The sequence below is a fragment of the Neorhizobium sp. 05N33 genome (genome assembly GCF_056397445.1).
The window spans coordinates 774,930-830,980 of sequence record NZ_JBFTNK010000002.1 but is presented as its reverse complement, the minus strand read 5'-3'; the positions used below and the strand labels follow the sequence as shown (position 1 = coordinate 830,980).

Genomic DNA, 56,051 nt, shown 5'->3' with positions numbered 1-56,051 from the left:
CCGCATAATGTCGCCAGGCTCGGCATCGGTCTGGTGCCGGAAGGCCGCCGCTGTTTCCCGAACCTGACCGTCCATGAAAACCTTGTGGCTGCCGCGCGGCCCGGCCAATGGACGCTGGAACGCGTCAACGAACTGTTCCCCCGGCTTGAGGAGCGGCATGCCCAGATGGCAAGATCGCTGTCGGGCGGCGAGCAGCAGATGCTGGCGATCGGCCGCGCCCTGATGACCAATCCGCGACTGCTCATTCTCGACGAGGCGACCGAAGGCCTTGCCCCGGTCATCCGCCAGGACATCTGGAAGGCTATCCGGCGGCTCAAAGCCGAAGGTTTGTCGATCCTCGTGGTGGATAAGACGCTTTCGGAGCTTTTGCCGGTTGCGGACCGCTGTGTCATCCTGGAAAACGGAAGAAGCGCCTGGAGCGGCAGGCCCGCGGACCTGACGACGGAACTGCAGGATCGATATCTCGGGGTATAGGCATGGAAGCGGAAGCGGCAAGCGCCGACCTGGAACTGATCGGCCATGGCCCGCATGGGAAGAACAAGCCCGAGACGCGGCTGTGGCTGCGCATGCTTTCCACCACCAAGCTGATCACCACCGAAATCCGCCGGCGCCTTCGAACCGAGTTCGGCGCGACGCTTCCCCAGTTCGATCTGATGGCGCAGCTCTATCGCGAAGCGGATGGCCTCAGACTAGGGGAACTCTCGAAGCGAACCATGGTCACCAACGGCAATGTCACCGGCCTGGTGGAGCGGCTGGAGACGGATGGTTTCGTGCAGCGGGTCACCCCGGACGGAGACCGTCGCGTCACCGTCGCCAAGCTGACGCCCGCCGGTACCGAGCTTTTTGTCGCCATGGCAGCCGCTCACGAAGGCTGGCTGCGCGATATCATGGCCGATGTCGACCCGGCGATGATCGCATCACTGTGGTTGGAGATCGGCGCGGTGAAAGCTTCTGCCAGCAACCACCTTTCCGGCAGCGCCTTCGAATAGTAAGGCTCGTCTCAGGGCACAACAATTCGGGGTTAGGAAATGGCAGACCTGCAGGCGATCGTCGACGAGATCCATGACAAGCTGACGCCGCGTCTGGGCGAAGGCAAGGTGGCCGACTACATCCCGCAGCTCGCCCATGTCGATCCGAAGAAGTTCGGGATGGCGATCATCGATGTCGACGGTCAGGTCTTCAAGGCCGGCGATTGTGATGAACCCTTCTCGATCCAGAGTGTCTCAAAGGTCTTCACGCTGACGCTCGCGCTCGGCAAACATGGCGAGACCACCTGGAACCGTGTCGGCCGCGAACCGTCCGGCTCCGCCTTCAATTCGATTGTCCAGCTCGAGCACGAGGAAGGCAAGCCGCGCAATCCGTTCATCAATGCCGGCGCCATCGCCGTCAGCGATCTCGTCCTTGCCGGACACACGCCGCGCGAGGCGATCGGCGAGATCGTCCGTTTTGTGCGTTACCTGGCGGATGACGATTCGATCGCCATCGATCCGGAAGTGGCGAAGTCGGAGCAGGCGACGGGTTTCCGCAATTTCGCGCTCGCCAATTTCATGCGCTCCTTCGGCAAGCTCGACCATCCCGTCGAACATGTCCTCGGCGTCTATTTCCACCATTGCGCGCTGGCGATGACCTGTACCCAGCTCGCCAAGTCGGCCCTTTTCCTCGCCGCATCGGGCCGCAATCCGCTGACCGGGCACACCGTAGTCTCGAAGCAGCGGGCAAGGCGCATCAATGCGCTGATGCTGACCTGCGGCCATTACGATGGATCGGGCGATTTCGCCTACCGTGTCGGCCTGCCCGGCAAGAGCGGTGTCGGCGGCGGCATCATGGCGGTAGCACCGGGAAAGGCCTCCGTCGCCGTCTGGTCGCCGGGCCTCAATCACAACGGCAATTCGCTGCTTGGTTCGCTGGCGCTGGAAATGCTGGCCACCAGAACCGGCTGGTCGGTGTTCGGCCAATAAAAAAAGCCCGGCCGGAGCCGGGCTTTCAGTCTGCTGGCAGCGTTATGATCAGTCTTCGCTGGCTGCCATCTGCGAAAGAGCATCGCCGCGTCCCCGTGCGCGTAGGATGAGCGGCAGGATGAGGGCAAGTGCTGCCACGCCTAGCAGCACGGCGGCGATCGGCGAGGTGACCAGCACCGTCACGTCACCCTGGCTGATGGCGAGGGCACGGCGGAGCTGCTGTTCGGCGAGCGGCCCGAGAATGAGGCCGACGATGACAGGCGCAATCGGATAATCGAAGACGCGCATGATGTAGGCGACCAGCCCGAAGACCAGCAGCATGCTGAGTTCGAAGACCGACGGGTTGGCGCCGATCGTGCCGAGGGTGGCGAACACGAGGATGCCCGCGTAGAGCCACGGCTTCGGAATGGTCAGCAGTTTCACCCACAGGCCGACCAGCGGCAGGTTGAGCACCAGCAGCATCAGGTTGGCGATCAGCAGCGAGGCGATGAGGCCCCAGACGAGCTGCGGGTTGGTCACAAACAGAAGCGGACCCGGCTGCAGTCCGTATTGCTGGAAGCCTGCGAGCATGATCGCCGCGGTCGCCGAGGTCGGCAGCCCGAGGGTCAGGAGCGGCACCAGAGTGCCGGCGGCGGATGCATTGTTGGCCGCTTCCGGACCGGCAACGCCTTCGATCGCGCCATTGCCAAATTCTTCCGGATGCTTGGAAAGCCGTTTTTCGGTCGCATAGGAGAGGAAGGTGCCGATCTCGGCACCTCCGGCCGGCATCGCGCCGATCGGGAAGCCGATCACGGTGCCTCGCAGCCAGGCTTTCCAGGAACGCGCCCAGTCCTGCGACGTCATCCAGACCGAGCCCTTTATCGCCTCGATCCTGTCCGGTGCGGATGCGCCCTGGGCGGCGATATAGAGTGTCTCGCCGATCGCGAACATGGCGACTGCCATCGTGGTCACCTCGATGCCGTCGAGCAGGTCCGGCACGCCGAAGGAAAGCCGGTTCTGGCCGGTCAGCTGGTCGATGCCGACGAGCGACAGGGCAAGTCCGATGAACAGCGACGTCAGGCCCCGCAGCGTCGAATTGCCGAAGGCTGAGGAGACGGTGACGAAGGCCAGAACCATCAGCGCAAAATATTCGCGCGGACCGAAGACCAGCGCCAGCTTGACGATATAGGGGGCGATGAAGGCAAGCGCCAAGGTGGCGATCAGGCCGGCGACGAACGATCCGATCGCCGCCGTCGCAAGAGCCGGGCCGCCACGTCCCGCCCGAGCCATCTTGTTGCCTTCGAGCGCGGTGACGATCGAGGCGCTTTCACCCGGCGTGTTCAAGAGAATCGAGGTCGTCGAGCCGCCATACATGCCGCCGTAATAGATGCCGGCGAACATGATCAGCGAACCGGTCGCATCCAGCTGGTAGGTGACCGGCAGAAGCAGGGCGACCGTCGTTGCCGGACCGATGCCGGGAAGCACGCCGACGGCAGTGCCGAGCGTCACGCCGATCAGCGCGTAAAAGAGGTTCATCGGCTCCATTGCCGATACGAGCCCCTGGAGAAGAAATTCGAATGTGGTCATGATCTTGCTCTCAAGGGTCGCATCACTGGATGAGGTGTTCCAGCGGGCCTGCCGGAAGCGAAAGTTGCAGAACGCCGGCAAACAGCCACCAGATGGCGAGACAGATGACGATGCCGACCGGAATGCTGATCCACAGCCTGCGGGCGCCGAAACCTGCCGCCGCAAGGCCGAAGAGCGTGCCCGTGGCGATCGAGAACCCGGCGATCCGGATGAGGATCATCTGCGCCAGCAGGCCGGCGACCACCCACGCGACAGGTCCAAGCTCCTGTTTTTCCCGCGCCGGGAAATCGCGGCGAAAGGCGGCGAAGACCGTCCAGACGGCAAGTCCGATCAGCGCAAAGGCGATCCAGTCCGGAACTGTGGCCGGGCCGACCTGGCTATAGCCGCCCATATCCCTCAGCCGCGAGACGTCGAGAAAGATGACGACGGCGACAGCAACGAGGATGGCGGCAATAACAAGCGCCGCCCAATCGGGGCGGCGCTGCTCGGTGGTCGTTTTGTTGTTGTCGAGGCTCATTTGACCAGTCCGATGTCCTTCAGGATGGTTTCAGTGGCAGCGATGTCCTTGGCGAGCTGGGCGTCGAATTCCGGGCCGGAGAGATAGGTGTCGATCCAGCCCTTGGTCTTCAGGTTGTCCTGCCAGGTCTTGGACTTGGCAAGCTTTTCGACGTCGGCGGTCACAGCCTTCTTCTGCTCGGGGGTCAGGCCGGGAGCAGCGGCGACCATGCGCCAGTTCTGGATCACGACGTCAAGACCGCCTTCCTTCAGTGTCGGGGCATTGATGCCTTCGACCTTCTTTTCGGAGGAGATGGCGAGGAGGCGAAGCGTGCCGGCCTTGATCTGGCCTTCGAACTCACCGTAGGACGAGATGCCGGCCGTGACCTGGCCGCCAAGGATGGCGGCGAGTGCTTCACCGCCGCCGGAAAACGCGATGTAGTTGACCTTCGTCGGATCGACGCCGGCGGCCTTGGCGATCAAACCGGCCGTGATGTGGTCCGTACCGCCGGCCGAACCGCCGCCCCAGGAAACCGAACCCGGATTTGCCTTCAGCTTGGCGGTCAGATCGGCAATCGACTTGATGTCGGAAGAAGCCGGAACGACGATGACTTCATATTCGCCAGTCAGGCGGGCGATCGGGGTAACGTCCTTCAGCGTGACCGGGGACTTGTTGGTGAGGATCGCACCGACCATGACGTAGCCGCCGACCATCAGGGCGTTCGGATTGCCCTTCTGCTGGCTGGCGAACTGGGCGATGCCGATCGTGCCGCCGGCGCCGGGAACGTTCATGACCTGCACCTTGCTGGAGATCTTCTCAGTCTGCAAAGCGGTCTGCATGGTCCGGGCGGTCTGGTCCCAGCCGCCGCCGGGGGCGGCTGGCGCCATGATCGAATAGTCGGCCGCGGCGGCCGGAAGTGCGATTGCGCCCGCGAGAAGGGAAGCAAGCAAGAAATGTTTCAAGGGTCGATCCTCCGTTGGCGTCTTGATCCGACGCGAAATGCTTGTTTTGGCAGAACGAGGGAGATTGAAGCGGAAAGCGAGAATCGCCTGTCCGATGTCCTCCCATCGTGAATCGGGTCCCCGCCTCCACGGGGCCCGAATGCCCTAAGCCAGCATATCAAGCTGACATCTACCTGACATCTTTCGCGGACTTGCGATTTGGCAAGGGGTTTCGGCCCGCAGCCGCCGAATTTTGTGGCTATTGCAGCCGAAGGACTTCGTTCCAGCGGGAAATCAGCCGTGCCCTCTTCACCTGATCGAGATAAACCATCAGCCCGAGGCTGACCGGAACCGGCTTCAATTGTCCGCCCAACATTTCCCGTAGCGTCGTCGCGGTGTTATTGCCGGCGACTTCCGGGCTGACGGCCGGGATCTGCAGTTCGCGGGCCATGATCGTCTGGCCTTCCTTCGACATGAAGAATTCGAGGTAACGTTTGCCGAGATCCGGCGCGGCGGCGGCCTGCGGCACAAGGCCGATGCGCGACATCACGACCGTATAATCCTTCGGCAGCACGATCCCGACATCCGGATGACGGGAAGCCCAGTCGGCGGCGTAGGAACCGAGGATGTTGTAGCCGAGCAGGAACCGCCCGTCGGCGACGCGCTCCAGGATCGCCTGGCTGGTCGAGTAGAGTTTCACACCCGCAGCGCCCATCGCCCGGATCACCGACCAGATATCGCCGAACTGTTCCTGGTCGCGCGCCATGAACAGGAAACCGACGCCGGACCGCTCGATGTCGTAGGTGCCGATTCGACCGTAGACGGCATCGCCCCGCTTCTGCAGGAATTCGACCAGTTCCGCCCGGGTTGAGGGCGGCGGGGAATCCTTGAAGCTCGGCTTATGATAAACGAACACGGCCGGTTCGAAAGTCAGCGCGTAGGCCGTATTACGCCAGTTGGCCCAGCCCGGCCATTGCCCGCTCATCGGCAGGTCGCTACGCTGGGCGTAGCCGTCATTGGCAAGCTTCACCTGCAAGTCCATGGCCGACGAGAAGGCAAAGTCGGCCGTCTTGTTGCCGGCATCGGTTTCGCCCACGATCCGGTCGTAGATCTCGCCCGTCAGCATGTCCTCGTAGCGCACCGCGACATCCGGATTGGCCGTCTGGAAGCCGGCTATCATCGGCTTGGCGAGCGGCTCGTCGAGCGACGAATAGACCGTCAGCATGGGCGCATCGTCCCGCCCGGAGAGCGCCCGGAACAGCGTCGTGTCTGCCGCTGCAAAGCTGGGCCAAAGGGCAAGACAGAGGAGTAGGAAAAGCAGCCTTTTCATATGGTCACAATGCCCCACTGCAACGGCCGCGACAAGCCAACCGGAACTCCGTAACATTCCCGCCACAGGGGCCTCGATGCAACCGTCCGCCAGCTTGTTTTCCGATGCCAGATCATTACCTGTGGGCGGTCTTTTTTGCGCCGGAAGTCCCGGCGTCTTGTCAGCAACCAAAGGTCTCGCCCCATGTCGCTTACGCTCTACGATGTCACAGTGCCGGTCTTCATCCGCGCTTTCGGCAACCTCACGGAAATCCTGAAAAAGGGCGAAGCTTTCGCCGATGAAAAGGGCCTCGCCCACAAGGAACTGCTGGAGACCCGGCTGGTCGATGACATGTACCCGCTGATCTCCCAGATCCAGCGCGCCAGCGACACCGCGAAATTCGTGCCGGTCCGCGTCGGGCAGATCGAGAATATCCCGATGGCCGACGAAGAAGTTACTTTCGCCGACCTGCATGCCCGGATCGAAAAGACCGTGGCCTTCCTCAACAGCGTCGATCCGGCCACCATGGTCAATCGCGAGGATGCCGAGGTGATCGTCAAGACCCGCAGCGGCGAAACGAAGTTCACCGGCAAGAGCTACGTCCTCGGCTTCGCACTGCCGAATTTCTATTTCCACGTAACCACGGCCTACGCCATCCTGCGCCACAAGGGCGTTCCGATCGGCAAGATGGATTATATCGGCCGTTCGCAGTAACAAGGTCGTCAGGCCCTCAGTGACATCGCCGCTTCCGCGTTTATAATCATCTGCGGAAGCGGGGAGATTTCGTGCGTATTCTTCTGGTCGAGGACAATCAGGCGCTGGCCGAGGGGCTGTCGACGATCCTGCGCGGCAGCGGTTATGCGGTCGATGCGGTTGCCGACGGCGCTTCGGCGGAAGCAGTCGCCGCTGCTGAAACCTATGACCTCGTCATCCTCGACCTGAACCTGCCGGAAATGGACGGGCTCGACGTGTTGCGCGCCATGCGGGCCAGGGCGAACAAGGCCGCCGTGATGATCCTGACCGCCCGCGGCACGCCCGAGGAGCGGGTGAAGGGGCTCGATCTCGGCGCCGACGACTATATGATCAAGCCTTTCGACATTTCGGAATTCGAGGCGCGCATCCGCGTGCTGCTGCGCCGCCAGGCGGGCCTCAGAAGCTCGATCGTCAACTACGGCGGCGTCACCTTCGACCTGAATTCACGAACCTTTTCGAGCCAGGGTGTGACCCTCGACCTCCCCGCACGCGAGGTGGCGCTTCTGGAACTGCTCTTCCTGCGCGCTGGCAAGGTGGTCTCCAAGGACGCGATCATGGCATCGCTGACCGGCTTCGACGACGATCTGTCCGCCAATGCCATCGAGCAATATGTAAGCCGCCTGCGCCGGCGTCTCGCCCCGCACGGACTCACGGTGAAGACCGCTCGCGGCATCGGGTATTATCTCGAAACCACGGCGCCGACCGCATGACATCCGGCTCTCACGGCGCCCAGCCGATCCCGCCGATCGCCGCCTATTCCCTGCGCCGCCGGCTGCTCGCATGGCTTCTCGCCTCGACGGCGGTGATCGGCACGATCGCCATGGCCGACACCTGGGACGAAGCGATCGATACGGCGAACGAGGTGTCCGACCGTGTGTTGGCCGGTTCCGCGCTGGCGATCGCCGAGCGGGTCATCGTCGCCGAAGACGGCACGCTGGAAGTCGACATTCCCTATGTGGCCCTGGAAATGCTGACCTCGGCAGCCCAGGACCGCGTCTTCTACCGCGTCGACGGGCCGCCCGGAAAATTCATCACCGGCTACCAGACGCTGCCGTCGATCCCGCGCCGGGAAGGTCAGGCGGCCGCCTTCGAGAATGCCACGTTCCGCGGCGAGCCGATCCGCGTGGCCGCACTCGCCCGCTCCGCCTCGACCGGCATCAATTCCGTGCCATTTACAGTGACAGTTGCGGAAACCACAATCGCCCGCCAGCAACTGACCCAGACGATCCTGATCCGCTCGGCGCTGCGCCTGCTGTTCATGATCGTCGGCGCCGCGATCATCGTCTGGGTAGCGGTGACGCTGTCGCTCCGGCCGCTGTATCGATTCAGCGAAGCGATCGCCGAACGCAGCCCGGATGATCTTCACCCGATCAGCGAGCGGGTGCCGAACGAGGTGCAGGGACTTGTCGACACGGTCAATTCCTTCATGGTGCGGCTGGAAAGCGCGCTTGAGGCATTACGTCATTTCACCGGCAATGCCAGCCATCAGCTGCGTACGCCGCTCGCCATCATCCGCACCCAGCTGGCGCTCGCCGACCGCGCCACGGAACTTGGCGAGGTGAAGGAGGCTGCCCGCAAGGCGGACGAGGCAGTCGCGGATGCCGAGCGCATTATTGCCCAGCTTCTCCTGATGGCGAAGATCGATGCGGCCACGCGATCGGCTTCGATGCAACGCGTCGACCTGACCGCGTTGGCGCGCGGGGCGACGGCCGACAATGTGCCGCTGGGCGCCGATGCCGGTATCGATCTCGGTTTCGAGGGGGAGGGGGAAATCATGATCTCTGCCGAGCCGCTGCTGATCGGCGAACTGATGAAGAACCTGATCGGCAATGCGCTGCTCTATGCGGGAAACGGCGCCGAGGTGACCGTCCGTGTCACGCCGGAAAACGGCATTGCGGTTCTCGAAGTGGAAGACGACGGCCCGGGCATTCCGCCGGAGAAACGAGCTTCCGTGCTCAAGCGCTTTGATCGCGGTGACCGTTCCGATAAACTGGGCACCGGCCTCGGCCTGCCGATCGTCGAGGAGATCGCCCGCCTGCACGGGGCGGAGATGACCCTTGCGGACGGCCGCAAGGGCAGGGGTCTGAAGGTCGAGATACGGTTTTCCGTAGCCGGCTAATCTTTGCGCGGCGTCAGCGCGAGGCAATTGCCCCTCATCCCCCTGCCGGGACCTTCTCCCCGTTTGGACGGGGAGAAGAGGTTTGTGGCACTGTCGGAGATCCAGCCTCCTTCGCCCCGCGTGCGGGGAGAAGGTCCCGGCAGGGGGATGAGGGGCTTGAAGAACCCGCGTACCTATTCCTGATGCACCTTCACTCCACTGATCCAGGTGCTCTTCATTCCAAGGTCATCAGTCAACAACACAAAATCCGCATCGAAGCCGGGCTTCAGCGCACCCTTGCGGTCGGCAAGGTAAGCGGCTTCCGCCGGATAGGTGGATGCCATGCGCAACGCCTCCTCGACCGGCAGGTCGAGCGCCTCATGCGCAAACCGGACCGATGAGATCATGTCGATATCGGCTCCGGCGAGCGTGCCGTCGGCGAGCGTCAGGCGCCCGTCCTGGCGCAGGATCTCGCGGCCGTTCAGCGTAAAGCTCTTCATATCGGTGCCGATGGTCGACATCGCGTCGGTGACGATGAAGATCTTGCCGGGTCCGTTCTTGGCCCGCAGCGCGACGCCCATCGCGGCCGGATGCACATGGATGCCGTCGGCGATGATCCCGACATAGAGCGAGCCGATATCGAGTGCAGCGCCGACGACGCCCGGCTGGCGATGGCCAAGCGGGCTCATGGCATTGAAGAGATGGGTGACGGTACGAACGCCGGCCTCCGCATAGGCCTTGGCGGTCTCATAAGTCGTGTCGGTATGGCCGAGGCTCACCACTAGGCCCGCCTCCGCCAGCCGTGCCGCCTGCTCCACCGTCACGTTTTCCGGCGCGATGGTGATCATCATCGCATCGAACACTCCTTTGCAGGAGAGCATCAGTTCGATGTCCTTCTCCTCCATCGGCCGGATCAGGTTAGGGTCATGCGCACCCTTGCGCGCGATCGAAAGATGCGGACCTTCGAGATGCAGGCCGAGGAAACCCGGTATGCCTTCCGCCTTCGCCTGCTTGCCGGCTTCAACGGTCCTCGACGTGATCTCATAGGTGTCGGTGATCAACGTCGGCAACAGGGCGGTGGTGCCGAATTTCGCATGCGCGGCGCAGATCTGCCTGAGACCGGCGACAGTCGGCTCCTCGTTCAACAACACGCCGCCGCCGCCATTCACCTGCAGGTCAATGAAGCCGGGCACGATCAGCCCGCCTCCGGCCTCGATCCGCTCGATGCCTTCCGGCAGTTTGGCGATGGATTGGGTCGCCTCGACCCTGCCGTCCGCAAAAACGAGCGCGGCATCCTCGTGCCAGAAGGTGCCGTCGAAGATGCGGGCGCCGGCAATGGCCTTTCGCGTGCTCATAGCGTCTCGGTCACCTTCTTGAGTGCGACAGGCGCATCCGGGTTGAAGCCCTTGGCGCGCGACCAGGCTTCGACGAAACCATAGAAGGGCAGAATAAGGGTGAGCGCGTCCGTCAGCGGATGGCCGGTCGCCACGAAGGGCAGCCTGCGGGTATCCTTGACCCTGTCGGATGTCGCGAAAACGAGCGCGCCCTTGGCCGAAAGGCTGTCGGCGATCTCGATCGCCGAAGCTTCCGCGGCATCGCGTGCCGCGAAGGTGACGACCGGAAAACGCTTTTCGACCAGCGCCACGGGACCGTGCAGCACTTCGGCCGCCGAATAAGCTTCGGCATGCATATTGGAGGTTTCCTTGAACTTCAACGCCGCCTCGCTGGCGATCGCCAATGCCGGGCCGCGGCCGAGCATGTAGAGCGATTCCGCATCGCCGAGTTCGTTTGCAAGCGCGCTCCAATCGAGCTTGACGGCCTTTTCGAAATGTTCCGGCAGGTCGCGGATGGCGGCTTTCAGCGCCTCGTCGCCGACCCACTCCGACAGCAGCGCAAGGCCTGCGACGATCGAGTTGACGAAGGATTTGGTTGCTGCGACGGCGAGTTCGGGTCCGGCATTGATGTTGATCGCATAAGCGGAAGCGCTGGCGATCGGCGAGGGGAGCGTATTGGTGAGCGCTACGGTGACGGCGCCGGCTCTGGTCGCGGCTTCCGCCATCGCGACGATATCCGGGCTCTTGCCGGACTGCGAAATGGCAATCGCGGCGCCGCCGTCGAGCTTCAGCTTGGCGCCATAGATCGAAGCGAGCGACGGCCCGAGCGAGGCGACGGGTCGGCCGGCGGTGAGTTCGACCGCATATTTGATGAAGGTCGCCGCATGGTCGGAGGAACCGCGCGCGATGGTGATCAGGAAGGCCGGGTCCTTTTCGCGCAGCGCGCGGCCGGCTGCGGCAAGCTCGGCCGCAGAACCGTCGAGCAGGCGGGCCGCCGCCTCCGGAATCTCGTCGATCTCTTTGCGCATGTTCGTCATATTGGTCAGCATAACATCGTCCTCGAAGGTCAGTTTTCACCGAGCGAGAGCTCGGCCACGAAATCATAGGCATCGCCGCGATAGAGCGAGCGGGTGAGCTCCACCACCCGGCCGGACGCCAGATAGGAAACCCGCTCGATCGAAAGCCCGGCGGAACCGACCGGCACGGCCAGCAGCCCGGCATCCGGGTTTTTCATGTTGCAGGCCGATATCCGCTGTATGGCGCGCACCGGCCGGGCATCCTTTTTCCCGAGCTCCGCATAGAGCGAATTGGTCACCGCCGAAGGATCGGGCAGGAAATTGGCCGAAATGCTGGCGCGTTCGATTGCAAGCGGCATGTCGTTGCCGAGGCGCAGGCGCCCGAGCCGCGCAACCTTTTCTCCTGGCGCAAGACCAAGCATCATCATCTCCTCGGGGGAAGGGTGGAAAAGCCCGCGCTCCAGCCATTCGGATCGCGTCACCAGCCCGCGTCGCGCCATGTCCTCGGTAAACGAGGTAAGCCGGGTCAGCGGTTGCTCGACCCGCGACATCGGCTTGACCACGAAAGTGCCGGAGCCGTGCTTGCGGGTCAGCAACCCGTCCTTGACGAGATCGTCGACGGCCTTGCGAACCGTGACGCGGCTGACATTGGCATAATCGGCGAGATCGCGTTCGGCCGGCAGGGCGTCGCCATGGCCGAGCTTGCCGGTGCGGATCGCATCTTCCAGGCTCTGGCGCAGCTTTCGGTAAAGCGGCCCGGTGCCGGCCGATTGCAGGCCGTCGAGCGGCAGGATGGCGGCGAGCGTCTGGTTCATGCGCGAAGCTCCGCCCGCGCCCCATAGGTCTTGACCGCAAGGGCCACTGCCCCGGTCAGCGCATCGGCAAGCGGTTCGGACAGCCGGGCGCGATGCCGTTCGGCCAGATATTCGGGGTAGAGGGGCGCAAGCCCGCCGAGCAGGCAGAGCCGGCCTTTGGCCCCGGTGATCCCGTTGACGGCGTCGAGCGCCTCGTCGATGCCGGCTGCCCCGGTCTTGAGGATGCGGATCGCCGCCGCGTCGCCCTGCCGCGCAAAATCGAACACTTTAGGCGTATGACGCCCGAAATCTCCGGGTTTCGCCAGTCGCGCAAAATCGACCACCTTTTCCGGATTACCGTCGAACTCGGTGAGGATGGCCTTCGACAGGCCTGTCATCGGATGGATGTTGTCGTAGGCGAGCAGGCTTTCCTGCAGTGCGAGCTGGCCGAGCCGTGCTCCGCTGCCGAGATCGCTCACCTGGAAACCCCAGCCGGCGACCGAGTGAAGCCGGCCCTGGTGCCGGGCGATATAGACCGTCCCGGTGCCGACGATGCCGATCGCCCCGTCCGCGTCGCCGATCGCGCCCTGAAGCGCGATCACGCCGTCGGAAACGATGTCCGAGTGCCTGAAAGGCAGCCGGGCCTGCACGTAACTCACCGCATCGCCGACATTGTTGCCCGCAAGGCCGAGCACGGCGGATGTGGCGGAAAGGTCCGGCTCAAGCCCGGCTTCGGCAAAAGCGAGGCGGGACGCCTCGGCGATATGCCTGAGGGCCGTGTCGGGGTCGGTCAGGATATTGGAAGCGCCGCTTTTGCCGCGGCCGAGGATCACGCCGTTTCCGTCAGCAAGTGCCACGCGGCAGCTTGTTCCGCCGCCATCGATTCCGATAAAATAGGCCGCCATGGGTACCTCCGCTCCGAATAATACCAAAAACGTACCAATAACCAAGCATGATTTCAAAAATCTCAAGTCGCAGGTTTCATCCTGTTGATTATACGGCTATATTTTGCGGGACTTTTGCCGAAGTTATCGATCCGTTCATAAAAGTTAATTTTCCTTCTGGACAATTGGTATTTTTTTGGCATCATTTTGGATGAGAGGGAGAAACCGGATGAGCAGAACTGCCACCGAGGCAAGACATGGGAAAGCGGAAGGGCTCGATACGCTCGCGCCCGCCGAAATCCTCATGCTTCTCGCCTCCGGCCAGCAGGCGGCAGCCAAGGTTGTCGAACATGCCGTCCCCGCGATCGCCAAGGCCGCCGATCTTATGGCCGCCGCTTTGAAATCCGGCGGCAAGGTGGTCTACGCGGGCGCCGGCAGCGCCGGCCTCGTGGCGATGGCCGATGCCATGGAACTGCCTGGCACATACGGCATCCCGCCTGAGCGGATCGCCATCCTGTTTGCCGGCGGTGTTCCCACCATTGCCGATCTGCCCGGCGGTCCCGAAGACGATGCATCGCTTGGAGAGCGTGACGCCGACATCATCGAGGCGGCCGATTGCGTCATCTGTGTTTCCGCCAGCGGTTCGACACCCTATACGGTGGCGGTGGCCGAAACCGCGAAACGCCGCGGCGCAAAACTCGTGGCCATCGCCAACAATGCCGGCGCAAGGCTGTTCGAGGGCGCCGATGCGGCGATCCTGCTTGAAACACCGCCGGAAGTCGTCGCCGGTTCCACCCGCATGGGTGCCGGCACGGCCCAGAAGATTGCCTTCAACATGCTGTCGACGCTTGCCGCCGTCAAACTCGGTCACGTGCATGACGGCCATATGGTCAATCTGCGCGCCGACAACGGCAAGCTGCGCATCCGCGCCGCCCGCATGGTGGCCGATATCGCCGGCATCGGTTTCGATGAGGCCCGGATCTGGGTCGAGACCGCCGAAGGTTCGGTGAAGGTCGCTGTTCTGCTTGCTGCGGGCGCGGCCGACGTGGAAGCCGCAAAGATTTTGCTTGCCCGTTCGGGCAATGTGCTGCGCGCAGCGCTCGCCGAATTGCAGGCGTCCAAGAGTTCCATGAAACGCGCCTGAAAGGCGCATATAAAAGGGAGAACATCATGACACGCATATTGAAAAGCATTCTTTTTGCCACGACCGTACTCGCACCGGCGGGCCTTGCCGCCACCGGGGCATCCGCGCAGACCGCTAACCTCACCATCGAGAGCTGGCGCAATGACGACCTGCCGATCTGGCAGAAGAAGATCATCCCCGCCTTCGAAGCCAAGAACCCGGGCATCAAGGTGACCTTCGCCCCGATGGCGCCGACCGAATATAATTCGGCCGTCAACGCCAAGCTCGACGCAGGCACTGCGGGTGACCTCATCACCTGCCGTCCGTTCGACCTGTCGCTCGCCATGTTCCAGAAGGGCCAGCTCGCCTCGCTGAACGACCTGCCGGGCATTTCCAACTTCTCCGACGTCGGCAAGTCCGCGTGGAGCACCGACGACGGCAAGACCACGTTCTGCGTGCCGATGGCTTCCGTCATCCACGGCTTCATCTACAACAAGAAAGCCTTTGCGGATGTGGGCGTCCAGATCCCGAAGACCGAGGACGAGTTCTTCGCGGTCCTCGAAAAATTCAAGAAGGACGGCAAATACATTCCGCTCGCCATGGGTACCAAGGACCAGTGGGAAGCGGCGACCATGGGCTATTACAACATCGGCCCGAACTACTGGAAGGGCGAGGACGGCCGCAAGGCACTGATCGCAGGCAAGGAAAAGCTGACCGACGCCGACTGGGTCGAGCCCTACAAGGCGCTCGCCAAGTGGAAGCCTTATCTCGGCGACGGTTTCGAGGCCCAGACTTATCCGGACAGCCAGAACCTCTTCACGCTCGGACGCGCCGCCATCTATCCGGCCGGTTCCTGGGAAATCGCTCCGTTCAAGGCGCAGGCCGATTTCGAGATGGGCGCCTTCCCGCCGCCGGTAAAGAAGGCAGGCGATACGTGCTACATTTCCGACCATAACGACATCGGCATCGGCCTCAACGCCAAGGGCAAGAACCTCGAAGCCGCCAAGAAATTCCTTTCCTGGGTCGCTTCGCCGGAATTTGCCGATCTTTATGCCAACGCAGCACCAGGCTTCTTCAGCCTGAACTCGACGCCGGTGAAGATGCAGGACGCGCTTGCCCAGGAATTCGTCTCCTGGCGCCAGAACTGCAAGCAGACGATCCGCCCGAGCGCTGCCGTCGTCGGCCGCGGCCAGCCGAACCTCGACCTCGAAATGTGGCGTGTCTCGGCCAACGTCATCAACGGCACGCAAACCCCGGAACAGGCCGCCGCCGAAACCCAGAAGGGCCTCGACAGCTGGTACAAGCCGGCGAAGTAAGCCTCCGCCTCTGGCGATCGAAGACTGCCCCTCACCCTAACCCTCTCCCCGCTTGCGGGGAGAGGGGACTTGCCCCACGATGCCTTTGAAGCACGGAAACGGTGCGGCATATCCCTTCTCCCCGTCGAGACGGGGAGAAGGTGGCGGCAGCCGGATGAGGGGCTCCTTCGTAATTCAGTTCGAGATTCTAACCCGGAACCCAAAACCATGAGCGATATCGAAACGGTTCCGGTGAAGCGCCCCACCCGCTGGCACATCGCCGTTTTCCTGGCTCCGGCCTTCCTCGTCTATACGGCGGTGATGATCCTGCCGCTGATCGAGACGTTGCGTCTGTCGCTCTTCAACATCGTTGAGGGCCAGCTCGCCTTCGTCGGCCTCAGCAATTTCAAGGTGCTGTTCGGCGATCCGCGTCTTTCCGCCGATTTCTGGAACGCGCTGCGCAACAACGTCATCTTCTTCATCATCCACATGCTGGTGCAGAACCCGGTCGGCATCGCGATTGCCGCCATGCTGTCGCTGCCCGGCCTGCGGTTCGCGGCCTTCTACCGGTCGGCGATCTTCGTGCCGACGCTGCTTTCCTTCGTCATCGTCGGTTTCATCTGGAAGCTCATCCTCTCGCCGATCTGGGGGATCGCGCCGAGCCTGATGGATCTCGTCGGCCTGAAATGGGCCTTTGCGCCCTGGCTCGGCAAGGCCGAAACCGCGCTCATCGCCGTCTCGCTGATCTCCGTCTGGCAATATGTCGGCATCCCGATGATGCTGATCTATGCGGCACTGCTCAACATCCCCGATGAAGTGCTGGAAGCGGCCGAATGTGACGGCACTACCGGCTGGAGCCAATTCTGGAAGATCAAGCTGCCGCTGATCCTGCCGTCGATCGGTATCGTCTCGGTCCTGACCTTCGTCGGCAATTTCAACGCCTTCGACCTGGTCTACACCGTCCAGGGCGCGCTTGCCGGCCCCAACGGCTCGACCGACATTCTCGGCACGCTGCTTTACCGCACCTTCTTCGGTTTCCAGAACCAGATGGGCGACCGTTCCATGGGCGCCACCATCGCCGCGGTGATGTTCCTGATCATCCTCGCCGGCGTCGCGCTTTATCTTTTCGTCATCCAGCGGCGCATGCGCCGCTACCAGTTCTGAAGGGAGCTTGAACGATGTCGAAAGCCCGCTCCGCCCCCGTCCGCGCCGCCTTCATCCACCTGGCGCTGATCGCCTATACGCTGGTCGCGCTGTTTCCGGTGTTCCTGACGCTGGTTAATTCGTTCAAGAGCCGCAGCGCGATCTTCAGCGCGCCGATGGCCCTGCCGTCGCCCTCGACGTTCAGTCTGATCGGCTACCAGACGGTGCTGCAACAGGGCGATTTCGTCGGTTATTTCCAGAACAGCCTGATCGTCACTGTCGCCTCGATCGCGCTCGTCCTGCTGTTCGGCGCCATGGCCGCCTTCGCGCTGTCCGAATACCGGTTCCGCGGCAACACGCTGATGGGGCTCTATCTCGCCCTCGGCATCATGATCCCGATCCGTCTTGGCACGGTCGCAATCCTGCAGGGCATGGTCGCTGCCGGCCTCGTCAACACGCTGACCTCGCTGATCCTGGTCTACACGGCTCAAGGGTTGCCGCTGGCGATCTTCATCCTGTCGGAATTCATGCGCACCGTCTCCGACGACCTGAAGAGCGCCGGCCGCATCGACGGCCTGTCCGAATACGCGATTTTCTTCCGCCTCGTCCTGCCGCTGGTGCGCCCCGCCATGGCGACGGTCGCGGTCTTTACCATGATCCCGATCTGGAATGACCTCTGGTTCCCGCTGATCTTGGCGCCAGGCGAATCGACCAAGACAGTGACCCTGGGCGCCCAGATGTTCATCGGTCAGTTCGTCACCAACTGGAACGCCGTGCTCTCGGCCCTGTCGCTGGCGATCCTGCCGGTCATGGTTCTTTACGTCATCTTCTCGCGGCAGCTGATCCGCGGCATCACCTCCGGAGCCGTCAAGTGACCTCGTCCACCCGTCCCATCCGTATCCTCGTCGCCGGCCTCGGCAACATGGGCAGGAGCCACGCGCTCGCTTATCACGATAACCCGGGCTTCGAGATCGTCGGCCTCGTCAACCGCTCGCGGCGCGACCTGCCGGCCGGGCTCGAAGCCTATCCGCTTTTTACCGATTTCGAACAGGCGCTGCGCGAGACCAGGCCGGATCTCTGCTCGATCAACACCTATTCCGATACCCACGCCGACTATGCGGTCATGGCTTTCGAGGCTGGCTGCGACGTCTTTGTCGAAAAGCCGCTGGCGACCACGGTTGCCGATGCCGAGCGGGTCGTCGCGGCAGCGAAGAAGCACGGCCGCAAACTCGTGGTCGGCTATATCCTCCGCCACCATCCCTCCTGGATGCGGTTGATCGCCGAAGCGCGAAAGCTTGGGCCCCCCTACGTCTTCCGCATGAATCTCAACCAGCAGTCCTCGGGCGCCAAATGGGACGTCCACAAGGCGCTGATGCAGACCACCCCGCCGATCGTCGATTGCGGCGTCCATTATGTCGATGTCTGGTGCCAGATCACCGATGCCAGGGCCGTCGAAGTGCGGGGTATGGGCCTGCGGATGACCGACGAGGTCGCGCCGGACATGTACAATTACGGCCATATGCAGGTTCTGTTCGAAGACGGTTCGGTCGGCTGGTACGAGGCCGGCTGGGGTCCGATGATGTCGGAAATGGCCTTCTTCGTGAAGGACGTGATGTCGCCGAAGGGTTCGGTGTCTATCCTCGTCGACGCCAAGGCGAAGTCCGACGATATCGACACCCACACCAAGACCTCGGTCATCCGCGTCCATTCGGCCGAGACCGGCCCGGACGGGCAGTTCGTCCGGCGCGACGAGGATCTCGCCATGACCGGGGAGCCGGATCACCAGAAACTCTGCGATCTCGAACAGGCCTATGTGCTGAAAGCCATCCGCGAAGATATCGATCTCACCCGGCACATGGACGACGCCGTCCAGTCGCTGCGCATCTGCCTTGCGGCGGACGAAAGCGTGCGCACCGGCGCACCCGTCCGCCTCTAAAAGCTCGGTTTATTAAGGAAAACGCCCTTGGGTTCGCTTCAACTGAAATCCATCCGCAAGGCCTTCGGTCCTCACGAGGTGCTGAAAGGCATAGATCTCGAGGTCCGGGACGGCGAGTTCGTGATATTCGTCGGTCCCTCGGGCTGCGGCAAGTCCACGCTGCTCAGGGTCATCGCCGGCCTTGAAGATGCGACCAGCGGCAGCGTCAGGATCGATGGCGCGGAAGTCATCAATACACCGCCTGCCAAGCGCGGCATCGCCATGGTCTTCCAGTCCTACGCGCTTTACCCGCATCTGACGGTCAAGGACAATATGGGCCTCGGCCTCAAGCAGGCCGGCACCGAAAAGGCAGAGATCGACACCCGCGTCGCCAAGGCGTCCGGCATGCTGTCGCTCGACCCCTATCTCGCCCGCCGCCCGGCCGAGCTTTCCGGCGGCCAGCGCCAGCGCGTCGCGATCGGCCGCGCCATCGTCCGCGAACCGAAACTCTTCCTGTTCGACGAACCGCTGTCGAACCTCGATGCGGCGCTGCGCGTCCAGACCCGCCTGGAAATCGCCGGCCTGCACCGGCGGCTCAAGGCGACGATGATCTACGTCACCCACGACCAGGTCGAGGCAATGACGCTGGCCGACAAGATCGTCGTGCTGAATGCCGGTGCAATCGAGCAGGTCGGCTCGCCGATGGAACTCTATAACAAGCCGGCCAACGTCTTCGTCGCCGGCTTTATCGGCTCGCCGCAGATGAATTTCATCCCCGCCGAAAAGCTCAGCCAAACCGGCGCCAAGACGATCGGCGTTCGCCCTGAACACATCGCCCTGTCCCGCGAAAGCGGCGACTGGAAGGGCAAGGTCATCCATGTCGAACATCTCGGTGCCGACACGATCGTCTACCTGGAAACGGAAGCGACCGGCCTTCTGACTGTCCGCCTGTTCGGCGAGCACGCCTATGCGCCCGACGACGTGGTGTTCGCGACGCCGGACAGGGCAAGCCTGCACCGCTTCGACGCCAACGACCGCGCCATCGTTTGAGGTTAATCGCCGCTCGCGAGCAGCTTGGCGCCGCCGGCCGCCTGGACGGCGCGGCTGCCGAACCGGATGCCTGCCTTGAGGCAGGCTTCTTCCGATGCCTCGTTCAGCCAGGCATCGATAAAGCCGGCATTAAAGGCGTCGCCGGCGCCGGTCGTGTCGACCACAGGCACGGTCTCCGCCGGCGCATGCAGCATCCGGCCGTTCGACATCGCCCAGGCGCCCTTGGCACCGCCCTTCAGGAGGACCAGCGGAAAGGCCGGCGACAGCTTGGCGAGCGCGGCTTCAGGATCGGCCGAACCGGTAATTGCTTCCGCTTCTTCCAGATTGGGCAGGAAGAGATCGACGCCCTCGCAGGCCCGCAGCAGGCCGCGGTCATAGATCAGCGTCGCATCCCAGCTCGGATCGAGCGACACGGTCAGACCCTTTTCCTTGGCGCGGGAAACGAGATCCGGGATCTCGTGCAGGGTCGCATATTCGGCGATGTGCAGGTGGCGGGCTTCGTCCCAGTCGAGCGCGGTGTCGAGTGTCTCGGGCAGGGCAGGCCCGGCGCGGCGGGTGAGGAAGGCGCGGTCCTGGCCGACCACGGCCGCGACCGTCACCTGCGGTCCGGCATCGTCCGCATGTTCGATGAACCGCAGGTCGACGCCGCTGTCGCGGATCTGCTCCTCGACGCCGGTCGACAGCGAATCCGTGCCGAGCCGGGCGGCAAGCGCCACCTTGCGGCCCGCATGGGCAAGATGGGCGGCCGCGATGAAGGCGCCGCCGCCGGCGGCGATCTCCATGCCGCTGGCATAAATCTCACGCCCGAGTACCGGCAGGTGGCCGAGGCCCGTGAAAATCAGGTCGCAATAGATCCGCCCGATGCTGAGCACCGCGGATCTTTTCTCTGCATGCGTCATCATGAACGGCCCAGAAATCTCTCTGTGCTGGCATCGAAGAGGTAGAGGTCGCCGGGAGCGGCTTCGCAGGTGAGCGTGCTTCCGACAGTCGGCACGAATTTTTCGCGCACGGTGGCGATGATTGGGGTGTCGGCTACGTCCAGATGCACCAGCGTTTCCGGTCCCAACGGCTCGACGGCCGAGACCGTTCCGGTCACCGTGAAGCCGCTTCCACCGGTAACGGTCGCATGGGCAATCAGGTCATGCGGGCGCACGCCGATCAGGATATCGCCAACAGGCGCCATTACCGCACCCGAAGCGGTGCGACGGCCGCGCACGAGGTTCATCGACGGGCTGCCGATGAAGCGGGCGGTGAATACGTCGACCGGGCTGTCATAGAGTTCCGAAGGCGTGCCGACCTGCAGGATCACGCCGTCCTTCATCACCACGATACGGTCGGCCATGGTCATGGCCTCGATCTGGTCGTGGGTGACGTAGACGGTCGTGGTCTTCAGCTTTTGATGCAGCCGCTTGATTTCGATGCGCATCTGCGCACGAAGTTGGGCGTCGAGGTTGGAAAGGGGCTCGTCGAACAGGAAGGCGGAGGGATCGCGCACCATGGCGCGGCCGATCGCGACGCGCTGGCGCTGCCCGCCGGAAAGGGCGGCCGGGCGGCGGTCAAGCAGGGCTCCGAGGCCGAGGATCTTGCCGGCCTCCTCGATCCGCTTGTCCTTCTCGGCCTTGCTGAGCTTCGAGGTATAAAGGCCGAAACCGATATTCTGGCGCACGGTCATATGCGGATAGATCGCATAGTTCTGGAATACCATGGCGATGTTGCGCTGCTTCGGCTCGCGCTCGTTGACCACCTCCGAGCCGATCTTCAGCGTGCCGCCGGAGATTTCCTCAAGGCCGGCGATCATCCGGAGCGTCGTCGACTTGCCGCAGCCGGAAGGGCCGACGAAGACGACGAATTCGCCGTCGGCGATCTGGAGGTCGATGCCCTTGACGGCCTCGACCTTGCCGTAGCGCTTCACCAGTTTTTCAAGTTCGATCGTCGCCATCAGCGGGCTCCCGTCAGGGCGGTGAATTTCTGGTTCAGCTCAGTTGCTGCCTTCGCCTCATGGTCCGCAGCCTTCTTGGCTTCGGCTTCGAAGGCGGCAAGCTTGTCGCGATAGGCAGATATCGCGGCGTTCATAGGCTCTGGCGCGGGACCGCCGAAACGGGCGCGCACGGCGACGAAATGTTCGGGCGAAACGATCTCCTTGAACTTCTGGAGGTCGACGGAAGGCTTGCGGCCGGCCGAATGTTCGAAGGCCTTGAGGAAGGGCTCGTAGCCGTCATTCGGAAGGTCGCCCTTCGACGCGACGACGCTCCTTGCCGTCGCTGCGGCAATCTCATGCGCCTCGCGGAACGAAAGCCCTTCGATGCGCACCAGCGAGTCGGCAAGCTCGGTAATGGTGATGCAGGACCGGCGGATATTCTGGTCGACACGCTCCGGATCGATACTGATCTGGGCAATCAGCGCCGCGAGCAGGTCGAGCACGCGGGAGGCGGAAGCGAAGGCCTCGTAGCCCATGCTTTGAGTCTCGCCTTCGCTGTCGTTCATGTCGGTGAAGGGCGTGTTGTGCATCACGTCGAGAACGGTGCGGGCGCGGCCCATCGTCTGGCTGGCGAGATGGCGCAGATGCTCGATCGGCACCGGATTGCGCTTCTGCGGCATGATCGAGGAGATCTGCACCAGCGCGTTCGGCACGTAGATCTGGCCGACTTCGAAGCTCGTCCAGAACTGGAAATCCTGGATCAGGCGGCCGAGATGCAGGAACATCAACTCGATCGCCGAATAGGTCGAGGTCGTGTAGTCGACCGAGGCGATGCAGCTGTAGGAATTGCGAAGCGGTGCCGAGAAGCCGAGGAGGTGGGCCACGCGGGCGCGGTCGATCGGAAAACCGGACGTCGTGATCGCCGCCGCCCCCATGGGTGAAAGATCAACGATCTTGCGGGCTTCGGCAAACCGCTCGATATCGCGGATCAGAATTTCGATCGCGGCCGACAAGTAGTGGCCGAACGTCGTCGGCTGGGCCGGCTGGCCATGCGTATAGGCGACGATCAGGGTCGTCTTGTTGCGCTCGGCGGCATCGACCATCGCGGCCAGCAGCAGCCTAGCCTTGCCCATCAGCGCATCGATCTTGTCCTTCAGCCCGAGCTTGAAGAGCGTGTGGTCGATGTCGTTACGCGACCGGGCGGTGTGCAGGCGTCCGGCGATATCGACGCCGATGCGGGCCTTCAGCTCCTTTTCGATCAGGAAGAAGAAGTCCTCGACCTCGCCGGTATAGACGAGTGTCGACGGATCGATTTCCGTGTCGATCGCCTCCAATGCGCCGGCAATCTTGGACGCGATTTCCTTGTCGAGGATTCCGGTCTCGACCAGCATCACGAGATGCGCCCGGTCGATTCGGCGGAAACCGTCCACATGGTGGCTCTTGGCGCCGTCGAAAAGCGGCCGGAGCACGGTTTCCTTGTAGACTGGATCGGGGAACTTGCTGGTGTCGGAAAGGCGCGGGTTGATGTCCGCCATGGTGTTATCCTTGCATTATCCCTTTAGGCCCGCCAGCATCACACCGCGGACGATGTAGCGCTGCAGGACGAGGAAGACGAGAAGGGTGGGAAGGGTGGCGATCGCAGCCCCCGTCATGATCATTTCCCACTGGATGGACTGCTCGACCGCGAAGCTCGAAAGCCCGACCGGCAGCGTATAGAGTTCCTTGCTGGTGGTGACGATCAGCGGCCAGAAGAACGCCGTCCAGTTGCCGAGGAAGGTGAAGATCGCAAGCGCCGAAAGCGCCGGCGTCACCAGCGGCAGCGCCACTTTCCACCAGATCTGGAATTCGTTGAGCCCGTCGACGCGCGCCGCCTCGATGAAGTCGTTCGGCACGGTTTCGAAGAACTGCTTCATCAGGAAGGTGCCGAAGGCCGTCATCATGCCGGGGAACATGATACCCCAGTAGCTGTCCAGCCAGCCAAGCTGGCTCGACATCAGGTACCACGGGATGACCAGCATCTCGGTCGGGATCATGAGGGTCGAAAGGATCGCGAGGAAGATGAAATAACGGCCGCGGAACTCGAACTTCGCCAGCGTATAGCCGACAAGGCTGTCGAAGAAGCAGTTCGACAGGGTGACGATGACGGCGATCAGCGTCGAATTGAGGAACCAGCGCATGAACCGCCCGTCGGCGAGCACCGCGATATAGTTCGCAACCGTCGGCGCGGCGGGAATAAGGCGCAGGTCGTAGATCTGGTCGGGGGTCTTCAGCGAGGTCGAAAACATGAAGGCGATCGGCGACACCATGATCAGGCCGCCGATGAACAGGATGGTCCAGGTGACGATCAGGCCGGGACGGACCCTGCCATGGCTGAGGCGAGTGGCTTCGCTCATTTCTTTTCCCTCAGGATCCAGAGCTGCAGTAGCGATACGATCAAGAGGATGGTGAACAGCACCACCGTCTGCGCCGCGGCATAACCCATCGCATAGGAGTTGAAGGCGGTCTGGTAGATCATCAGAACCAGCGGCTTGGTCGATCCAAGCGGTCCGCCGGGATCGTTGGTGGTCATGTTGTAGACCTGGTCGAAGATGCGCAGGAAGCCGATCGAGGAGAACACCACGAGGAAGACGGTGGTAGGTTTCAGGAGCGGCAGCGTGATTTTGCGCAGGATCGCCCATTCGCCGAGACCGTCGATGCGCGCGGCTTCGTAGAATGTGCCCGGAATGGCACGCAGACCGGCCATGAAGATGATGATCTGGAAGCCGAGACCGGCCCAGATCGCCGTCACCATGATCGAGAACAGCGCCTGGTCGGTCGAGCGGATGAACGGCTGCTGCGGAATGCCGAGCATGCTGAACACGTCGTTGATGACGCCGATCGGCGGGGGCTGGTAGAACCAGCGCCAGACCCAGGCCATGGCCGCAGCCGTCGTCAGGAACGGCAGGAAATACAGCGCCCGGATGAAACTGTGCATGAAGCGGACGCGATCGAGAAAGAGGGCGATCGTAAACGCGGTGACGAGACTGATCGGCGTGCCGATGATCAGATAGGTGAACGTGTTCTTGAACACCTTCCAGAACTGCGGGTCCTTGAAGAGCTTGATATAGTTGGCGAACCCGATGAATTTCGCCGGCCGCAGCAGGTCCCAGTTGGTAAACGACAGGTAGAAGGCCTGGAACGTCGGATAAAAGCGGATGATCGCGTAGAAGAGGATCGGCAGGGCAAGGAAACTCCAGACCCAGACGAGGCGCCGCGTGCGCATGGAAAAGCGGTCGCCAAAGGATGTCCCTGGAGATCCGCCGGGGCGGCCGGACGCCGCCCCCTGCTGTTCAATCGCTGCCATGACCGGCTCCGTATCTTACGGCTTGGCCGCGTCGATGATTTCCTGCTCGGCCGCGGCCGCCTGTTTGATCGAGTCCTCGACCGACTGACCCTGCAGCAGCACGCGGTTTGCCATGTCGATGGCGTTCTGGCGCTGGCCCTGCTCATCCATGAACAGCGTGGTGTGAGCGTATTCCAGACCCTTCAGGAACGGTGCGTAGATCGGGTCCTTCAGGTTGGTTTCGGTCAACGCTGCGGAACGGAGCGCCGGCAGTTCGCCGACGGTCTTCAGCCAGATATCCATGGCCGCCGGCGAGGTGATGTAGGCCAGGAATTTCTTGGAGGCTTCGAGCTTTTCGCCCTTCGCCTTGGCGCTGATGCCGTTGGCGAAATAGCTGGCATAGTTGGAGCGCACGCCTTGAGCATTGGCCGGCAGTTCGGTCACGCCCCATTCGAAGTCCTTGATGCTCTTGAAGGCGCCGAGGCGGAAGGTGCCGTCGATGGTCATGCCGGCCTTGCCGCCGCGGAACGCCGCCTGGCCTTCGTCCATGAAGCCGGCGGCGCCGATCTTCTTTTCGAGCTGTAGGCTGGTGTAGAACTTCAACGCCTTGATGCCGGCTTCGCTGTTATAGGCAACCTTCTGGTCGTTGTCGGTATAGGGCACGCCGCCGAACTGGCGGATCAGCACTTCACGCCACCACTGGTGGTCCTGGCCGGCCATGTCGAGTGTCGAACCTTCGACGATGAGGTTGCCGGAAGCGTCGCGCTTGGCGATCTTCTGGGCGGCGGCGACATATTCGTCGAGCGTCTTCGGCGGGTTGTTCGGGTCGAGGCCGGCCTCGGTGAAGAGCTTCTTGTTGTAGAACAGGGCGAGTGAGCGCACGGCGGTCGGCAGGCCGTAATAATCGTCGCCGCGCTTCATAGCCTTGACGATCGGGAAGAACTCGCTTTCGATCTTGGCTTGCGGGAAGGCTTCCTTCGGAAGCGGAGCGAGGAGGCCGCCGGCGACGAACTTGTCGAGCCAGCCGTAGAACAGCTGCATGACGTCGGGGCCGTTGCCGGCCATGTTGGCGGCGATCACACGCGTCTGGTAGTCGGCATAGGGGAAGGTGACCTGCTTGACCGTGATGCCCGGATTGGCCTTCTGGAACTCGGTGATGAGCTGGTCCATCGCCTTCACACGCGTCTCGAAGACATACTGCCAGTATTCGATTTCGACCGCTTGTGCGGCATTGAATGCGAATGTGCTGAAACCGGCGACGAGACCGGCGAACAAAGTTGCCTTGCGCATGTGAGCCTCCATTTGCCCCGCCGGGTGCACCGGTCTTGGGGTCTGATTGTTCCCTGCATTCGGATGCGACCTGCAGCCCGACGCGTTTATTGGTTTTCGGGAGGCGAGCCTCCCTTTGACGTGCTGCGGCGCTATGCCCCAGCCCTGCCCTTACGCTTTCCTGAGTGGGGTCGTTTGTCAATAAGATAATTTACTTGAATTATTCTATTGCGGCATGCCGCTTCCCGGCGTTATGAATTCTGCCAACCGAAGGTGGGCGAAATGACCATACACACGATCGGCACACACCCGGTGGCTATCGGCAAGAACCCCGAACGCAGCCGCGAACACAACCGCCGCGTCGTGCTGGACGTGGTGCGCCGCCACGGCTCGCTCGGCCGCGCCCATATTGCCAAGCTGACGCAGCTGACGCCCCAGGCCGTTGCCAATATCGTCGACGAACTGGCGGGCGAGGGGCTGCTGATGGAAATGGGCCGGCTGAAATCCGGCCGCGGACAGCCGCCGATCCAGTTTGCTGTTAACCCGGAAGGCGGCGCCACCATCGGCGTCGAAATCGCCGCCGACCATATGGTGACGGTGGCGCTCGATCTGTCCGGCGGGCTGCGGGCAAAGCGCATTACGCCGCTTAAGGATACCACTCCCGGGCATATCCTTTCCGCATTTGCCGCGGAGCTTGCCGCCGTCACCGAACTGGTCGGCGCAAAGCTGCTCGGCACCGGCGTCGTCATGCCCGGTCCGTTCGAGATCGACGGCATGACCTCGGTCGGCCCGACGACGCTGCCGGGCTGGGCAGGCCTTGACGCCGCCCAGGCGCTCAGTGAAGCCTGCGGCCATGCGGTGATCGTCGAAAACGACGCGACGGCGGCGGCCGTCGGCGAGCGGCTGTTCGGTGCGGGTCTGGCGATCTCGAATTTCTGCATGATCTATTTCGGCGTCGGTATCGGCCTCGGTATCATCCAGGACGGCGCGCCCTATCGCGGCGCCTTCGGCAATGCCGGGGAAATCGGCCATGTTACCGTCGTGCCGAAGGGCAGGCCCTGCCCCTCCTGCGGCCAACTCGGCTGCCTGGAAGGTTATGTCTCCGCCTATGTGCTGAAGGAAAAACTGAGCTGCGTCGGTATTTCCGACACCGAGTTTTCCGATCTCGAGACGCTGCATGCGGATCGCCACCCGGTCGTCGAGGAATGGATCGACGAGGCGGCGACCTATCTCGGCCCGATGGTCGCCATGCTCGAAAACATCCTCGATCCGCAGACCGTCATCCTCGGCGGTGCGCTGCCGGATGCGATCATCGAGGACATCGTCGCTCGCATGGGCAACCTGCCCACCTCGGTCGCGAGCCGCAGGCAGCGCGATCTGCCCCGCGTGCTGCGCGGCAAGACGGGACAATTGACGGCAGCGCTCGGTGCTGCCGCCCTTCCGCTTTTCGACATGGTGACGCCCAAGCTGGAAACCTCGCTTGCCGCGCTTGCCGATATTCCCGCATGACATATTGAGGAGAGTTTTCATGCTGACCGCCCGCGAACGCATCGAACGGCAGATGGCCGATCCCTCGCTCGTCCGGCTCCACCGCAAGCTTTCGCGGCTGAAGTCGGCGGTCACGATGATGAACACCGGCGCCCACCCCGACGACGAGCAGAACGGCATGCTCGCCTGGTTCCGCCTCGGTCTCGGCATGCGCGTCATAATCGCCTGCTCGACACGCGGCGAGGGCGGCCAGAACGCGCTCGGCCCCGAACGTCTCGGCCCGCTTGGGCTGATACGCTCCCGCGAGTTGGAAGAGGCGGCCCGCGCGATCGACGGCGACGTCTCCTGGCTCGGCCACGGCCCGGCCGACCCGGTCCACGATTTCGGCTTTTCCAAGGATGGCGACGCCACCTTCACCCGCTGGGGTGAGGCCCGCACGGTGGAGCGGCTGGTGCGCGCCTACCGCATGGAACGCCCGGATATCGTCATCCCGACCTTCCTCGACGTCCCCGGCCAGCACGGCCACCACCGGGCCATGACCCGGGCCGCCGAGACGGCGATCACGCTCGCAGCCGACCCCAATGCCTACCCTGAACATTTCACCGAGGGCCTGAAGCCCTGGAAGGTAGCCAAATATTACCTGCCGGCCTGGTCAGGCGGCGGCGATACCTATGACGACGAAGTCCCGCCGCCGGACACGACCGTGACGGTTGTGGCCGAGGGGCGCGATCCCGCCACCGGCGCGGACTATGACCGGATCGGCGAATGGTCGCGTTATTACCATGCCTCCCAGGGCATGGGTCACTGGCCGAAGCGTCCGGAGAAGGACTGGCAGTTGCACCTGAAGCTCTCCGCCACCGGCTCGCATGCCGAGCGATCCGTTCTGGAAAATCTGCCCGCATCGCTCGCGCTGCTTGCGGATATGCCTGACCTGACCGCCAATATCGCGGAAGCTCTGCGGTCCGCTGACGCCGCCATTTCCGTGGCCATCGCAGCCTTCCCGGACCGCGATGCGATGATCGAGGCGCTGACCGAAGTCGCCGGATGGCTGGATACGGTTGCGACCACCGCGACCCCGCGTTTCCAGGAACTGCATGGTCATCGGATCGCCCGCAAGCAACGGGAAGTCGATGCCGCGATCATAGAGGCGGCTGCGATCTTCGAACGCGCCTATGCCGATCCCTCCGTCATCTCACCCGGAGGTTCCGCCACCCTCACCGTGGAGCTCGGTGAAGGCGCGTCGGATCATTGGGTGGGTATCCGCTCCGTCCTGCCGGCGGGCGTCTCGTCTTCCGTTCAGTCGCTTGCGGGCGACCGCGTGCTGTCGTTGACCGCGGCAGCGGATGCACCGCTCTCGAGCCTCTATCTGCCTGCATGGTCGGCGCTCGGCGGCAACGGCCATGCGCATATGGAGGTTTCGGCCGAGATCGGCGGGCGGATTGCCACCGCCGCTTTCGATCTCGAAGAGCCGTTTGCGGTGACGCCCGCCCAGTCGTTGACCCTGCCGGATGCGTTGCTCGTGCCGCTCGGCACAAAGCAGACCGAATGGCCGATCAAGGCCAATGTTGCCGGCGCCAACGCACCGGTCTCCTTCAAGACGCCTCCAGGCTGGGTAGTGAAGAAGACCGACGACGGCTGGATTGCCTCTCCGACCGATGCGGCCAAGCCCGGCATCGTCGAGATCGAACCGCAGATCGATGGCCACCCGGCCTTCCAGGTCACGCCGATCGCCTACCGGCATATCGGCCGCACCAGTTTTCGCGCCCCCGCCACGCTGAAAATCCTGTCGGTTGACCTCAAGCTGCCCGAGGGCGCGCGGATCGGTTACGTCGGCGCCGGTGCCGACCGCGTCGGCCTGTGGCTCGCCCGCATGGACCTCGACGTCACCGAACTCGACGCCCAGGCGCTATCCGGTGATCTGTCGCGCTTCACCACGATCGTCGTCGGCATCTTCGCCTTCGGCATCCGCAAGGATCTTGCCGCCGCCACCGAGCGCCTGCATCGCTTCGTGGAGGAGGGCGGCCACCTCGTGACCCTGTATCACCGTCCGACCGATGGCTGGGATCCGGACGAGACCCCGGTCCGCCGCATCGAGATCGGCTCGCCGTCGCTGCGCTGGCGCGTGACCGATCCGAAGGCCGAAGTCACCGTGCTGGCGCCAGACCATATGCTGCTTAAAGGGCCGAACGTCATCGGCCCCGAAGACTGGCAGGGATGGGACAAGGAGCGCGGCCTCTATTTCGTCTCCCGCTGGGATGACGCCTATGAGCCGCTTCTGGCCATGCACGATGCCAACGAACAGCCGCTCAAGGGCGCGCTGATCTCCGCTGCCATCGGCCGCGGCCGACACACCCATACCAGCCTCGTGCTGCATCACCAGCTCGACAAGCTCGTGCCCGGCGCCTTCCGGCTGATGGCGAACCTCGTGCAGCCGGCGTGAGCACGGAGGCAGTCCCCGAATCGGAAGGCGAGGAGACCGACCGGGAGCGGGCCTCAAACGCCCGCACCGGCATCGGCTGGCTGCTTCTCGACATGACGCTGGTCTCCGGCGGCATGACGGCGCTGGTGAAGGCGCAGGGAGCGACCTATCCGGCCTTCCAGCTCGTCTTCATCCGGGCGATGATCGGGCTCCTGTTCATCCTGCCGCTGATCTGGCGGCATCGCGCCGAGATGCGCCGGGTCAAACATCCGTGGCGGAATATCTTTCGCATCTCCTGCAATGCGATCGCGCTCACCAGCAATTTCCTTGCCATCACCATGCTGCCGCTCGCGATGGTCAATGCGGTCGGGTTCTCCCGGCCGCTGATCACCATGGCGATGGCGGTCGCGATGCTCGGCGAGACGGTGAGCCGCATCCGCTGGCTCGGCGCCGGCCTCGCCTTCATCGGCGTACTGATCGTCATGGCGCCCGGCACATCGAGCTTCGATATCGAGGTGATCGTTGTGCTGGTTTCGGTCGTCTTCGGGTCGCTGGCGATCATCCAGACCCGGGCGCTGAAGGACGAGAACACCACCGTCATGATGGTCTTCTACACGGTCGGGCTCGCCGTCATCACCGCCGTGCCCGCCGTCTTCACCTGGAAACCGGTCATGCCCTTCGACTGGATCCCGCTGCTCGGCATCGGCTTCCTCGCCCAACTCGGCCAATATTGTTTCCTGCGCGCCTATCGGATCGCCGATGCCAGCGTGCTCGCGCCCGTCGGTTACCTCTCGATCGTCTTCGTCACCGTCACCGGCTACGTCTTCTTTGGCGAGGTGCCTGAGGTGAGGGTGGTGATCGGCGTGCTGATCATCCTGGCCGCACTGCAAGGCGCCGCCTGGCTCGACCGCCGCCGCGGCCGCGTCCGACTTTGATGGCGATATAGCGCAAACGCCGAGCAGGCGTTCCGGCCGGTCGATCTTTATGTGTCTCGAAGGAAATTTGGTGGAGCTAAGCGGGATCGAACCGCTGACCTCTTGCATGCCATGCAAGCGCTCTCCCAGCTGAGCTATAGCCCCATCAGGGTGGTCCGGTATTTTCCGGTCCTGGGAACTCCCGCAGGACGCTTGTTGAGCGCTGCCCCGTTGGAGTGGCGGCTTATTACTTCCGGTTTACGGAGAGTGCAAGCCGTATTTTGTGCGCCCGGCAATTTTTATTGAATTGCCGGGCCTTAACTTGGATATCGGATCAGACTTCGTCGTCGTCGCCGGTCACGCCGATGATGCCCGACATGTCGTCGTCGTCTTCATCTTCGTCGGCTTCCAGGAAGGTATCGTCGTCGTCATCGCCGATATCGACATCGTCGTCATCGCCGATATCCGGGATATCGTCGCCGCTGGCTGCCTCGTCGCCCTCTTCGAGCGATACGAGTTCGACTTCCGGATTTTCGGTATCGACTTCTTGGACGTCTTCTTCCTCGGCCTGTTCCATCTTCTTGGCGGCGCTGTGCTCCTCGAAGAAGGACAGCGGCCAGGATTTGCCGGAATAGGGGGAAACGACCGGATCGCGGTTCAGGTCGTAGAATTTCTTGCCGGTATCGGGGTCGGTCCGCTTGGTTCCGAGTTCCGCTTTTGCCACAGTCAGAGCCTCATGAGATGGCCGAATATTTCGGCGCGCCGCTTGGACAGCGGCCTTATAGGGTGAAAATCTAAGCCGGTCCCCATAAGGCCTGCGCTCTTTGATGTCAAAGACAAACTTTTCATGGACCTCATAAGAGCGAATACGGTGACCGGTGGCAGGCTTTATGTTAGTGACGACGGGAAAATTTTACCGCAAAGGGCCGGCCTGCCGTCTCTCCGGGCGGAAGCGACAAGAGGTTGAAAAACATGTGCCAGCCGCCGCATTTTCGCGAAAAGGATCTCGGAACTCAGCATGCGCTGATCGGGACCTATCCGATCGGTCTGCGGGTCACACCCGGGGCGATTCGGGAAGCATGAGTTTGACGTCCAAGCCAGCAATCGTCATCGCCATCGACGGTCCCGCAGCCGCCGGCAAGGGCACGCTGTCGCGGCTGATCGCCGACGCCTATGGTTTTCATCATCTCGACACCGGGTTGACCTATCGCGCCACCGCCAAGGCGCTGCTCGATGCAGGCCTGCCGCTCGACGACGAGAAGGTCGCCGGGAAGATGGCCCGTGAGGTTGAACTGGCCGGCCTCGATCGCGATATATTGTCCGCGCATGCGATCGGTGAGGCGGCCTCGAAGATCGCGGTCATGCCGTCGGTCCGCCGGGCTCTGGTCGAGGCGCAGCGTGCCTTTTCCCTGAGGCAGCCGGGAACGGTGCTCGACGGCCGGGATATCGGTACTGTCGTCTGTCCCGATGCTCCGGTGAAGCTCTATGTCACCGCGTCTGCGGATGTGCGTGCGCGGCGCCGTTACGATGAGATCGTCGGCAAGGGCGGCGAGGCGGATTACGGTGCGATCTTCGCAGACGTGAAGAAACGCGACGAACGCGACATGGGCCGGTCCGATAGTCCTCTGAAGCCCGCCGACGATGCGCACTTGCTTGATACCTCGGAAATGAGTATAGAGGCCGCGTTTCGGGCAGCGAAGTCCATCATCGACGCCGCCCTGAAGAGACAATCGAGTGAGAATAGCGAAATAGAATAGCCCGAGGTTCGGTCCCCGCGCCGGATTGCCTCCCCCGGATCATTCCGATGAGGGAGGCGGACCCGAACTTTTGGGCATGTGCAACACGAACCACCGGCGCTGTATGGGCCCGTATCGGGTACCTCAGGAGATTTCATGGCAGTATCTAACCCCACGCGGGAGGACTTCGCAGCCCTTCTCGAAGAATCCTTCGCTTCCAACGATCTGGCGGAAGGCTATGTCACAAAGGGCATCGTCACCGGGATCGAAAAGGACATGGCCGTCGTTGACGTCGGCCTCAAGGTCGAAGGTCGCATCGCGCTCAAGGAATTCGGTGCCAAGGGCAAGGACGGTTCGCTGAAGGTCGGCGACGAAGTCGAAGTCTATGTCGAGCGCATCGAAAACGCGCTGGGCGAAGCAGTTCTGTCGCGCGAGAAGGCTCGCCGCGAAGAAAGCTGGGTCAAGCTCGAACTCAAGTTCGAAGCTGGCGAGCGCGTCGAAGGCGTCATCTTCAACCAGGTCAAGGGTGGCTTCACCGTCGATCTCGACGGCGCTGTTGCCTTCCTGCCGCGTAGCCAGGTCGACATCCGTCCGATCCGCGACGTCACTCCGCTCATGCATAACCCGCAGCCCTTCGAAATCCTCAAGATGGACAAGCGCCGCGGCAATATCGTGGTTTCGCGCCGCACGGTTCTCGAAGAGTCCCGCGCCGAGCAGCGTTCTGAAATCGTTCAGAACCTCGAAGAAGGCCAGGTTGTTGACGGCGTCGTCAAGAACATCACCGATTACGGTGCGTTCGTTGACCTCGGCGGCATCGACGGCCTGCTGCACGTCACCGACATGGCATGGCGCCGTGTGAACCATCCGTCGGAAATCCTGTCCATCGGCCAGCAGGTCAAGGTACAGATCATCCGCATCAACCAGGAAACCCACCGTATCTCGCTCGGCATGAAGCAGCTCGAGTCGGATCCGTGGGATGGCATTGCCGCCAAGTATCCGGTCGGCAAGAAGATTTCCGGTACCGTCACGAACATCACCGACTACGGTGCGTTCGTCGAGCTGGAGCCGGGCATCGAAGGCCTCATCCACATTTCCGAAATGTCCTGGACCAAGAAGAACGTTCATCCCGGCAAGATCCTGTCCACGACGCAGGATGTTGACGTGGTCGTTCTCGAAGTCGATCCGTCCAAGCGCCGTATCTCGCTTGGCCTGAAGCAGACGCTCGAAAATCCGTGGCAGGCATTTGCCTACAGCCATCCGGCCGGCACTGAAGTCGAAGGCGAAGTCAAGAACAAGACCGAATTCGGCCTGTTCATCGGCCTCGAAGGCGATGTTGACGGCATGGTCCACCTCTCCGACCTCGACTGGAACCGTCCGGGCGAACAGGTCATCGAGGAGTTCAACAAGGGCGACGTCGTCAAGGCTGTCGTTCTCGATGTGGACGTCGACAAGGAGCGCATCTCGCTCGGCATCAAGCAGCTCGGCAAGGACTCGGTCGGCGACGCCGCTGCTTCCGGCGAACTGCGCAAGAACGCCGTCGTCTCGTGCGAAGTCATCGCCGTCAACGATGGTGGTGTAGAGGTTCGTCTCGTCAACCACGAAGACATCACCTCCTTCATCCGCCGCAACGACCTGGCACGCGATCGCGACGATCAGCGTCCGGAGCGTTTCTCGGTTGGTCAGGTCTTCGATGCCCGCATCGTCAACTTCTCCAAGAAGGACCGCAAGGTCATGCTGTCGATCAAGGCTCTGGAGATCGCAGAAGAGAAGGAAGCAGTCGCTCAGTTCGGTTCGTCCGACTCTGGCGCTTCGCTCGGCGACATCCTCGGCGCGGCTCTGAAGAACCGCGGCAACAACGAGTAATCGACGCCTTTTAGAAATCGAAAACCGCCGGATGGAAGTCCGGCGGTTTTTTCATGCGCAGTTTTTACGGATCGAAATCAGGTCCAGCCGGCCATGCGCCAATAGAGGTCGTTCGCCCGATCCGCGTCTTCGGTAGCTTCCTTCGAAACATCGTCCCCGTGGTCTTCCTGGCCGTCGCCGTCATCCGGGCGTTCTTCGCTGAACGCCTGCTCGCCGGCGGAATGCTGCTGTTCGCCGTCCTCATCGGTCTTGGAGATCGCCTTCGTCTTGCGCTCCTCCGGGTCCCGCTCACGTTCTTCCGGTGGATAGGCGACATAGGGCAGGGCGACGCCTTCCCGAAACATCGGCGGCAGGGCGATCGGGAGAGCAAGCTGTTCGGCGACTTCCGTCGCACCCGTAGACGGGCCGGCTGCATTCGCGGAAGTACCACCTGCACGGCCCGTTGAACCGGTGCTTGACGGTTCGTCGATGGCCGGCCGCGCAGGCTTTGCCATGGCGGCGCCCGCTGCCTCGCTTGCCTGCAGGGCCGATTTTCCGACAAGCTCCTTGTCGGTCAACTGCTGCAGCGCCTGTTGTTCCGGCAATTGTTTAGCCGCAACCGGCAGGCTGTCGAGAAGGTCGCTGGTGGCGTCGGCAAGCACGTCCGCAAGCCATATGGTCGTCGCGCCGTTCGCCATCTTCTCCGTATTGAGCGCACGCGCGCCGCCTTGCTGTTCGAGGCCGCGCTGGGAAAGCCGGGCCAGCGCCGGCCCATCATAAAAGACGGGTTGAGAGCCGCGCCGATCGCCTGGAACGGCACTCGCGATCTGCCGACCTTCGTTGGCATGCGCCGCAGATGTGCTCTCCGGCGCATCTTCGGTCCGCACGGCAGCAAGCTCCGGGGTTTCGCTCTCGGCGACTTCGGCCGCTTCCTGCGCGGATGCCGAGACAGGTGCGGCGTCCGGATCTGTTTCGGCGCTTACCTGCGACGTATTTTCGTCGATGGGACCGGGCAAGGCTTCGAACTCGGCGGAAAGCATGGCCGGATTCTGAGCGGCGCCGGAAGTTGTCGCCGCAACGGGCGCTGCTTCTGCATCCTGCGTAGCTGCTTCTGCGGCAATCGTCTGTGGCGAAGCTCCGCCGAGCGCGGCTTCGTCGCCGGTCAGCATGGCCTCCGCCTCAGCCGCCGCCGCGGGCACGGTTTCTGAAGGCGCTCCGGATGGCGCGGCATTCGCTGGCTGTGGCAACGGGCTCGGCGCCTGTTCCGCTCCGGCATTCTGCCGATAGGAGCTGACGACAGCCTTGGCGGCGAGGTCGCGGTCGAGCAGCTGCGCGGTCTCCAGCTGTATGGCGATGCGGGCGGCTTCCGGACTTGCGGGATTGTTGAGGATTTCCACGAGCAGACGCAGCGAAATACCCTTGACGAGCTGGTTGAGCGTCCGTTCGAGAGCCGCTCTTTCGGTGGGGTTCATCGCCTTGACCGCATCCGAGAGGCGCTGGGCGTAATCCGCCAACGCTTCGCCCTCGCGGCGCGGCACCTTGATCAGCCGGCCGATGGTCTCGGCGAAGATGGAAAATCCCTGGGCGAGATGAAGCTGCGCCGAGAGCGAAAGGATATCCAGCCGCCCCGCCGACATTGGCGAGGAACCGATCAACCCGCTGCTCGCCGCGGCATTGGCCACGTCGATCCGCTGACGCAGCATCGGTTGCTGCGAAGGTGTCTGGTAGTCGACGAATGAACTGGTACGAACCGGCGGCAGCATCGTCCGCTCCAATGTCTGATAGAGACGATAGGACAGCTCGGCCGAAGGGTTCTTGTCTTTTCGCAACGATACGGCGTTGCGACCGGAACGCCTCATGGCGTCGCCAGTGCCGATACACAGGATGACTGTGGGGCAAAAAGGTTAACAACTCGCTAACGCATTCCCGTTTTCGCTGACAGGTCAGCGAAAATGATCCATTGCGATGCAGATGAGGGGAGAGTGAGGGTTATTGCAGGATCACGCAGCCAACTTCTTCTTCAACAATTCATAAATGCCGATTTCGTCCACCCGCACCGATACGATGTCGGCCTGGGATTTTTCGGCGTTGTCGGCGGAAAGCTCCTCGATTGCACTCGCCGCCATTTCATTGGTCGGCGCTTCATTGTCTGCCCGGACCTCATCGGTGACGGAGTCGCCCTTGGCGGATTGATCGTCAGAGACGAGGCTGTCGCCCGCAGTGTCCGTATCGGTATTGGCGACCTGCTCGGCCGCCGCGGCGAAGAGGGCCAGCAGCGCGGTGTCGTCGACGGCCGGCGTATCGCCGGCGCCATCGGCAGTCGGCGCGGCTGTCGCCTTGTCATTCGTCTTCTCGATGACGTCCTGAACCTTCTGAACGTCCTCGAGCTTCTTGCCGGCCTCCGCCGCAGCGATGTCGTCCTGGCGCTCGGCGCGCGTCTCGGCATCTTCGACACGGGTCGGATCGTAGCCCTGCGGACCGAGCTTCAGTTCTTCGAGCGTCTTCGGATCGGCGACGTCTTCGAGCCGCTGCACGACGCGCTCGACTTCCGTATCGAGCTTGCCGCCATTGGCCTTGCGGTTGAGGCCGTCCATCAAGCGCTGGTTGTCGTCGCCGTAGGGGTTCTTGATCGCCGCGAGCAGCGTGTCCATGGAGATGCCGATGTCGTCGAGGCCGAGGTCTTCGGCGAGTTTGCCGACCTCGTCCGGCATCATCTCCTTCAGCGCATCTTCCAGCGCTTTCCCGAGCTTGTAGGAGGAGCGCGCCTCATCGGTATCGATGCCGAGCTTGATCGCCAGGCGATCGACGAGCTCGATCTTCAATTCGTTGGGGTCGGTTTTGTTGACGCTGAAAAGGGCGGAGGCGATCTTGTCGCGGGCGCGCCGGGCGTCTTCGCTGGCGCTGATCCGTGCTTCGACAACCGGATCGCTCTTCTTGCCGGTCCGCTGCTCTTCGTCTTTCTTGCGCTGTTCCTCGATGCCGTCGAGCATCGACTGCATCATGTTGGTCGCGGCAAGCCCATAAGTCTGCTGGGTAGGAAGCAACATGGCCCGAAATCCGGTCTCGTCGAAAGGTGCACCGCCAAGCAAAACTAGATTTGAAGGGTTAACGAGACGTTACCGGGTGGCTAGAACTTATGTCACCCTTTATCTATTCGGGCGGCCGCGGCTTCACCACCAGCGTCACCAGCACAAAACTCACGTAGAGAAGCAGGTACCAGGATCCAAGCTTGCCGAACGATACTATGTGCCAGGTCTTCTGTGTCGGATAGATCCAGGTGCCCGTCAGCGTTCCGATATTCTCCGCAAGCCAGAGGCAGGCCGAGGAAAGAAATGCGGCAAGCACCAGCGGCATCCGCAAAGTCGTCCGGTCGGTGGTGAAATGGATGTTCACCCGCCGGAACACGATCACGGTCGCCGCAAACAGAAGATAGCGGATGTCCGGCAGAAAATGATGGCTGAAGAAATTGGCATAAATGGCGATCGCCAGAAGCCCTGTCTGCCAAATTGGCGGATAATGGCTGAAGCGCATGTCGAAGATGCGGATCGTGCGGGCCATGAAGGAGCCGACTGCCGCATACATGAAGCCGGAAAACAACGGCATGCCGCCGATCTGGAGAAGCGATGTTTCCGGATAGGCCCATGACCCCATATGGACCTTGAATATCTCCATCACGGTTCCCGTGACGTGGTAGACGAGGATGACCCGGGCTTCCTCCCAGCTTTCCATCTTGAAGCGCAGGAACAAGATCTGGACCGTCAGGGCGGCGAGGAACAGGAAATCGTAGCGATGGACCGGCCAACCGGGTTGCCAGATGACTTTGGTGATGAGCAGCAGCGCCAGCATCATCGCCGCGAACAGGCAGGCCCAGGCCTGTTTCAGGCCGAACAGGATGAATTCTGAAAGCCACCATGGAAGCGGCGCGAGTGCGGCGCGAATAACAAGTCGCAGCGGCTCGAGGTAAGGCCCGGTCTCGTGTGCCGCCGGTCGTTCGCGATAGCCTTGATCCATCCGCCGGTCGGCCTATCAGCTATGGGCGAAGATATCGGCCTCTTCCCAACCCAGCAGGTCCAGCTTCGCCCGCGTCGGCAGGAATTCGAAACAGGCCTGGGCCAGTTCGGCGCGCTTGTCGCGCACCAGGCGGTAGGTCAGCTTGTCGCGCAGCGCATGCAGGTGGAGCACGTCGGAGGCCGCATATTCGAGTTGCGCCGGCGAAAGCACCTCGGCTGCCCAGTCGGATTGCTGCTGCGCCTTGGAAACGTCGACGTCGAGCATTTCCTTGAGATTGTCCTTGAGCCCGTGCCGGTCCGTGTAGGTGCGGGTCAGCCGCGAGGCGATCTTGGTGCAGAACACCGGCGTCGTGGTCACGCCGAACGTATGGAAGAGCACGGCGATGTCGAAGCGGCCGTAATGGAAGATCTTCTGGCGCGACGGATCGGCGAGCATGGCGACGAGATTGGGAGCTTCGTTCTGGCCGGCCGCGATGCGGATCACGTCTGCCGAACCGTCGCCCGGCGAAAGCTGCACGACGCAAAGCCGGTCACGACGGGGCACGAGGCCGAGCGTTTCCGTATCGATGGCGATCGCCCCGGTATATCGGGCTGCAGCGACCGCCGGAATATCGCCTTCATGATACCTGATCTCTGCCATGTCCGTCTCCGTCTGCCTGTCTGCAAAGATTCGCTATAAACCACGTTTTTCGCCAGGGATATGGGTGATCTTGGGAAGGCCGCACCGCCAGCGGTCAAATGTGTTTCATTACGCGACCGAATCCTGCGCGGGCATTTGCTCAGCCTTGCAGCTAATGCATTGCTGCATTGCAACCAAGTGGCTTGGCCTGCTTAAACGATTAGCCTATATGTTTGGTCATCGGGCGACGCACTCCTCCTCCCAGTGTTGCCTGATACGGATCGACAACATCCTCCTCCTCCCAGTTGTCGATCAAGTTTAAAGCCTGGCGCACCCTCCTCCCGCGCCAGGCTTTTTCCGTTTCTGGAGCAGGATTTCCTTCAAAACATTGCTTTTGCCTTACGACAGCCGAGGTGCCGCGATCTGTGATTGGCGTCACGTAGGTGTCACGCACCGCCGATATACGAAACCTCGCCTTCCCTTTGAACTTTTCGTGAGGTTACTATGCGCAAGATTTTTGCCGCTCTGGTCGTTTCGACCGCGCTCGCCGGCGCCGCCCAGGCTGCCACCGTTTATCCGCTGGATCGCGCCACGATCCTCAGCGGCTCCCCCTTCGATTTCAAGGTCGAGTTCAACTCCGTCGTAAAGCCGGAGGACGTCAAGATCACCGTCAACGGCCAGGATTACAAGACTGTTCTCGGCAAGGAAGTCCAGTTCGTCGCGGAAGAAAAGAACAAGGACAAGATCCTCGGTTCTGCCGTCATCCTGCGCGGCCTGACCATCGCCACCGCCGGCGATTACAAGGTCGAGATTTCGGCCGGTTCCGAGACCAAGACCGTCACCTGGAATGTCTACGGCACGGGTTCTGCCCCGAAGGCCAAGAATATCATCTTCATGCTCGGCGATGGCCTTTCGGTCGCGCATCGCACAGCTGCCCGCATCATGTCCAAGGGCATGACCGAAGGCAAGGCCAACGGCCGTCTCGCCATGGACGACCTCGACCATATGGCCTTCGTCGGCACCTCGGCGACCAACGCTGTCGACACCGACTCGGCCAACACGATGTCGGCCTACATGACCGGTCACAAGACCGCCGTGAACGCGATCGGCGTTTATGCCGACCGCACGCCGGACTCGCTGGACGACCCTAAGGTCGAAACGATTGCTGAAGCACTTCGCCGCCAGACCGGCAAGTCGATCGGTATCGTCGCCACCTCCGAAATCGAGGACGCGACGCCTGCCGCCGTCGTCTCCCACACCCGTAACCGCAACGACAAGGCCGATGTCGTCGGCATGCTGCTAGGCGTCAAGCCGGACGTGGTGCTCGGCGGCGGTTCTGCGTATTTCCTGCCGCAGGCGACTGCCGGCTCGAAGCGCAAGGACGACAAGGATTATGTCAAGCTCTTCAAGGATGCCGGCTACACGCTGGCCACCGACAAGAACGAACTTGCAGCCGGCGCAAACGCCAATGGGTTGCTGCTCGGCCTCTTCCATCCTGGCAACATGGACGTCACGCTTGACCGCGAATTCCTGAAGAAGGGAACCGTCGAAAAGTATCCGAACCAGCCGGGTCTGGTCGCCATGACCAAGGTCGCCCTCGATCGTCTTTCCAAGGATCAGGATGGTTTCTTCCTGATGGTCGAAGGATCCTCGATCGACAAGATGTCCCATCCGCTCGACTGGGACCGTGCCGTCATCGAAACCATCGAATTCGACCAAGCGATCGCGGTTGCCCGCGAATTCCAGAAGACCCATCCCGACACGCTGATCGTTGTCACCGGCGACCACACCCATGGCGTTTCGATCATCGGCACGGTTGACGACGACAAGCCGGGCACCGAGATGCGCGAAAAGGTCGGCACCTATGCCGAAGCCGGCTTCCCCAACTACAAGGACGAAAACGGCGACGGTTATCCGGACAAGATCGACGTTTCGCGCCGGCTGTTCCTTGCCGCCACCAACGGCCCGGACCACTACGAAACCTTCCGCCCGAAAATGGATGGCCCGTTCGTTCCGGCGATCCAGAACGAGAAGAAGGAATACGTTGCCAATGAGCAATACAAGAACGTGCCTGGCGCGGTCTTCGTTCAGGGCAATCTCCCGAAGAGCAGCGACAGCGGCGTTCACTCCGTCGACGACGTCGTCCTGCAGTCGTCCGGCCCCGGTTCGGAAGGCTTCAAGGGCTATATGGAAGAAAGCGACATCTACAAGGTGCTCGCCGATACTTTCGCGCTCGGCACCAAGCAGACCAACTAAGGTCTGACGCCCCGCCGCACCCGTGGTAGAACAACGCTCCCGGCCGAAACGCGGCCGGGAATAGCGTTTCAGGAGGGTTTCATGGAAAAGCTCTTTTCAAAGGGTTTCAGCCGCCGCTCCGTGCTCGGCCTGGCCGCCGCCGCAGCTCCGCTGCTTGCGGCAGCCCGTTCCGCCGCCGCTGCCGATGACCTCGGTTTTAACGAACTCTATGGCAAGTACAGCGTTCTCGGCCTGGAATTTTCCGACAAGGTGAAGAAGCTGGCGGGCCGCGAAGTGGCGATCCGCGGGTTCATGGCGCCGCCGCTGAAAGCGGAAGCGGCTTTCTTCGTGCTGACCGAAGTGCCGATGGCGCTTTGCCCCTTCTGCTCCTCAGATGCGGACTGGCCCGATAACATCGTCGTCATCTACCTCCACCGCAAGCAGACATTCACCCAGGCGAACGAAACGATCGAGGTGCGCGGCACCCTTGAGGTCGGCTCCTGGAGAGATCCCGATACCGGATTTGTCAGCCTCCTGAGGATCCGCGACGCTGCATATCAGGGCGCGTGAACATGCTTTCCTTGCGCATAGACAATCTGGCCATGTCATTCCCCGGTCTGAACAGCCCGGTTTTGCAGGTCGATTTTCTGACGATCGCAGCCGGCGAGCGCGTTGCCGTCACCGGCGGCTCCGGTTCCGGCAAGAGCACCTTCATCAATGTGATCACCGGGCTTGAGCGCCCCACCTCCGGAAAGGTCGTCTGGAGCGGCGAGGATATCGCCCGGCTTTCCGAGACCGCGCGCGACCGCTGGCGGGCAGAACATGTCGGCCTCGTGATGCAGGATTTCCATCTTTTTCCCGGCCTCTCGGCAGTCGAGAACGTGCTTCTGCCGGCGCGGCTGGCGCGGGTCGCCGATGCGGCGCTGATCGCCCGCGCCCACGATCTCCTCAAAAGCGTAGGCCTTTCCCGCCCGGGCCAGAAGATCGAGACCATGTCGCGCGGCGAAATGCAGCGCGTGGCGATCGCTCGCGCGGTGTTACGCAAACCGGGCGTGATCGTTGCCGACGAACCGACCGCGAGCCTTGATGTCGAGGCCGGCGAGACAGTCGGCCGGCTGCTTCTGGATATGGCCGGCGAAACCGGAAGCACTCTGATCGTCGTTTCCCATGACCAGCGCCTGATCGACCGGCTCGATCGCCGCATCACGCTTAGCGCCGGCCGCATCGTTTCCGACAGTTTTCGCGAAGAGGTCGCGGCATGATCCGCTTCATTGCCGCCGATCTGCGCCGCCTCTGGCTTGGCGCTGTGGTCGTTGTGCTGCTGGTTGCGCTCGCCACCGCTCTCGGCGTCACCGTCACGCTGCAGGAACGCGCCCTGCGGCTCGGCAGCGCCCGCGCCGCCGACAAGTTCGACCTGGTGATCGGCGCGGCCGGCAGCGAAACCCAGCTCGTGCTCTCCTCGATCTTCCTGCAACCGGCGCCGCTGCCGCTGATGCCGGGCGACGTGCTGGCAAAACTCTCGAAGGATCCGCGCGTCGCCTGGGTGGCGCCGGTCGGCTTCGGCGATTCCTTTGCCGGCTATCCTTTGGTCGGCACCACCCGCGCGCTGATCGGCAGTACCGTGTCCGGTTTTGCCTCGGGTCGCATGTTCGAGAAAGAGGGCGAGGCGGTGGTCGGGGCGGCAGTGAAGCTGCCGGTCGGTGCCGAAATCAAGCCCATGCACGGCACGGCGGCGATGGGCGGTGAGACCCATGCGGGCGTCGTATATCACGTCACCGGCAAGCTGCCGCCAACGGGGACGCCTTGGGATCGTGCCATTCTGGTGCCGATCCAGGCAGTCTGGCACGTCCACGGCCTCGGCCACGATCATAGGCATGAGGAAGAAGAGCACCACGAAGACAGAGCGGCGCAGGTAACGCAGGCTGCGGCCGCCACGGATGAGCATGGCCATACGCCACTGGAAGCGGCGCGCGAACACGCCGGGGACCATCAGCACGAAGGCGAGGCGATTGCTTTAGGCGGTCACGATGAGCATGCCGACGAGGATCACGATCATCACGGTTCAATCGATGCGGATGCGGCGATCGATGAAAATTTCACAGCCGATGCGCCGGGCCTTCCGGCAGTCCTCGTAAAGCCGAAGACGATTGCCGATGCCTATAAGCTCCGCCAGGAATACCGCAACGGCAACACCCTTGCGGTTTTCCCCGGCGAAGTGCTGACCAGCCTCTATGCCACGCTCGGCGATGCCAAGATGGTGCTGAGCGCCGTGGCCGCCGGATCGCAGGGCCTGGTGGCGGCAGCCCTGGTCCTGGTCACCGTCACCCATATCGGCCAGCGGCGGCGCCAGATCGGCGGGCTGCGGGCTTTTGGCGCGCCGCGGCTGTCGGTTTTCGCAATCGTCTGGTTTGAGCTCTTCCTGCTGGTCGCGCTCGGCATCGGCCTCGGCTTCCTGACCGGCCTCGCCGCTGCCCGGCTGATCGCCAACGCCTTCACCGTCAAGAGCGGCATCATCCTGCCGGTCGGCTTTACCAGCGAAGATTGGCGCATGGCGCTGATCCTGCTCGCCGCATCGGCGGTCTTGTCCGCCGTGCCGGCCATTCTCGCCTATCGCCAGTCGCCGGCGGCAGCGCTGCGGGCCTAGGTCAGCGCGCTAATCGCCGAAATCACCTCGTCCTCGACATCGAGCCCCTGCTCGATCGCCTTCCGGCGTGCGTTCTGGCCGCGCCGGCCGGGCAGGCGAACGCCCTCTTCGGAGGCCATCTCGTGGGCAAGTTCGGCGATCCGCTCTGCAGCCGAGGCCGTGCTTGCGGAAGGGTCGATGACAATAAGCGTCTGACCGACCGAGGGCGGCGAACCTTTCTCGTCCATGAACGAGCTTGCCTCGTAGGAGAAGTTCGATCCGGTCAGGCCGGCCGACAGGATCTCCACCATCAGCGCCAGCGCCGCACCCTTGGCACCGCCTGAGGGCGCCATCAGACCCTTGTGGGCCTCGTGCGGATCGGTGGTCGGCTTGCCGTTGGCATCGAAGGCCCAGCCTTCCGGAATGCTCTCGCCCTTCTGGCGCGCCGCCATGATCTTGCCGGCGGCGACGGTCGAAAGTGCGAGATCGATGACCAGCGGATCCTCGCCGGCAATCGGCGTCGCAAAGGCGATCGGGTTGGTGCCGAACAGCCGCTTCCTGCCGCCCCAGGCGGCCATGGAGGCCGGCGCATTGGCAAACATCAGCGCCACAAGACCTTTCTCCGCAAACCGCTCCACGGTCAGCGCCATGACGCCCGCATGGTGGGAGCGATGGATGGCGCCGAGCGCGATGCCTTGTTCCCGGGCGATTTTCGGAAGCTCGGCGACTGCGATATCGAAGGCCGGATAGGCGTAACCGAGCGCCGCATCGACGACAAGCACGGCCGGACGCGGCCGGGAAGCTAAAGCTTTGGCCTTGCCGTCGACCTTGCCGGAGCGGGCTTGGCCGATATAAGCGGGAACGCGGCGCAGGCCATGACCGTACTGTCCGGCAGCTTCCGCATGCACGAGCGCATGGGCGACGGATCGGGCCGTATCGGCAAGAACGCCATTGGCTTCGAAAACGCTCTGAACAAGCGTTTCGGCTTCTGGGAGAGTGATGTGCATGCTGGAGATCCAGATTGGTTCGGGGACGAACGCCGCGAGGAAATCAGGCGGTTATTCGCACTTTACCGGCTGGCTGAGCGAACTTGCAACACCGGAAGGCGGTGCCGGGATGGGCGAAGCACGTCGGACAGCCGATGCGACATAGTCATCGATAGACGCGTTGCCCGACGACCCAGCGACCGAGACATTGCCGATGTTGCCGCTGCCGTCAAAGCTGAAGCGGACCGTAACGATGCCGGTTCCGTTGCCCGGGCATTTACGGGCGTAGCGAGCGATCTTCGTTCTCACGCGCGTCATCCACTGCTGCGGGGAGACCGACGAAGAGAAGAGGCTCGTGGAATTCTGGCTGGCGGCCGTGCGGTCCGATTGTTTGGCCTGGATCTTCGCCTCGGCCATGTCGGGCCGGGCCTGCTGTTGCTGTTGCTTCGGCTTCTCGACCTTCTTCACCGGCTCCTTTTTGGGCTCCGGCTTTTTCGGCTGTTCCGGCGGCTTTTCCGCGACCGGCGGCGGCAGAGGCCGCATCGCGGGCAACGGCACTTCGACATTTTCCAGCGCCGCCGTCATCTGTTCCTCGATCGGCTTGATCTCCTCGATCGGCTCCGGTGGCGGCTCGGGGATGGTTTCGGTAACCTGGGGTTCTGGCTCCGGCGGCGGTTCCACCACGGGCGGCTGCACCGGTTCAGGCTCGACCGGCTCGGCGACCTCCTGCGGCGACGGTTCGACCGGCTGCTCGACGGGTTCGGTAACGGGCTCCGGCTGCGGTTCCTCGACCGGCTCCGTCTGCTCGCTCACCACCTGTTCCTGCTCCTGCATGTCAGGAGAAATCTGCTCTTCCTCGGTATTGGCGGCTTCCGGCTCCGGCGCGAGCTCGATCATGATCGCCGCCGGCGGTGCGTTGTCGGCGGGCACTTCCGGTTGTTCGCGCATCAGATAGGCCGCGGCGGCGAAATGCACCGTCAGCATCAGCAGTCCGGCAGCGCCCCACAGCGCCAGCTCGCCGACGCGTCCGCCCGGACCTGTCTGCGAGACGACGAGGCTCATGGATTGCCTCCCGTTGCCGGGACGGCGGGTGCGGCCGCAGGAGCATTTCCAGCGGGCATCGTCCCGGCTGGCGCCGCCGGTGCCGGCAGCGTTTCAAGCCCGACCAGCGCGATCTTGAGGTAGCCGGAATCGCGCAGCAGGTTCATGACCTCCATGAACTGGCCGTAGTCGACCGCCTTGTCGGCGCGCAGGAACACGCGGGTGTCCTTCTTGCCCTCCGTCACCCGGTCGAGGGTCGCGGCAAGCTGCTCGCGCGCCACCGCGTCATTGCCGATATTGAGGCTCAGGTCTTCCTTGACCGTCAGGTAGAGCGGCTCGTCCGGCCGCTCCGCCGGCTTGGCGGTCGAGGCAGGAAGATCGACATTGACGTCCACGGTCGCCAGCGGCGCCGCCACCATGAAGATGATCAGCAGCACCAGCATGACGTCGATGAACGGCGTCACGTTGATCTCGTGGTTCTCGGAAAGCTCGTCGCTGTGCTGTTCGCGGATGCCGCCGGCCATGTCAGCCTCCTGCCACCAGCGAGACTGGCGCCTTGCGGCCGCCCGGAGGAACCTTGCGGAAATCGAGGTCGCGGCTCACCAGCCGTTCCACACCCGCCGCGGCATCCGCCAGCAGCTGCCGGTAGCCGGTGATCGAACGGGCAAAGACGTTGTAGATGACAACCGCCGGAATGGCCGCGACGAGGCCGATCGCCGTCGCCAGCAGCGCTTCGGCAATGCCGGGCGCGACGACGGCGAGGTTGGTGGTCTGCGATTCCGAAATGCCGATGAAGGCGTTCATGATACCCCAGACGGTGCCGAACAGGCCGACGAACGGAGCCGTCGAACCGATGGTCGCGAGCGCGCCGGTGCCGCGCGACATGCGCCGGCCCGCATAGGCTTCGATGCGGGAAAGCGCCGAGCCGACCCGCTCCTTCACGCCGTCGCCATGGGCATGGTCGAGGACCGCTTCTGAAAGCTGCATTTCTTCTGCCGCGGATCGCAGCATCAGCGCGGCCGGACCGCCGCGGCCGCCAGCGGCGCCGACGGCCTCCGAAAGCGTGCGGGAGGTGCGGATGACCTTCAGCGTCCGAGCGGCGCGGGTGCGGGCGCCCGCAAGCTCCAGCGTCTTGGCGAGCCAGACGGTCCAGGTGATCAGCGACGCGAATGCGAGCCCGATCATCACGCTTTTGACGACCCAGTCGGCCGCCATGAACATGCCCCAGGGCGAAAGGTTGTGCGGCAGGTCCGAACGCCGTCCAGGCTCCAGGAACTGGGTGAACATGTCGATCGGCTGGCGCGCCGCCGGCGGCTGGGCCGGGGTCTGTGGCGGGCTGGCAGGCGTTGGCTGGGCAGCATTGCTCGCCGGTGCTCCCGTCGGAACGGCGGGTTGCGAGGCGGAAGCTGCCGGCTCATTCGGCACCGTGCGGGAGGTTGTAGGCGCTGCCTGCACGGCAGGAGCGGGAGCCGCCTGCGTCGGGTGTGCACCAGAAGGCGAGGTCGCCTGCGGTGGCGGCGGCGCTTGCGTTGACGCATCCGGAGCAGGCGTCTGTGCCATCACCGTCGAAGCCGTCATTGCCAGTGCCGCGAGAGCCATCGAAAACCGGCTCCTCATCGGTTGGCGCATCGAAAAGGCGGGCTTCAGGGCAGCGGTCATGGCAGGCGATACTCCGGACTGTTCGTCATCGCGGACAGCGCCGGAGCGCCAGGTCGACGATGACGGAAACGGGCATCCGAACGCCGCCGGCCACTGCCGCCGGGTTCGCGATGTTGCAGCTACCGGATAATAAACATGAGTAGAAATGGCAACTAATAAATCTTGAGAATGCCGATCACATTAATGCGGGACGGGATCATTACCCCATTTGCGCTGGATCGGCATTCCCTGTGCCGGAAAATTGGCTGACGGACGCCTACCGCGCCAGCCAGCCGCCGTCGACCGGCAGCACGATGCCATGGATATAGTCGGAGGCCGGCGAGGCGAGGAATACGGCGGCTCCGCCGAGCTCTTCCGGCTGGCCCCAGTGTCCGGCCGGAATACGGCTGAGGATTGCCGCGTTGCGGTCCGGGTCGTTACGCAGTGCCTCGGTATTGTTGGTCGAGAAATAACCCGGCGCAATGGCGTTGACGTTGATGCCCTTGCCAGCCCATTCGCAGGCGAGCAACCGGGTCAGGCCGGCGAGACCGCTCTTCGAGGCGGTATAGGAAGGGATGCGGATGCCGCCCTGGAAGGAGAGCAGCGAGGCGATGTTGACGATCTTGCCGCCCTTGCCCTCGGTGATCAGCCGGCGTGCAAACGCCTGGGAGAGGAAGAACACGGTCTTCAGGTTGACGTCCATCACCGCGTCCCAGTCGGCCTCGGTGAAATCGATCGCATCGGCCCGGCGGATGATCCCGGCATTGTTGACGAGGATATCGGCACGCCCCGTCCATGCGACCGTTTCGCTGATGACCCGATCAACCGGCTCGAGCGTCGAAAGGTCCGCCTGGATCGACAGACTGCGCCCACCCGCCGCGCTGACTGCGGCTTCCGTCTCGGCCATGGAGGAGCGTCCGACCAGCGCCACGTCAGCGCCGGCCTGCGCCAGCGCCACGGATATCGCCTGGCCAAGGCCCGTATTGGCGCCGGTAACGATCGCCGTCTTGCCCGTCAGGTCGAATGAAATCGGCATGTTGTCCTCCTCGGAAACTGGAAATGCGGATATAGGGTAGATGCTTACCGTCGCGAGCTCTCGGGTTGAAGCTGAAAATTTTTGCCATATCGAGGCCGGGCCTCGACGGGGGAAGATGGATTGACATCTTTTATGCGTCCATCCGGACTCATGGCGCTCCAATGGATGCGCCACGGGCGGCGGATCAAGCCGCGAACAAAGAGTATGAATTTGTTTGGGGCCTCGTCGCAGCCAGTTCCTCACGAGAAACCGAATACCCAAAATGCCAGGAGCCGCCCGTGAAGGTCACGGGCGGCTCCTTTAATTGTTCGGGCTGTTCGCCGGAGGTCACAGCGAGCGCGTGATATGCTCCACGCGGAAGCATTCGATGACGTCGCCTGCGCGCATGTCTTCGTAATTCTCGAACGCCATGCCGCATTCCTGGCCCATCGGCACTTCGCTGACTTCGTCCTTGAAGCGCTTGAGCGTCTTGAGCTTGCCTTCGTGGACAACGACGTTGTCGCGGATAAGGCGGACGCCCGCTCCACGCTCGACCTTGCCCTCGACGACACGGCAACCGGCGACCTTGCCGACCTTGGTGATGTTGAACACTTCCAGGATCTCGGCATTGCCGATGAAGGTTTCGCGGCGTTCCGGAGAGAGAAGGCCCGACATCGCCTGCTTCACATCATCCACCAGATCGTAGATGATGTTGTAGTAGCGGATTTCGAGACCTTCGCGTTCGGCGGCGGTTCGTGCCTGCGGGTTGGCGCGGACATTGAAGCCGATGATCGCCGCATTGGATGCCTCGGCAAGCGAGATATCCGATTCGGTGATGCCGCCGGCACCCGAATGAACGATGCGGGCACGCACTTCGTCGGTGCCGAGCTTGTCCAGTGCGCCGATGATCGCTTCGATCGAACCCTGCACGTCACCCTTGATGACCAGCGGGAATTCCTTCAAGCCGGTATTCTGGAGCTGGCTCATCATCTGTTCGAGCGAACCGCGCTGGCCGGACTGGCGGGCAGCCGCCTTGTCGCGGGCAAGCCGCTGGCGATATTCGGAAATCTCGCGGGCACGGCTTTCGCTCTCGACCACGGCGAACCTGTCGCCGGCGGCCGGAGTGGCGGAAAGACCGAGCACCTCGACCGGCATGGCCGGACCGGCTTCCTTCACATGGTCGCCCTTGTCGTTGACGAGCGCGCGTACACGGCCCCACTGATCGCCGGCGACGATGATCTGGCCCGGCTTCAGCGTGCCCTTCTGGACGAGCACGGTCGCAACCGCGCCGCGGCCACGGTCGAGCTGGGCTTCGATGACGATGCCTTCGGCGGTACGGCTCGGATCGGCCTTGAGGTCGAGGATTTCGGCCTGCAGCAGGATGGCTTCGAGCAGCTTGTCGAGATTGACCTTGTTCTTGGCCGACACTTCGACGTCGAGCACTTCACCGCCGAGCGATTCCACGAACACTTCGTGCTGCAGAAGCTGCTGGCGAACCTTGTCCGGGTTGGCTTCGTGCTTGTCGATCTTGTTGATCGCCACGATGATCGGAACACCCGCTGCCTTGGCATGGGCGATGGATTCGATCGTCTGCGGCATCACGCTGTCGTCGGCTGCAACCACCAGGATTGCGATATCCGTCGCCTGCGCACCACGGGCACGCATGGCCGTGAAGGCGGCGTGGCCGGGGGTATCGATGAAGGTGATCTTCTGGCCGTTCTGTTCCACCTGATAGGCGCCGATATGCTGGGTGATGCCGCCGGCTTCGCCGGAGACCACGTTGGCATGGCGGATGGCGTCGAGCAGCGAGGTCTTGCCGTGGTCGACGTGACCCATGATGGTGACGACCGGCGGTCGCGAAACCATTTCGCCTTCGTCGTCGGCAACGTTGAAGATGCCTTCTTCGACGTCGGATTCGGAAACGCGCTTGACGGTATGGCCGAATTCGCCGGCGATGATTTCGGCGAGGTCGGCGTCGATGACGTCGCCCGGCTTCATCATTTGGCCTTCCTTCATCAGGTACTTGATGACGTCGACGGCGCGTTCGGACATGCGCTGCGACAGTTCCTGAATGGTGATGGTTTCAGGCAGGATGACTTCGCGCATGACCTTTTCGCGCGTTTCCTGCATCTGGCTGCGGCGGAACTTCTCCTGCCGGCGGCGGGTGGCGGCCATCGAACGACCACGGGCATTGCCGTCGTCGTCCGTGCTGACCGTGGTCACCGTCAGCTTGCCCCGGCGGCGTTCGTCTTCGGTCTTCGGGCGGGCAGGAACCTTGGCGGGAGCGGCGACCGGTACACGGCCACGGCCGGGTGCGCCACGCGGCGGGCCGCGATCCTCATCTTCTTCGTCAGCGCCCTTGCGGCGACCGGCAACCGGCAGTGCCGCAGGTGCGGCGCCGGGTGCTGCGGGCCGCGGAGCCTGCGGACGTGTTTCGCCCGGACGGGCGGTAGCGGCTCCAGCAGCGCGCTCGGCCGGCTTTTCGGCAACCGCGGGTGCAGGCGTCTCGGCCGGGGCAGGAGCCTCGACCGGTTCGACCTTGGGTTCGGCAGCGCGGCGGGCAGCCTCGGCGGCTTCCTCTATTCTGCGACGTTCTTCCTCGACCTGGCGACGTGCCTCGTCTTCGGCGCGCTGCTTGGCCTCGATGACCTCGCGCGCCTGCGCTTCCATCAGCGCACGGCGACGGGCTTCCATCTCGCCGGCGGAAAGGTCGTGCAGGACGGCGCCGCCCTGACGCTGCTGCGGACGCTGCGGCTGGCTGGATTGCGGACGCGGCGGCTGGCTGGACTGCTGCGGGCGCTGCGACTGATTGGATTGCGGCGGGCGCTGGCCATGCTGCGGCTGTTGCGGCCGCTGGTTCTGCGAACCCGGCTGGTGGACGCGCGGCGCGGGAGCAGCCGCCTGCGGCTGCGGCGGGCGCTGGGGAGCGGCCGGCTGCGCGACAGCCTCTACCACTCGCGGCGCGGGCGCCGGGGCTGCGGGCGTGATTACCGGCTTTTCGTCCAGCGGCCGGGTTGGCCGCCGCTTGACTGTCTCGACGACGACGGCCTTGGTGCGGCCGCGACCCATGTCCTGGCGGACGGTACCCTGGCTCATCCCAGATGGCTTCAGTGTAAGGGTCTTCTTTACGCCGAGTGTCTTATCGTCTTTGCTATCGGTCATTCCGTTCCTGTTCCTTCGGACAGGAACGGATGGAAGCCATCAGAACCCGTCGTTTAATCCGTATATATCGATGTGCGTCCGGCTAAAGCCGGTGACCGCGTCATTGTTTCGGCATGTCAGCGACACCTTTTGTCTGGGACAGACCGCCCATGCGGTACTGTTCAAGTAGGTTTGCGCGCTTCACTACACCCTCACCCGCCTGCCCCGCAAGCGCGCAGGCATGGATAAAAGCATTCTGGCCCATCACTTCGTCCAATTCCGCGCTGGTAAAGAGCGAAAAGGACGGAATGTCTTCCCCGGTATTCGAACCGAGCTTCCAGGCCTTGCGGGCCTGGTCTATTTTCCTCACTCCATCGGCGGCCGCATCGGCCGCATGGAACACCGCGAGCGCAGCACCTGAGCGCACGGCAGCATCGACTTTCGTTGCGCCGGTGACGAATTGGCTCGCCTTGCGGGCCATGTTCATCATGCCGACGAGATCGGCGGCGAGCAGGCGATCCACCAGCGCGCCGAGATCCGCATCCGCCTTCGCCTCGGCCTTGAGGGCCCGGGCGAAGAGCTTTTTCTGAACCGCCCGGTCGACGAGCGACCGTTCAGCCTTGATCCAGCAACCACGGCCCGGAAGCTGACGCTTCAGATCGGGCACGACCTGACCGTTCGGGCCAGCCACAAAGCGGATCAGCGTTTCCGGTGATCCCGCCTCGCGGGTGACGATGCAGGTACGGTCGTTCACGACGATCTCGCCCAGGTCATCATCGACAGGTCCGTCATCATTGTGGTCCGGCTCACTCGCGAGCGGGATCATTCCTGCTCAACGGCGTCCGCCTCCTCCGCTTCGGCTTCCGGCTCGGGGGCACCCTTTGCGAGATCTTCCTCGGTGATCCAGCCTGCCGACAGGCGGGCCTGGACGATCATGTTTTCAGCTTCGACGCGGGAAATGTCGAACTTCGAGAACAGGCCTTCGAACTTCTTCGTCACGCCGTCCTTGCGTTCGCTCCAGCCAACGAGGTCGTCGGCGGCGCAGCCGGCAAAGTCCTCGATCGTCTTGATGCCGTCTTCGCCGAGCGCCACGAGCATCTGGCCGTTCAGGCCGTTGATTTGCCGCAGTTCGTCTTCGACGCCGAGCTCCTTGCGCTTGGCGTCCATCTCGGCTTCGATCCGCTCCAGGTATTCGCGGGCGCGGGTCTGGATTTCGGTCGCGGTGTCTTCGTCGAAACCGTCGATCGAGGAGATTTCGTCGAGATCGACGTAAGCCAGTTCCTCGACCTGGGCAAAGCCTTCCGAAGCCAGCACCTGGCCGACCATTTCGTCGACGTCGAGGGCGTCCATGAAGAGGTTGGTGCGCTCGTTGAATTCCTTCTGGCGGCGTTCCGACTCTTCGGCTTCCGTCATGATGTCGATATCCCAGCCGGTCAGCTGCGAGGCGAGGCGGACGTTCTGGCCGCGGCGGCCGATGGCAAGCGACAGCTGCTCGTCCGGAACCACGACTTCGATGCGCTCGGCATCCTCGTCGAGAACCACCTTGGCGACTTCGGCCGGCTGCAGCGCGTTGACGATGAACGACGCCGGATCCTGAGACCACGGAATGATGTCGATCTTCTCGCCCTGCAGCTCGCCGACAACCGCCTGAACGCGCGAACCGCGCATACCGACGCAGGCGCCGACCGGATCGATCGAACTATCGTTCGAGATCACGGCGATCTTGGCGCGCGAGCCCGGATCGCGGGCGACCGACTTGATCTGGATGATGCCGTCGTAGATTTCCGGCACTTCCATGGTGAACAGCTTCACCATGAACTGCGGATGGGTACGCGACAGGAATATCTGCGGACCGCGCTGTTCGCGGCGGACATCATAGACGTATGCGCGGACGCGATCGCCATAACGCATGTTCTCGCGCGGAATCATTTCGTCGCGGCGGATGATGCCTTCGCCGCGGCCGAGATCGACGATGACGTTGCCGTATTCGACGCGCTTGACGGTGCCGTTGATGATTTCGCCGACGCGATCCTTGAACTCGTCGAACTGGCGGTCGCGCTCGGCTTCACGCACCTTCTGAACGATGACCTGCTTGGCCGACTGGGCGGCAATACGGCCGAAATCCATCGGCGGCAGCGGGTCGGCGATGAAGTCGCCGATCTTGGCATCGACATTGCGGTCGAGCGCCAGAGCCAGCGGGATCTGCGTGCCATAGTCTTCGGCGTGATCGACGACTTCCAGCAGACGCTGGAGCCGGATTTCGCCGGTCTTGGAATTGATGTCGGCGCGGATATTGGTTTCCGAGCCGTAGCGGGAGCGGGCAGCCTTCTGGATGGCGTCGGCCATCGCAGCCAGCACGATCTCGCGGTCGATGACCTTTTCGCGCGCCACTGCATCCGCGATCTGCAGAAGTTCAAGCCGGTTCGCACTCACTGCCATTGTCGTTGGTCTCCGTAGGTCAAACGATGAGGCCTTTCCTGGGGAAAGGCACAAGTCTCTGTTCGGTTTATTCGTCTTCTGCTTCTTCGTTCTGGTTCGCGGCCTGCGCCTTGGCGAGCTTGTCGGCCCGAAGCGCGTCGCGGATCAGATCGTCGGTCAGAATGAGCTTTGCCTCGGCCAGTGCCGAAAACGGGATCGTTACCCGTGGTTCCTCGCCATAGGCGACCTGATCCCGCTCGATCGTGAAACCGTCCGCATCGCTTTCGGTGATCCTGCCGCGGAACCGCTTGCGATTGTCGATCATGATCGACGTTTCGCATTTGACCAGATGGTTCAGCCAGCGGGCAAAATCCGACTTGCGGACCATCGGGCGGTCGATGCCCGGCGAGGACACTTCCAGATGATACTCCCGATCGATCGGATCTTCTACATCCAGGACCGGCGAAATCGCAACGGATACGGCCTCGCAACCTTCCACATCCATGGTCCCGTCATTGCGCTCGGCCATGATCTGCAGCGTCGCGCCGTTCTGGTTCAGCATCCGTACGCGCACCAGACGATAGTCCATGGCGGTCAGCACGGGCTCGATGATTTCGGCGACCCTGAGGTCAAGCCCGGTCTCGATGATGAGCCGCGGCTCGTATTCGGTTTGCGGCATAAGCTCTCCGGCAATCATTGCCCCATAGCTGGGCCCAATGTCTGGGTTACAGTGATCGCCTAACAAAAAAGAGCGGGTCCGGTGGGGCCCACTCTTCATCGGACGATCAAGAATATGGGGTGCATATACGCTTTCGGCCTTGCGATTGCAAGAGTCGCATATTCTCCGGCCATGGCGACTGGAATTTGGTTCCGCCGGGTCTATAACCGTTTGGTACGACGCACGAAAGAACGAGGATAAAAGTGCCCGATCGGATATCGACCCTGGCTCCCTTCAGGCACCCAACGTTCAGAACCATCTGGATTGCCAGCCTCGCTTCCAATTTTGGCAGCCTCATCCAGGCCGTCGGCGCGGCGTGGATGATGACCTCGATCACCGATTCCGAGGACATGGTTGCGCTGGTCCAGGCCTCGACCGCGCTGCCGATCATGCTCTTTTCGCTGATTGCCGGCGCGCTTGCCGACAACGTCAACCGCCGCAGCCTGATGCTGACGGCGCAGTTCTTCATGCTCACCGTCTCGCTCACCCTGACGGTCTTTGCCTATCTCGACCTGCTGACGCCCTGGCTGCTTTTGACATTCACCTTTCTGCTCGGCTGCGGCGTGGCGCTCAACAACCCGGCCTGGCAGGCTTCTGTCGGTGATATGGTACCTCGCGAGGTCCTGCCGGCGGCGGTGACGATCAACAGCGTGGGCTTCAACATCACCCGCAGCGTCGGACCCGCGATCGGCGGCGCGATCGTAGCGGCTGCCGGCGCCGCCGCGGCGTTCGCGGTCAATTCGATGAGCTATTTCGCTCTCATCTATGCCTTGATCCGCTGGAAACCGGAAAGTCGCGACAGTGCGCTGCCGCGCGAGACGCTGCTGCGGGCGCTTTCGGCGGGCCTCGGTTACGTCGTCATGTCGCCCAACATTCTCAACGTGCTGTTCCGTGGCCTTGTCTTCGGTCTTTCGGCGAGCGCCGTCCTGGCGCTTCTGCCGATCGTCGCCCGCGACCTGGTCTCCGGCGGCCCGTTGACCTACGGCATCATGCTCGGCGCCTTCGGGGTCGGTGCCATCGCCGG

Annotated in this window: 50 protein-coding genes and 1 tRNA gene (2 of these 51 cut by a window edge); 22 read left to right on the top strand and 29 right to left on the bottom strand. The window is 63.0% G+C overall.

The features are described 5' to 3' along the window. The 3 genes in view from AC1DLT_RS08520 to AC1DLT_RS08510 are tightly spaced (at most 39 nt apart) and all read left to right on the top strand, a layout consistent with a single transcriptional unit that may run on beyond the window. Positions 1 to 474, top strand: partial view of an ABC transporter ATP-binding protein gene (locus tag AC1DLT_RS08520; protein WP_477486458.1) — the 3' portion only. It extends 210 nt beyond the left edge of the window; the window shows 474 of its 684 coding nt (coding positions 211-684); its start codon lies off the left edge, out of view; the stop codon is at positions 472 to 474. A 2-nt stretch (positions 475 to 476) separates the two neighbouring features. After that, positions 477 to 989 carry a MarR family winged helix-turn-helix transcriptional regulator gene (locus tag AC1DLT_RS08515; protein WP_477486457.1) on the top strand — a complete coding sequence of 171 codons (513 nt, stop codon included), beginning with the start codon at positions 477 to 479 and terminating at the stop codon, positions 987 to 989. A 39-nt stretch (positions 990 to 1,028) separates the two neighbouring features. After that, complete coding sequence (locus AC1DLT_RS08510; protein WP_477486456.1) at positions 1,029 to 1,958, top strand: glutaminase; 930 nt, start codon at positions 1,029 to 1,031, stop codon at positions 1,956 to 1,958. A gap of 48 nt (positions 1,959 to 2,006) precedes the next feature. On the opposite strand, the gene AC1DLT_RS08505 is transcribed toward AC1DLT_RS08510, so the two are convergent. The 4 genes from AC1DLT_RS08505 to AC1DLT_RS08490 all read right to left on the bottom strand — a co-directional run bounded on the left by AC1DLT_RS08505 (position 2,007) and on the right by AC1DLT_RS08490 (position 6,291). Further along, the gene (locus AC1DLT_RS08505; protein ID WP_477486455.1) at positions 2,007 to 3,524 is read right to left on the bottom strand and encodes a tripartite tricarboxylate transporter permease; all 1,518 of its coding nucleotides are present in this window, start codon (positions 3,522 to 3,524) and stop codon (positions 2,007 to 2,009) included. A 22-nt stretch (positions 3,525 to 3,546) separates the two neighbouring features. Continuing rightward, the gene (locus AC1DLT_RS08500) at positions 3,547 to 4,041 is read right to left on the bottom strand and encodes a tripartite tricarboxylate transporter TctB family protein (protein ID WP_038547767.1); all 495 of its coding nucleotides are present in this window, start codon (positions 4,039 to 4,041) and stop codon (positions 3,547 to 3,549) included. Next, complete coding sequence (locus AC1DLT_RS08495) at positions 4,038 to 4,982, bottom strand: Bug family tripartite tricarboxylate transporter substrate binding protein (RefSeq protein WP_477484057.1); 945 nt, start codon at positions 4,980 to 4,982, stop codon at positions 4,038 to 4,040. Before AC1DLT_RS08495 ends, AC1DLT_RS08500 begins: the two co-directional genes overlap by 4 nt. A gap of 238 nt (positions 4,983 to 5,220) precedes the next feature. Next, on the bottom strand, positions 5,221 to 6,291 hold the full coding sequence (locus AC1DLT_RS08490) for an ABC transporter substrate-binding protein (protein ID WP_247135943.1): 1,071 nt from the start codon (positions 6,289 to 6,291) through the stop codon (positions 5,221 to 5,223). A gap of 183 nt (positions 6,292 to 6,474) precedes the next feature. On the opposite strand from AC1DLT_RS08490, the gene AC1DLT_RS08485 reads away from it, so the two are divergent. The 3 genes from AC1DLT_RS08485 (at position 6,475) to AC1DLT_RS08475 (ending at position 9,142) form a co-directional block, all read left to right on the top strand. Continuing rightward, positions 6,475 to 6,984 (top strand): DUF1993 domain-containing protein, encoded by a 510-nt coding sequence (locus AC1DLT_RS08485; RefSeq protein ID WP_477484059.1) that lies wholly within the window; start codon positions 6,475 to 6,477, stop codon positions 6,982 to 6,984. A gap of 71 nt (positions 6,985 to 7,055) precedes the next feature. Further along, positions 7,056 to 7,733, top strand: a complete 678-nt coding sequence (locus AC1DLT_RS08480; protein ID WP_037080098.1) for a response regulator transcription factor — start codon at positions 7,056 to 7,058, stop codon at positions 7,731 to 7,733. Further along, positions 7,730 to 9,142: a sensor histidine kinase gene (locus AC1DLT_RS08475; RefSeq protein WP_477486454.1), complete on the top strand. Its 1,413-nt coding sequence runs from the start codon at positions 7,730 to 7,732 to the stop codon at positions 9,140 to 9,142. The genes AC1DLT_RS08480 and AC1DLT_RS08475 overlap by 4 nt, the downstream gene beginning before the upstream one ends. Positions 9,143 to 9,315: 173 nt before the next feature. Here the strand turns inward: AC1DLT_RS08475 and nagA are convergent, their stop codons facing one another. Genes nagA through AC1DLT_RS08455 form a run of 4 tightly spaced genes read right to left on the bottom strand, consistent with a single transcriptional unit; the run spans position 9,316 to position 13,170 of the window. Next, positions 9,316 to 10,476, bottom strand: coding sequence for an N-acetylglucosamine-6-phosphate deacetylase (gene nagA / locus AC1DLT_RS08470; protein WP_477486453.1), 1,161 nt, complete (start codon positions 10,474 to 10,476; stop codon positions 9,316 to 9,318). Then, positions 10,473 to 11,504, bottom strand: a complete 1,032-nt coding sequence (locus AC1DLT_RS08465) for an SIS domain-containing protein (RefSeq protein WP_477486452.1) — start codon at positions 11,502 to 11,504, stop codon at positions 10,473 to 10,475. Before AC1DLT_RS08465 ends, nagA begins: the two co-directional genes overlap by 4 nt. 17 nt (positions 11,505 to 11,521) lie before the next feature. Next, complete coding sequence (locus tag AC1DLT_RS08460) at positions 11,522 to 12,286, bottom strand: GntR family transcriptional regulator (RefSeq protein WP_046600428.1); 765 nt, start codon at positions 12,284 to 12,286, stop codon at positions 11,522 to 11,524. Next, a complete protein-coding gene (locus AC1DLT_RS08455) occupies positions 12,283 to 13,170 on the bottom strand; it encodes a glucosamine kinase nucleotide-binding domain-containing protein (RefSeq protein ID WP_477486451.1) in 888 nt (295 codons plus the stop codon). Before AC1DLT_RS08455 ends, AC1DLT_RS08460 begins: the two co-directional genes overlap by 4 nt. 208 nt (positions 13,171 to 13,378) lie before the next feature. Between AC1DLT_RS08455 and AC1DLT_RS08450 the strand changes: the two genes are divergently transcribed. The 6 genes from AC1DLT_RS08450 to AC1DLT_RS08425 all read left to right on the top strand — a co-directional run bounded on the left by AC1DLT_RS08450 (position 13,379) and on the right by AC1DLT_RS08425 (position 19,675). Continuing rightward, entirely contained in the window at positions 13,379 to 14,293 is a 915-nt protein-coding gene (locus AC1DLT_RS08450; protein WP_477486450.1) for an N-acetylmuramic acid 6-phosphate etherase, read from the top strand. Positions 14,294 to 14,319: 26 nt separating this feature from the next. Then, positions 14,320 to 15,588, top strand: coding sequence for an ABC transporter substrate-binding protein (locus AC1DLT_RS08445; RefSeq protein ID WP_247031935.1), 1,269 nt, complete (start codon positions 14,320 to 14,322; stop codon positions 15,586 to 15,588). A gap of 207 nt (positions 15,589 to 15,795) precedes the next feature. Continuing rightward, positions 15,796 to 16,731, top strand: coding sequence for a carbohydrate ABC transporter permease (locus AC1DLT_RS08440; RefSeq protein WP_477486449.1), 936 nt, complete (start codon positions 15,796 to 15,798; stop codon positions 16,729 to 16,731). Between the two features lie 14 nt (positions 16,732 to 16,745). Further along, positions 16,746 to 17,585 (top strand): carbohydrate ABC transporter permease, encoded by an 840-nt coding sequence (locus tag AC1DLT_RS08435; RefSeq protein ID WP_038547796.1) that lies wholly within the window; start codon positions 16,746 to 16,748, stop codon positions 17,583 to 17,585. Next, the gene (locus AC1DLT_RS08430; RefSeq protein ID WP_477486448.1) at positions 17,582 to 18,646 is read left to right on the top strand and encodes a Gfo/Idh/MocA family protein; all 1,065 of its coding nucleotides are present in this window, start codon (positions 17,582 to 17,584) and stop codon (positions 18,644 to 18,646) included. Before AC1DLT_RS08435 ends, AC1DLT_RS08430 begins: the two co-directional genes overlap by 4 nt. Positions 18,647 to 18,673: 27 nt before the next feature. Further along, positions 18,674 to 19,675, top strand: coding sequence for an ABC transporter ATP-binding protein (locus AC1DLT_RS08425; RefSeq protein ID WP_477486447.1), 1,002 nt, complete (start codon positions 18,674 to 18,676; stop codon positions 19,673 to 19,675). A 2-nt stretch (positions 19,676 to 19,677) separates the two neighbouring features. On the opposite strand, the gene AC1DLT_RS08420 is transcribed toward AC1DLT_RS08425, so the two are convergent. The 6 genes from AC1DLT_RS08420 to AC1DLT_RS08395 are packed head-to-tail and all read right to left on the bottom strand — an operon-like array spanning position 19,678 to position 26,217. Then, the gene (locus AC1DLT_RS08420) at positions 19,678 to 20,577 is read right to left on the bottom strand and encodes a carbohydrate kinase family protein (protein ID WP_477486446.1); all 900 of its coding nucleotides are present in this window, start codon (positions 20,575 to 20,577) and stop codon (positions 19,678 to 19,680) included. Next, positions 20,574 to 21,614 carry an ABC transporter ATP-binding protein gene (locus tag AC1DLT_RS08415; protein ID WP_477486445.1) on the bottom strand — a complete coding sequence of 347 codons (1,041 nt, stop codon included), beginning with the start codon at positions 21,612 to 21,614 and terminating at the stop codon, positions 20,574 to 20,576. Before AC1DLT_RS08415 ends, AC1DLT_RS08420 begins: the two co-directional genes overlap by 4 nt. Beyond that, positions 21,614 to 23,128: an argininosuccinate lyase gene (gene argH, locus AC1DLT_RS08410; protein WP_477486444.1), complete on the bottom strand. Its 1,515-nt coding sequence runs from the start codon at positions 23,126 to 23,128 to the stop codon at positions 21,614 to 21,616. Before argH ends, AC1DLT_RS08415 begins: the two co-directional genes overlap by 1 nt. A 15-nt stretch (positions 23,129 to 23,143) precedes the next feature. Continuing rightward, positions 23,144 to 23,986, bottom strand: a complete 843-nt coding sequence (locus AC1DLT_RS08405; RefSeq protein ID WP_477486443.1) for a carbohydrate ABC transporter permease — start codon at positions 23,984 to 23,986, stop codon at positions 23,144 to 23,146. Then, complete coding sequence (locus AC1DLT_RS08400) at positions 23,983 to 24,936, bottom strand: carbohydrate ABC transporter permease (RefSeq protein WP_477486442.1); 954 nt, start codon at positions 24,934 to 24,936, stop codon at positions 23,983 to 23,985. The genes AC1DLT_RS08405 and AC1DLT_RS08400 overlap by 4 nt, the downstream gene beginning before the upstream one ends. A gap of 15 nt (positions 24,937 to 24,951) precedes the next feature. Continuing rightward, a complete protein-coding gene (locus AC1DLT_RS08395; RefSeq protein ID WP_477486441.1) occupies positions 24,952 to 26,217 on the bottom strand; it encodes an extracellular solute-binding protein in 1,266 nt (421 codons plus the stop codon). 249 nt (positions 26,218 to 26,466) lie between these two features. On the opposite strand from AC1DLT_RS08395, the gene AC1DLT_RS08390 reads away from it, so the two are divergent. From AC1DLT_RS08390 to AC1DLT_RS08380, 3 genes are all read left to right on the top strand, one after another. Continuing rightward, on the top strand, positions 26,467 to 27,693 hold the full coding sequence (locus AC1DLT_RS08390) for an ROK family protein (protein WP_477486440.1): 1,227 nt from the start codon (positions 26,467 to 26,469) through the stop codon (positions 27,691 to 27,693). Positions 27,694 to 27,712: 19 nt separating this feature from the next. Further along, on the top strand, positions 27,713 to 30,112 hold the full coding sequence (locus AC1DLT_RS08385; RefSeq protein WP_477486439.1) for a PIG-L family deacetylase: 2,400 nt from the start codon (positions 27,713 to 27,715) through the stop codon (positions 30,110 to 30,112). Positions 30,113 to 30,183: 71 nt separating this feature from the next. After that, positions 30,184 to 31,026 (top strand): DMT family transporter, encoded by an 843-nt coding sequence (locus AC1DLT_RS08380; protein WP_477486498.1) that lies wholly within the window; start codon positions 30,184 to 30,186, stop codon positions 31,024 to 31,026. A gap of 68 nt (positions 31,027 to 31,094) precedes the next feature. Here AC1DLT_RS08380 and AC1DLT_RS08375 read toward each other — a convergent pair. After that, positions 31,095 to 31,170 (bottom strand) — tRNA-Ala (locus AC1DLT_RS08375). A 169-nt stretch (positions 31,171 to 31,339) separates the two neighbouring features. Next, the gene (locus tag AC1DLT_RS08370) at positions 31,340 to 31,729 is read right to left on the bottom strand and encodes a TIGR02300 family protein (RefSeq protein ID WP_037080075.1); all 390 of its coding nucleotides are present in this window, start codon (positions 31,727 to 31,729) and stop codon (positions 31,340 to 31,342) included. Between the two features lie 355 nt (positions 31,730 to 32,084). Between AC1DLT_RS08370 and cmk the strand changes: the two genes are divergently transcribed. Together cmk and rpsA are read left to right on the top strand one after the other, a co-directional pair. Then, the gene (gene cmk / locus AC1DLT_RS08365; RefSeq protein ID WP_477486438.1) at positions 32,085 to 32,762 is read left to right on the top strand and encodes a (d)CMP kinase; all 678 of its coding nucleotides are present in this window, start codon (positions 32,085 to 32,087) and stop codon (positions 32,760 to 32,762) included. Between the two features lie 135 nt (positions 32,763 to 32,897). Further along, complete coding sequence (gene rpsA, locus AC1DLT_RS08360) at positions 32,898 to 34,604, top strand: 30S ribosomal protein S1 (protein ID WP_477486437.1); 1,707 nt, start codon at positions 32,898 to 32,900, stop codon at positions 34,602 to 34,604. A gap of 77 nt (positions 34,605 to 34,681) precedes the next feature. On the opposite strand, the gene AC1DLT_RS08355 is transcribed toward rpsA, so the two are convergent. From AC1DLT_RS08355 to AC1DLT_RS08340, 4 genes are all read right to left on the bottom strand, one after another. After that, positions 34,682 to 36,442 (bottom strand): hypothetical protein, encoded by a 1,761-nt coding sequence (locus AC1DLT_RS08355; RefSeq protein ID WP_477486436.1) that lies wholly within the window; start codon positions 36,440 to 36,442, stop codon positions 34,682 to 34,684. A gap of 141 nt (positions 36,443 to 36,583) precedes the next feature. Continuing rightward, positions 36,584 to 37,630 carry a hypothetical protein gene (locus AC1DLT_RS08350; protein ID WP_477486435.1) on the bottom strand — a complete coding sequence of 349 codons (1,047 nt, stop codon included), beginning with the start codon at positions 37,628 to 37,630 and terminating at the stop codon, positions 36,584 to 36,586. A gap of 103 nt (positions 37,631 to 37,733) precedes the next feature. Next, complete coding sequence (locus tag AC1DLT_RS08345) at positions 37,734 to 38,594, bottom strand: DUF817 domain-containing protein (RefSeq protein ID WP_477486434.1); 861 nt, start codon at positions 38,592 to 38,594, stop codon at positions 37,734 to 37,736. 15 nt (positions 38,595 to 38,609) lie between these two features. Then, positions 38,610 to 39,233: a ribonuclease D gene (locus AC1DLT_RS08340; protein WP_247038185.1), complete on the bottom strand. Its 624-nt coding sequence runs from the start codon at positions 39,231 to 39,233 to the stop codon at positions 38,610 to 38,612. Positions 39,234 to 39,716: 483 nt separating this feature from the next. On the opposite strand from AC1DLT_RS08340, the gene AC1DLT_RS08335 reads away from it, so the two are divergent. From AC1DLT_RS08335 to AC1DLT_RS08320, 4 genes are all read left to right on the top strand, one after another. Beyond that, the gene (locus tag AC1DLT_RS08335) at positions 39,717 to 41,468 is read left to right on the top strand and encodes an alkaline phosphatase (protein WP_038547865.1); all 1,752 of its coding nucleotides are present in this window, start codon (positions 39,717 to 39,719) and stop codon (positions 41,466 to 41,468) included. A gap of 81 nt (positions 41,469 to 41,549) precedes the next feature. Beyond that, the gene (locus AC1DLT_RS08330) at positions 41,550 to 42,017 is read left to right on the top strand and encodes a hypothetical protein (protein ID WP_247038189.1); all 468 of its coding nucleotides are present in this window, start codon (positions 41,550 to 41,552) and stop codon (positions 42,015 to 42,017) included. Positions 42,018 to 42,019: 2 nt separating this feature from the next. Beyond that, a complete protein-coding gene (locus AC1DLT_RS08325) occupies positions 42,020 to 42,709 on the top strand; it encodes an ABC transporter ATP-binding protein (RefSeq protein ID WP_477486433.1) in 690 nt (229 codons plus the stop codon). After that, on the top strand, positions 42,706 to 44,091 hold the full coding sequence (locus tag AC1DLT_RS08320) for an ABC transporter permease (protein WP_477486432.1): 1,386 nt from the start codon (positions 42,706 to 42,708) through the stop codon (positions 44,089 to 44,091). Before AC1DLT_RS08325 ends, AC1DLT_RS08320 begins: the two co-directional genes overlap by 4 nt. On the opposite strand, the gene AC1DLT_RS08315 is transcribed toward AC1DLT_RS08320, so the two are convergent. The 9 genes from AC1DLT_RS08315 to rimP form a co-directional block, all read right to left on the bottom strand. Beyond that, on the bottom strand, positions 44,088 to 45,077 hold the full coding sequence (locus AC1DLT_RS08315; protein WP_477486431.1) for an Ldh family oxidoreductase: 990 nt from the start codon (positions 45,075 to 45,077) through the stop codon (positions 44,088 to 44,090). The two genes, AC1DLT_RS08320 and AC1DLT_RS08315, sit on opposite strands and share 4 nt — an antisense overlap. Before the next feature lie 51 nt (positions 45,078 to 45,128). Continuing rightward, entirely contained in the window at positions 45,129 to 46,118 is a 990-nt protein-coding gene (tolA, locus tag AC1DLT_RS08310) for a cell envelope integrity protein TolA (RefSeq protein ID WP_477486430.1), read from the bottom strand. After that, entirely contained in the window at positions 46,115 to 46,621 is a 507-nt protein-coding gene (gene exbD / locus AC1DLT_RS08305; RefSeq protein ID WP_477486429.1) for a TonB system transport protein ExbD, read from the bottom strand. Before exbD ends, tolA begins: the two co-directional genes overlap by 4 nt. Position 46,622: 1 nt before the next feature. After that, on the bottom strand, positions 46,623 to 47,696 hold the full coding sequence (exbB, locus tag AC1DLT_RS08300; protein ID WP_477486497.1) for a tonB-system energizer ExbB: 1,074 nt from the start codon (positions 47,694 to 47,696) through the stop codon (positions 46,623 to 46,625). A 316-nt stretch (positions 47,697 to 48,012) separates the two neighbouring features. Further along, entirely contained in the window at positions 48,013 to 48,771 is a 759-nt protein-coding gene (kduD, locus tag AC1DLT_RS08295) for a 2-dehydro-3-deoxy-D-gluconate 5-dehydrogenase KduD (protein WP_477486428.1), read from the bottom strand. 327 nt (positions 48,772 to 49,098) lie between these two features. Further along, positions 49,099 to 51,912, bottom strand: coding sequence for a translation initiation factor IF-2 (gene infB / locus AC1DLT_RS08290; RefSeq protein ID WP_477486427.1), 2,814 nt, complete (start codon positions 51,910 to 51,912; stop codon positions 49,099 to 49,101). 100 nt (positions 51,913 to 52,012) lie between these two features. After that, positions 52,013 to 52,717 carry an RNA-binding protein gene (locus tag AC1DLT_RS08285; RefSeq protein WP_247138606.1) on the bottom strand — a complete coding sequence of 235 codons (705 nt, stop codon included), beginning with the start codon at positions 52,715 to 52,717 and terminating at the stop codon, positions 52,013 to 52,015. After that, the gene (nusA, locus tag AC1DLT_RS08280; protein ID WP_038592092.1) at positions 52,714 to 54,330 is read right to left on the bottom strand and encodes a transcription termination factor NusA; all 1,617 of its coding nucleotides are present in this window, start codon (positions 54,328 to 54,330) and stop codon (positions 52,714 to 52,716) included. Before nusA ends, AC1DLT_RS08285 begins: the two co-directional genes overlap by 4 nt. 67 nt (positions 54,331 to 54,397) lie before the next feature. Beyond that, positions 54,398 to 54,988: a ribosome maturation factor RimP gene (rimP, locus tag AC1DLT_RS08275; RefSeq protein ID WP_038547899.1), complete on the bottom strand. Its 591-nt coding sequence runs from the start codon at positions 54,986 to 54,988 to the stop codon at positions 54,398 to 54,400. 242 nt (positions 54,989 to 55,230) lie between these two features. Here rimP and AC1DLT_RS08270 point away from each other — a divergent pair, with 242 nt between their 5' ends. Beyond that, a protein-coding gene (locus tag AC1DLT_RS08270) for an MFS transporter (RefSeq protein WP_477486426.1) crosses the window boundary here: on the top strand, positions 55,231 to 56,051 show its 5' portion. The gene runs 811 nt beyond the window's last position; the window shows 821 of its 1,632 coding nt (coding positions 1-821); its start codon is at positions 55,231 to 55,233; its stop codon lies beyond the right edge, outside the window.

What these genes read in the sequence shown, in the direction of transcription:
- AC1DLT_RS08515 (WP_477486457.1), top strand. Translation starts at nt 477, where the DNA reads ATGGAAGCGGAAGCGGCAAGCGCCGACCTGGAACTGATCGGCCATGGC.
- AC1DLT_RS08510 (WP_477486456.1), top strand. Translation starts at nt 1,029, where the DNA reads ATGGCAGACCTGCAGGCGATCGTCGACGAGATCCATGACAAGCTGACG.
- AC1DLT_RS08505 (WP_477486455.1), bottom strand. Translation starts at nt 3,524, where the DNA reads ATGACCACATTCGAATTTCTTCTCCAGGGGCTCGTATCGGCAATGGAG.
- AC1DLT_RS08500 (WP_038547767.1), bottom strand. Translation starts at nt 4,041, where the DNA reads ATGAGCCTCGACAACAACAAAACGACCACCGAGCAGCGCCGCCCCGAT.
- AC1DLT_RS08490 (WP_247135943.1), bottom strand. Translation starts at nt 6,291, where the DNA reads ATGAAAAGGCTGCTTTTCCTACTCCTCTGTCTTGCCCTTTGGCCCAGC.
- AC1DLT_RS08485 (WP_477484059.1), top strand. Translation starts at nt 6,475, where the DNA reads ATGTCGCTTACGCTCTACGATGTCACAGTGCCGGTCTTCATCCGCGCT.
- AC1DLT_RS08475 (WP_477486454.1), top strand. Translation starts at nt 7,730, where the DNA reads ATGACATCCGGCTCTCACGGCGCCCAGCCGATCCCGCCGATCGCCGCC.
- nagA (WP_477486453.1), bottom strand. Translation starts at nt 10,476, where the DNA reads ATGAGCACGCGAAAGGCCATTGCCGGCGCCCGCATCTTCGACGGCACC.
- AC1DLT_RS08465 (WP_477486452.1), bottom strand. Translation starts at nt 11,504, where the DNA reads ATGCTGACCAATATGACGAACATGCGCAAAGAGATCGACGAGATTCCG.
- AC1DLT_RS08460 (WP_046600428.1), bottom strand. Translation starts at nt 12,286, where the DNA reads ATGAACCAGACGCTCGCCGCCATCCTGCCGCTCGACGGCCTGCAATCG.
- AC1DLT_RS08455 (WP_477486451.1), bottom strand. Translation starts at nt 13,170, where the DNA reads ATGGCGGCCTATTTTATCGGAATCGATGGCGGCGGAACAAGCTGCCGC.
- AC1DLT_RS08450 (WP_477486450.1), top strand. Translation starts at nt 13,379, where the DNA reads ATGAGCAGAACTGCCACCGAGGCAAGACATGGGAAAGCGGAAGGGCTC.
- AC1DLT_RS08445 (WP_247031935.1), top strand. Translation starts at nt 14,320, where the DNA reads ATGACACGCATATTGAAAAGCATTCTTTTTGCCACGACCGTACTCGCA.
- AC1DLT_RS08440 (WP_477486449.1), top strand. Translation starts at nt 15,796, where the DNA reads ATGAGCGATATCGAAACGGTTCCGGTGAAGCGCCCCACCCGCTGGCAC.
- AC1DLT_RS08435 (WP_038547796.1), top strand. Translation starts at nt 16,746, where the DNA reads ATGTCGAAAGCCCGCTCCGCCCCCGTCCGCGCCGCCTTCATCCACCTG.
- AC1DLT_RS08420 (WP_477486446.1), bottom strand. Translation starts at nt 20,577, where the DNA reads ATGATGACGCATGCAGAGAAAAGATCCGCGGTGCTCAGCATCGGGCGG.
- AC1DLT_RS08415 (WP_477486445.1), bottom strand. Translation starts at nt 21,614, where the DNA reads ATGGCGACGATCGAACTTGAAAAACTGGTGAAGCGCTACGGCAAGGTC.
- argH (WP_477486444.1), bottom strand. Translation starts at nt 23,128, where the DNA reads ATGGCGGACATCAACCCGCGCCTTTCCGACACCAGCAAGTTCCCCGAT.
- AC1DLT_RS08405 (WP_477486443.1), bottom strand. Translation starts at nt 23,986, where the DNA reads ATGAGCGAAGCCACTCGCCTCAGCCATGGCAGGGTCCGTCCCGGCCTG.
- AC1DLT_RS08400 (WP_477486442.1), bottom strand. Translation starts at nt 24,936, where the DNA reads ATGGCAGCGATTGAACAGCAGGGGGCGGCGTCCGGCCGCCCCGGCGGA.
- AC1DLT_RS08395 (WP_477486441.1), bottom strand. Translation starts at nt 26,217, where the DNA reads ATGGAGGCTCACATGCGCAAGGCAACTTTGTTCGCCGGTCTCGTCGCC.
- AC1DLT_RS08390 (WP_477486440.1), top strand. Translation starts at nt 26,467, where the DNA reads ATGACCATACACACGATCGGCACACACCCGGTGGCTATCGGCAAGAAC.
- AC1DLT_RS08385 (WP_477486439.1), top strand. Translation starts at nt 27,713, where the DNA reads ATGCTGACCGCCCGCGAACGCATCGAACGGCAGATGGCCGATCCCTCG.
- cmk (WP_477486438.1), top strand. Translation starts at nt 32,085, where the DNA reads ATGAGTTTGACGTCCAAGCCAGCAATCGTCATCGCCATCGACGGTCCC.
- rpsA (WP_477486437.1), top strand. Translation starts at nt 32,898, where the DNA reads ATGGCAGTATCTAACCCCACGCGGGAGGACTTCGCAGCCCTTCTCGAA.
- AC1DLT_RS08355 (WP_477486436.1), bottom strand. Translation starts at nt 36,442, where the DNA reads ATGAGGCGTTCCGGTCGCAACGCCGTATCGTTGCGAAAAGACAAGAAC.
- AC1DLT_RS08350 (WP_477486435.1), bottom strand. Translation starts at nt 37,630, where the DNA reads ATGTTGCTTCCTACCCAGCAGACTTATGGGCTTGCCGCGACCAACATG.
- AC1DLT_RS08345 (WP_477486434.1), bottom strand. Translation starts at nt 38,594, where the DNA reads ATGGATCAAGGCTATCGCGAACGACCGGCGGCACACGAGACCGGGCCT.
- AC1DLT_RS08340 (WP_247038185.1), bottom strand. Translation starts at nt 39,233, where the DNA reads ATGGCAGAGATCAGGTATCATGAAGGCGATATTCCGGCGGTCGCTGCA.
- AC1DLT_RS08335 (WP_038547865.1), top strand. Translation starts at nt 39,717, where the DNA reads ATGCGCAAGATTTTTGCCGCTCTGGTCGTTTCGACCGCGCTCGCCGGC.
- AC1DLT_RS08330 (WP_247038189.1), top strand. Translation starts at nt 41,550, where the DNA reads ATGGAAAAGCTCTTTTCAAAGGGTTTCAGCCGCCGCTCCGTGCTCGGC.
- AC1DLT_RS08325 (WP_477486433.1), top strand. Translation starts at nt 42,020, where the DNA reads ATGCTTTCCTTGCGCATAGACAATCTGGCCATGTCATTCCCCGGTCTG.
- AC1DLT_RS08320 (WP_477486432.1), top strand. Translation starts at nt 42,706, where the DNA reads ATGATCCGCTTCATTGCCGCCGATCTGCGCCGCCTCTGGCTTGGCGCT.
- AC1DLT_RS08315 (WP_477486431.1), bottom strand. Translation starts at nt 45,077, where the DNA reads ATGCACATCACTCTCCCAGAAGCCGAAACGCTTGTTCAGAGCGTTTTC.
- tolA (WP_477486430.1), bottom strand. Translation starts at nt 46,118, where the DNA reads ATGAGCCTCGTCGTCTCGCAGACAGGTCCGGGCGGACGCGTCGGCGAG.
- exbD (WP_477486429.1), bottom strand. Translation starts at nt 46,621, where the DNA reads ATGGCCGGCGGCATCCGCGAACAGCACAGCGACGAGCTTTCCGAGAAC.
- exbB (WP_477486497.1), bottom strand. Translation starts at nt 47,696, where the DNA reads ATGGCTCTCGCGGCACTGGCAATGACGGCTTCGACGGTGATGGCACAG.
- kduD (WP_477486428.1), bottom strand. Translation starts at nt 48,771, where the DNA reads ATGCCGATTTCATTCGACCTGACGGGCAAGACGGCGATCGTTACCGGC.
- infB (WP_477486427.1), bottom strand. Translation starts at nt 51,912, where the DNA reads ATGACCGATAGCAAAGACGATAAGACACTCGGCGTAAAGAAGACCCTT.
- AC1DLT_RS08285 (WP_247138606.1), bottom strand. Translation starts at nt 52,717, where the DNA reads ATGATCCCGCTCGCGAGTGAGCCGGACCACAATGATGACGGACCTGTC.
- nusA (WP_038592092.1), bottom strand. Translation starts at nt 54,330, where the DNA reads ATGGCAGTGAGTGCGAACCGGCTTGAACTTCTGCAGATCGCGGATGCA.
- rimP (WP_038547899.1), bottom strand. Translation starts at nt 54,988, where the DNA reads ATGCCGCAAACCGAATACGAGCCGCGGCTCATCATCGAGACCGGGCTT.